The sequence below is a fragment of the Promicromonospora sp. NPDC057138 genome, assembly GCF_042670845.1.
Classification (GTDB): Bacteria; Actinomycetota; Actinomycetes; order Actinomycetales; family Cellulomonadaceae; genus Promicromonospora.
The window spans coordinates 55,258-111,308 of the sequence record NZ_JBHUUX010000001.1; the positions used below are offsets into that span (position 1 = coordinate 55,258).

The following is a 56,051-nucleotide window of genomic DNA, read 5'->3' on the forward strand; positions in this document are numbered from 1 at the left end:
TCCGGCTCGAGATCGGGTCCTCGTACTCGGCAGTCACCTCGGCCATACCCCGATCGTAGGCAACGGGCGGCCTCCAGTCAGGGAAATGCATGGTCAGGTACGTGATATTTCACCTACTCTCCATTTCCTCCCACGGATCGTCGGCCGCGCGCGGCACCGAACCCTCGCGACCTGGAAACCCCCTAGAGTGGCGAGCATGGACCTCGAAGAACGCCTTGCAGTCTTCATCGACTACGAGAACCTGGCGCTCGGTGCCCGGGAACACCTGGGCGGTATGCAGTTCGACTTCGGCCCGATCGCCGACGCCCTCGCCGTACGCGGGCGCGTGGTCGCACGCCGTGCCTACGCGGACTGGTCGTACTTCGACGAGGACCGGCGCATGCTGACCCGGCACCAGGTCGAGCTGATCGAGATGACGCAGCGGATGGGCGCCTCCCGCAAGAACGCCGCCGACATCAAGATGGTGGTCGACGCCATCGAGATGGCTTTCGAGCGCGACTACATCTCGACGTTCGTCATGTGCACCGGTGACAGCGACTTCTCCCCGCTCGTCCACAAGCTGCGCGAGCTGAACAAGCGCGTCATCGGCGTCGGCGTCGAGAAGTCGACGTCGCGCCTGCTGCCGGCCGCGTGCGACGAGTTCCTCTTCTACGACCGCCTCGAGGGCGTCGAGGTGCCCGACGAGGACCAGAGCGCCCCGGCCCCGAAGCGTGGCACCCGTTCCCGCAAGGCCACGTCGGCGCCGGAGCGCGCCGCCGCACAGAAGGCCCCCGCGGCGTCGCGCCGTGCCAAGGCCGCGGAGGCGGTGGCTGAAGCCGTCGCCGAGGCGCCCGCGCCCGAGACCGCCGTCGAGCCCGAGGTCGAGGCCGAGACCAAGCCCGCCGCCCGCCGGCGCCGGAAGGCGGAGCCCACCCCCGCGCCCGTCGACGTCGCGCCTGAGGCCGAGATCGACGTGAGCGAGCAGGAGGAGGAGGCCCCGGCGTCGAGCGACGCGCCCATGGAGGTGCGCGTGGCACAGACCCTCGCCGACCTGCAGTCCTCCACGAGCGGGGCGGTGACGGCGTCCGCCCTGAAGCGCACGCTGCTGCGCAAGGACGCGACGTTCAGCGAGTCCGACTACGGGTTCCGCACTTTCGGCGAGTTCCTGCGGTTCCTCGCGGACCGCGGGTTCGTGGAGCTCGCGACCGGACCGTCGGCGGGCGACCCGGAGGTGTCCCTGCCGGAGCAGGGCGACACCGACGCCGCGTTCGCGCTGCTGCGGGACGTGGTGCAGGAGTCGAACGGCTCGGCGGCGCTGTCCGGCCTGAAGAACGCAGTGCGCAAGAAACGCCCGGACTTCTCGGAGAAGGCGCTCGGCTTCCGTGGGTTCCTCCAGTTCGCGAAGGCGGCGGAGTCCGCAGGCACGGTCGCCCTGGCTTGGGACGACGACGCCGACGACTACCTGGTCACCGCCTGAGGAACCCCGGTGGTCGAGCTTGTCGAGACCGGTCTCGACAAGCTCGACCCGCGATACGAGCTCGACCAGCGATCCGGGCCCGTCACTCGGTGAGCACGCCCGGCACCGTGCCGAGCTGTCCGGCGAGCTCGTCCCCGTCCTTTCCGGTGACGGTCGGCACCGGAGACACGCCGGGCTCGTCCGCCGTGGATCCGCCGGCCGGCACGTTCCCGGCAAGCACCTGCTCCCCGCCGCTGAGCCGCCGGATCCCCACGGCGCGCACCCGGTCGGGACGACGGCGCACTGCCCGCCCGTAGATCTCGACGTCGTGCTGGCCGTCGTCGCCGAAGAGGACCCAGCGCACGTGCGGGAACCACGACATGAGGTGCTCGAGGCTCACCTCCTTGTGCGCCTGGCCGCTGCGGAACCACCCCGTGAGGGTCGGGCCCCAGTCGGTGAGGAGCAGCGGGCCGCGCGGATAGTCGTGGCGGGAGAGGAAGGCGCGCAGCGTGCCCGCGGTGTTCCAGGCCCCGGTCGACAGGTAGAAGAAGGCGGCGTCCGGGTGCGCCTCCTCCAGCGTGCGGTACAGCTCGGGCATGCCCGGCACGGCCCGCCGCGTGCTGGAGTGCCGCACGAACGTGTTCCACGCCGCCAGCAGCGGCCGGGGCACCGCCGTCACCATCGTCGTGTCGTCGATGTCGCTGATGACGCCGAACCGCGTCCGCTCGCCCAGCACCAGCAGCGAGGTGTCGGCGGTGGACGGGTCGGGCCCGTCGAGGCACGTCAGGACGGCGGCCTGCCAGCCGACGGGCAGCGGGGCGCCCGTGGGGACCTCGACGTCGACGTAACCGGCGCGGTCGCTCGTCACGACGGACGTGTGGCCGCCGACCTGCAGCCGCACCCGACAGCCAGGCGCCGGCACCGTGAGGAAGTGCCGGAACCCGCGCCGCCCCGCGCGGAGGAGATCGCCGTCGGGCGAGACGGGGCGCGGCCGCGCGATCAGCACACGGGCGAGCACCCGCACCCGGTCCGGCGTGCCGTACCCGGTGTAGGTCTCGATCCGGGGGCGCCAGCCGGCGCGGCGCAGCGCCCACCCCGCCACGGCGTAGAAGCGGTCTTCCACCACCGCGGCGAGGTGCGGGCGCTGAGATGGGTGCGGGGTCGGGGTGGCCACACCGCATTGTGGCCTGTTACTGGCCGCCCATGCCCGTGGTCGCCACGCCCTGCACGATCCGGCGCTGGAACAGCATGAACACGACCAGCAGCGGCAGGGCCGCGATCATCGCCGAGGCCATGTTCTGCGCGTACTGCACGCCGTAGGCGTCCTTGACCGTGGACAGGCCGACGGGCAGCGTCATGAACTGCGGGTCAGTGGTGATGATGAACGGCCACAGGAAGTTGTTCCACGCGCCGATGAACACGAAGATCGCCACGGCTACGAGGATCGACCTCGACAGCGGCAGCACGATCGTCCAGAACAGCCGCCAGGACCCCGCGCCGTCGATCCGGCCGGCGTCGAGCAGCTCCTGGGGGATGGCGTCGAAGAACCGCTTGAGGATGAACACCATCACGGGCGCCACGACCTGCGGCAGCACGATGCCCGCGAACGTGTCCACGAGCCCCATGACCTGCATCTCCCGGAACAGCGGCACGATGAGGATCTGCCCGGGCATCATGATCGCCGCGAGGGTGAGCCACTGCATCAGCGCCCGGCCCTTGAACAGGGTCTGCGAGAACGCGAAGGCGGCCATCGCGGAGATCAGCACGGTGAGCGCCGTGACCAGCACGGCGACCACCAGGCTGTTCCACATCCACTGCAGCAGGTCGCTGTTGCCCAGCACCTTCTGGTAGGCCTCGAGCGTCCAGCCCATGGTGGGCAGCCACGACGCCGGGAGCGCGGCCTCGGCCTCGTGCTTGAAGCTCGTGACGGCGCCCCAGGCAAGCGGCAGGAGCCAGATCCCGGCGACCACGACCAGCGCCGCGAGCGCCCCGGCCCGCGCCCAGGGCGACGGGCCGATGGTCAGCTTGGTGAGGGCCCGGTTCTCGGCCCGTTCCTGCTGTGCCTTTGTCCGGCGGACGGCGGCGATGTCGGCGACGGCCATGTCAGGCCTCCTTCCGGGCCGGCAGGAGCCGTACCAGCGTGAACACGAGGATCAGGGCGAAGAAGACGTAGGAGATCGCGGAGGCGTAGCCGAGCCGGTAGTTGGTGAAGCCGGTGTCGTAGATGTACTCGAGGATCGGCCGCGTGCTCCCGTTCGGGCCGCCCTGGGTGAGCAGGTAGATCTGGTCGAACACCTTGAGCGAGGCGAGGAGCTGCAGCACCACGATGACGCCGGTGATCGTGCGCAGCTGGGGCAGCGTGATGGAGAACAGCCGGCGCCAGCCGCCCGCGCCGTCGATCGTCGCGGCCTCGTACTGCTGGGCCGGGATGCCCTGCAGCGCCGCGAGGTAGAGCAGGAAGTTGAAGCCGACGGTCCACCACACGGTGACCCCGGCGATGGAGAACATCGCGACGTTCTCGTCGGTGATCCAGCCGATGGGTTCCAGGCCCAGGCCCGCGACCCAGGTGTCGAGCAGGCCGATGTCGGGCTGGAACAGCCAGTTGCTCAGGTGCCAGACGACGGCGCTGGTCAGCAGGTACGGCGCGAAGAACGACATCCGCCACACCCACTGCCCCGGCAGGCCCGTGTGCACGAGCAGCGCCATCACGAGGGCCACCACCACCAGGGGGATGGTGCTGAGGATCGTGAACCACACGGTGTGCCACAGCGTCTGCCAGACCTGGGGGTCGCCGAACGCCTCGGCGTAGTTGGCGAAGCCGATGAACTCGCTTCCGGTGCCCGTGAGGCTCTGGTTCGTGAAGCTCATCCACAGGCCGTAGAGCGTCGGCACCACCAGGAAGAGCCCGGTGGCGACGGCGAACGGCGCGACGAACAGGTAGCCGGAGCGGTCCCGTTCGCGCATGGGCTTGCGGGGCGTTCCGGCGGCCGTGCCGGATCGTCTCGTGGAGGTTTGTCGGTCGGGCAGAGCCGGCCCCGCGGGCGCGGTGACGCCGGCATTCGAGACAGTCATCGTCGTCCTCTCGATCAGGCGGGGTTGGGCTGGGCGAGGAACCGGTCCATCTCGCTCAGCATCCGGGTCACGGCGGTGCGGGCAGGGGCCTTGCCGGCGAGGGTGTCCGTCATCGCGTCGGCCATACGCGTCTGGAAGTCGCTGCCGCCGCCCGTGAACCAGGCGTCGGGGTCGAAGACGGCGATCTCCGCGGCCGGCGCGTAGTCGCGCTGCGGGGTGAGCTCCTGGTAGGCGGGCTCCTCGACGATGGGCTGGTAGGCCGGGATGTGCCCGGCCGAGGCCCAGGTCAGGCTCTCCTTGAGGATTCCGGCAAGGACGCGGTACGTCGCCTCTCGGCGGGCCGGGTCCGGCGTCCCCTGCTTGGGCAGCACGAACGAGTGCGAGTCGGCGTAGTTCGCCGGGGTGTCGAAGACCGCCGGGAACTGCGTGGCCCCGACGTCGGGCAGCGCGTCCCGGAACATGGGCAGGTCCCACTCGCCGGCGAACATCAGGCCGGTGCGGTTCGACATGAATCGGCCGGACGCGGCGTTGCCGTCCTGGTTCTTCGCGGCGACCGTGCCGTCGACCATGGCCTGGAGAAACTCGAAGACCTCGGTGGCGGCCTCCTCGTCGAGCGCCGCGGGGCGGCCGGGAGTGAGCTCGTAGCCGCCGCCGTTCTGGGAGTAGAGGCCCCAGAACATGCGCCAGCACCCGGCGGGGTCGCGCTGGTAGCCCCAGCCGACGCCGGTCTCGCCCGTGACCTCGGCCATCGCACGACCGGCCGCGAGGAAGTTGTCGGCGCCCGCCACGGCGTCCAGGTCGAGCTTGCCGTCCGCCGTCGCGAGACCCGCGTCCTTGATGATCTCCGGGTTGTTGAACGCGATGTACGGGTGCGTGTCCAGCGGCAGGGCGTAGAGCTGGCCGTCGAACTGGGCCTTCTCCCACACGGCGGGGGCGAAGTGCTCCTCGCGCACCCCGAGGTCGGCGAGCACCTCGACGTCCAACGGCTCCAGGAGCCCGCCCGGCGCGTACCCGGCGAGCCGGGACATGTGCATGACGGCCGCCTCGGGCGGGCGCCCGCCCGACGACGCCATGGCGAGCTTCGTGTAGTACGGCGGCCCCCAGGCGAGCGTCGTCGACTCGACGGCGATGTCCGGGTTGGCCGACGCGACCACGCCCACCATCTCCTGCATGAGCGCGCCGTCACCGCCCGAGAAGAGATCCCAGATCATCACCGGCGTCTTGCCGCTGCCGGCGGCGCTCGGCGTCGCGCAGGCGGCGAGCGTCCCGCCGAGTGCGACACCGCCGGCACCGATCAGGGCCGCGCGCAGCAGATCTCTGCGGCTCAGGCCGCCTGAGCTCTCGGCACGGCTGCGGGTTCTCGACGCGATCCCGGGGCTTCCTTGCCCCGGGACACCGCGTGGTCGTAGCACGGTCATCCTCGACCCTCCAATGGTGCAACGTTGCGGTCCAACGTTGGATCACGATGGACTAGGTCGGGCGTCCCGTCAAGGGGTCGCGGGGCGGAAGGATGTGAAGGGTTGTCGGAACGAGCGGATCGCCGCGTGGGCATCAAAGAGGTCGCGGCAGCGGCGGGCGTCTCCTGGAAGACCGTTTCCAACGTCGTCAACGGCACGGGCCGGGTCGGCGACGCGACCAGGGCGCGCGTGGAGGCGGTGATCGCCGAGCTGGGCTACCGGCCCAACCTCGCGGGACGCCAGCTGCGGCGGGGCCGCACCAACACGCTCGCACTCGCCCTGCCGTGGGTGCATGCGCCGTACTTCTCGGTGCTGGCCCACGAGGTGATCGACGTCGGCAGCACCCGGGGCTACCGCGTGCTCATCGAGGAGACCCGCTCCTCGCGCGACACCGAGCTCGAGGCGGCGCGCGGCTTCGACGTCCAAGCGATCGACGGCATCATCTTCTCGCCGCTGGAGCTGACCCCGGCCGAGATCGACGATGTGCGGGGCTCGGTGCCCCTCGTGCTGCTGGGCGAGCGGGCCGACCCGGACCCCAGCCGCGAGCGGCGGACGGACCACGTGAGCATCGACAACGTCGAGGCCGCAGCCCAGGTCACGTCCCATCTCCTGGCGGCCGGACGGCGCAGGCTCGGGTTCCTCGGCGCCGAGCCGCGCGGCGCCGGCCGCACCGGCGCGCAGCGGGTCCAGGGCTTCCTCGACGCGCACGCCGCGGCCGGCCTCGACGTCGACGAGCGCTGGGTGCTCCAGGTGCCGCAGTTCTCCCGCCCGGCGGGCGCCGCGACCATCGAGTCGGTGCTGCCCCGGATCGACCAGATCGACGGGCTGGTCTGCGCCAACGACGAGCTCGCCCTGGGCGCGCTGTACGCCTTGCGCCGCAACGGCGTGCGGGTGCCCGACGACCTCGCCGTGACGGGCTGGGACAACACCGAGGACGGCCGGTTCGCGAACCCCTCGCTGACCACCGTCGCGCCAGACCTGCGCGCCATCGCGGAGACGGCGGTGGACCGGATCATCGCGCAGCTCGAGAACCCCGGCGTCGAGCCGGTCGACGAGGTCGTGCCGCACCGTCTGCTGGTCCGGGAGAGCAGCGCCTCCTGAACCGCCTTCCGGGTGCCTGGCGGGCGCCGGGGTGATACAACGTTGCATTCCGCTCGGAAGCCGTGTTGAATCGCCGCGCACCTGTCGTAGACGCAATGGAGCAGCTGATGACCTTCCTCGACCGCTTCTCGCCCGCCGGCGCGCACACGGCCACCGCCGTACCGCGCCCCGAGTACCCACGCCCGCAGATGACCCGCGACCGTTGGCTGAACCTCAACGGCACCTGGCAGTTCGAGATCGACTCGGGCGACTCCGGGCTCGAGCGCGGCCTCGTCGAGCGCCCGCTCCACAGCGAGATCGTCGTCCCGTTCGCGCCCGAGTCGCAGCTCTCCGGCATCGAGAACACCGACTTCCTCGAGGCGGTCTGGTACCGCCGCGAGGTCACCGTCCCCGCGGAGTGGGCCGCCGTCGGCGACGACCCGCACGTGCTGCTGCACTTCGGCGCGGTCGACCACGACACGACGGTGTGGGTCGAGGGCCTCGAGGTCGTGCGGCACCGCGGCGGGTTCACCCCGTTCACGGCCGACCTGCACGGCATCGCGCGCCCCGGGGACACGGTCACCGTCGTCGTACGGGCGCGGGACACCCGCCACGGGCCGCAGGCCCGGGGCAAGCAGAGCAACCGCTACGCGAACTTCGAGTGCAACTACACCCGCACGACGGGCATCTGGCAGACCGTGTGGCTGGAGCCGGTGCCTGCCGCGCACCTGCGCCGGCCGCGGATCACGCCGGACCTGGCGAGCTCGGCTTTCGACGTCGTGGTGCCGCTGTCCGCGAACCGGCGCGGCCACACGGTGACGGTCACCGTGTCGGACGCCGACGGCGAGGTCGCGACCGCCACCGCGCGCGCCGACCTCGACCTCGCGCCCGCGCTGCGCGCCGTCGTCCCCGCGGACCGCGTGCGCACCTGGGGGCCGGGCGACCCGAACCTGTACGGCGTCGACATCGAGCTGCGCGACGCGGACGGCGCCGTCGTCGACTCCGTGCGCTCGTACGCGGGCCTGCGCTCCGTCTCCATCGACGGGCAGGCGGTGCGGATCAACGGCGAGACCGTGTTCCAGCGGCTCGTGCTCGACCAGGGCTACTGGCCCGAGTCGCTCATGACCGCGCCGTCGGACGCCGCGCTCGCGCGCGACATCGAGCTCGGCCTCGCGGCCGGCTTCAACGGCGCCCGGCTGCACCAGAAGGTCTTCGAGGAGCGGTACCTGTTCCACGCGGACCGGCTCGGCTACCTCGTGTGGGGCGAGTTCGGCGACTGGGGCGCCGGCGGGTACGGCACGTCCGCCGACGGCCAGCGGCCCACGACGTCGTTCGTCGCCGAGTGGATGGAGGCGCTGCAGCGCGACCACTCGCACCCGTCGATCATCGGCTGGTGCCCGCTCAACGAGACGCACCAGGACCTGCACGACCGCATCACGCAGCTCGACGACGTCACCCGGGCGATGTGGCTCGCCACCAAGGTGGCCGATCCCTCCCGGCCGGTGCTGGACGCCAGCGGCTACTCGCATCGCGTCCTCGAGACCGACGTCTGGGACTCGCACCTGTACGAGCAGGATCCGGCGAGGTTCGCGGAGCACGTGGGCGGCCTCGCCGAAGGGCGGCCCTACGAGAACGCGCGCGACAACGGCACGAAGATGTCGGTGCCGTACCGCGGCCAGCCGTACTTCGTCAGTGAGTACGGCGGCGTCTGGTGGAACCCGGACGTGGCGGCGACGGCGTCGGGCAGCTCGCCCGACTCGTGGGGCTACGGCCAGCGGGTTGCGGACGAGGAGGAGTTCCACGCCCGGTTCCGCGGGCTCACGGAGGCGCTGCTCGGGGACCCGCGCATGTTCGCCTACTGCTACACGCAGCTCACCGACGTGTTCCAGGAGGAGAACGGGATCTACCGGTTCGACCGCAGCGAGAAGCTCGACGTCGCACGCGTGCGGGAGGTCCAGGTCCAGGTCGCGGCTGTGGAGGCGGCCGAGAACGCGGAGGCGACAGCCAGCTAGATGTCTCTGGCCGGGTACCGGGTCTTGTAGGTCTCTTTAGTCTTTTTCACCGTATATCACCCCGTCCACAGGGGCGCTTGGGGGGTGCACAATAGGCCGGTGACGTACCGGTTCCTCAAGCTCATCCTCTCGCTGCTCGTGCTCGTGCTTCTGCGTCCGCGCGTCACTGGCCTGCAGAACATCCCGAAGCGCGGCGCCGTCATCCTGGCGAGCAACCACCTGTCGTTCATCGACTCGCTGCTCATCCCGATCATGGCGCCGCGCCACGTCGCGTTCCTGGCCAAGGCGGAGTACTGGACCGGCAAGGGGATCAAGGGGCGCATCTCCCGCTGGTTCTTCACGAAGATGGGCGACATCCCGGTACAGCGGGACGACCCGCGCGCCGGGCAGCGCTCCCTCGAGGACGCGCTCGCCGTGCTGCAGCGCGGCGGTGCGTTCGGGATCTACCCCGAGGGCACCCGCTCGCGCGACGGCAAGCTGCACAAGGGGCACACCGGCGTCGCTTGGCTGGCGCTGACCGGCAAGGCGCCCGTCGTCCCCGTGGCGCTGCTCGGGACGGACAAGGTGAAGCCGATCGGCAAGATGCCGCGGTTCGCCCGGGTCGAGCTGCACTTCGGCGCGCCGATCGACCCGTCCCGCCAGATCGCGGCCGGCACCAAGCCCGCCCAGGCCCGCCGCGAGCTGACGGAACAGGTCATGCAGTCCATCCAGGCCATGAGCGGCCAGGAGCGCGCGGACTGACGCCAGCACCTTTGGTTGTGAGCGCGATCGTTGCGCCTAAGACGGGCACGTAGTCGCAACGGTCACGCCCACAACCAATGGTGCGGTTAGAGGCGGGTGATCCGGATGGCGTCCGCTATGACGTAGGCCGTGCCCTGGGTCCAGCGGCTGACCGCCACGACCGTGCGGGTTCCCGCCGTCATCGCGTACGTGCCGAGCGAGAGCCAGGCGCCGCCGCCCGTCGACTGGTCGACGCGGATCGTCGACGAGCCGGTGCCGGTATAGACGATGAACGGCGTGGACGTGTTGTAGCCGTCGATGCCTGGGAACCACGCCTCGACCCGGTACGAGCCGTCGGACGGGATCGCCGCCGAGAAGGTCGCCAGGTCGCTCACCTCGGCCGGCGTCGCGTAACGGTAGCTGGCGCCGTAGCGCTCCGCCGAGAAGGACGACGTCAGCCACGACGCGCCCGCCGCGAAGCCCGAGGACGTGTTGTCGACGATGACCGACCAGCTCGTGCCCGCCAAGGCCGCGGCCACCTCGGAGCGGAGCTGCGGCAGCATCGAGTAGAGGACGTCGCCCGGGCAGGCCGTCGCCGTGTAGTCGCGGTGGCCGTAGATCTGGGTCGGCGCGATCCCGTACTGGTCACAGATGTAGGCGCACAGCTCGACCAGCCGGCTCCAGAGCTGCGCGGGCGGCGTTGCGCTCGTGTAGGTGCCCTGGTTCTCGATCCCGATGGCCTGGCTGTTCTGGCCGGGAGCGTGCGCGCCCACGACCATGCCGCTGCCGTTCTGCAGGCGGGACAGCGAGCCGTGCCGGCCCTCCATGACGTACCCGCCGCGGCTCACCGTGAGGTGCTGGCCGGTGTCCACCCAGCCGTTCGCGAAGTGCCACTGCTGGATGTCGCGCGCGATCTGGTACCCGGCGGCCTGCGAGTAGTCCGTGACGTTCGCCGACGCCGTGTGGTGGATCAGGATCTTGTTCGGGTTGGTCGAGACCGTGTCGATGGTGCCCCGGGCGGCCTCGGCGCCCCAGGTGTTGCAGCTCGCGATGGTCGGCGCGGCGACCGCGACGCCGGCCAGCGCACCCGGGGGCGCGTCGGCCGGCGCCTCGGGGTCGGGCGCCAGGGACGGCGGGGCGTCCGCGGTCCGGACGTCCGCCGTCCGGGCACCCGCGGCTCGCGCGGGAACCACTGCGGCGGGGGTCGCTGCGGCGGCCGCGGGGGCCGCTATCGTCGCGCCCGCGGCACCGATGCCGAGGACGACGGCGCCGCGCAGCAGGTCGCGCCGCCCGAGGGAGCTGCTGTCGTGACCGTGGTCATGGTGACTGTGGTCGTCGTGACTGTGGTCGGTGGAGCTAGGGACGTGTTCGTGCACGGTATGCCTCCACGGTTCGGTCGCGCTGGTACGGGCCGATTTCATCCGTAGTATCGGCCGACCGCGCATGCCGCCGGTACATCACATCCGGGGTATACCCCGGACGCGATCCCCCAGACGTCGGACGCCCAGGTCACCGTCAGTGACCTGGGCGTGCGACGTGCGAGCGCGTCGAGGGTCAGGACTCGATGGTCTGGTGGCCCTTCGACGAGCCCTGCTCGATCGTCGTGTCGGCTTCGTGCGCCACCTCGATCTTGCGCGGCTTCGCCTCCTCGCTGACCGGGATCGTCAGCGACAGGACACCATCGGTGTACGAGGCCGAGATGTTGTCGAGTGCGAGCCCGCGACCCATGGTGAGCTGCCGTGCGAACGTGCCCGTGGGCCGCTCGCGGACCAGCCACTGCGCGTCGTCGCCCGAACGCTGCGTGCGCTCGCACCGGACCGTGAGCGTCCGGTCCTCGACCGACACGTCGATAGTGCCCGGGTCCACGCCTGGCAGGTCCATGGACAGCACGTAGTGGTCACCCGTGCGGAACAGGTCAATCGGCATACCGCCGGACTGCCGCGCACTGGTCACCAACGAGCTGAGCATCCGGTCCATCTCCCGGAACGGATCCCAATAGGTAGCCATCGCGCATCACCTCCTCGACGATGCGACCCTGGCCTCTCCAGGGCCGCCGCGCGTGACGGCGGCCCGACCGCCGTCCGGCTACACGATCATTTTCGCGCTCCGCGTCGCTGAGTTCCAGTCCCTCGGACATGCCGAAAGTCAATGTATAGAGCGCTGGCTAGGCCGCGGCGCGGCCCGTCAGGCCCACCCGCTCCAGCAGGTCCAGGGCCGGGCGGTGCTTGTTGAACGTGTACACGTGCACGCCGGGCGCGCCGGCGTCGAGCACCTCTCGCGCGAGCGTCGCGGAATACCCGATGCCGTGCTCGTGCTGTGCCTCGGGGTCGACGCCGCCGTCGGGCGCGGTGAACCCGTCGAGCTTCCGCAGGAGGTCCGCGGGCGCGGCCACGCCCGTCAGCTCCTCGACGCGGCGCAGCCGGCGGGCCTCCGTCGCGGGCAGGACGCCGGCCACGATCGGGATGGTCACGCCCGCCGCACGGGCCGCCTCGACGAACCCCGTGTAGGACTCCGCGCGGTAGAAGAACTGGGTGATCGCGAAGCTCGCGCCGGCCTCCTGCTTCTCCAGGAGCCGCCGCACCTCCTGGTCGCGCGTGGTGCCGGCGCCCGGGTTGCCGTCCGGGAACGTCGCGACGGCGATGGTGAGCGGACGGGTCGCCGCCCGCAGGGCGGCGCTGGCGTCGGCTGCGACGCGGCGCTGGTCCACCTGCGTGAGCAGGCGGACCAGGTCGACGCTGGAGCGCACGCCGTCGGACGGCGGACACCAGTCCGGCTCGTCGCGCGGCGGGTCCCCGCGCAGTGCGAGGAACGACCGCACGCCGGCCTCGAGGAACTCGTCGATCACCTCGGACACGTCCTCGCGGGACGCGCCCACGCAGGTCAGGTGGGCCACCGGCAGCACGGGCGTGCCGCGCAGCAGCGTGGCGAGCACCTCTCGCGACGTCGCGCGGTCACCCCCGGCGGCGCCGTAGGTGACCGACACGAAGTCGGGTTGGGCCGCCACCAGCCGCTGCGCCGTCTCCCAGAAGTTGGGCGCGACGTCGGGCCGACGCGGCGGCATCAGCTCGAACGACACTGTGGGGCGCTGCGGGTATGCCTCGACGACCATGGTTGCTCCATCGGACCTGGCGTTAGCACCTTACGTCCACGCGCCACGTCTACGAGGCGGGAAGTCGGCAGGTTGCTGCGGTGTCACGGAGCCAGGACTCTCGACCGCTCTGGATGGGATCGCCACCATGTTAAGCGATTGTCCAGCACTGGGACAGATTCTGTCCGGTCGCCGAGACGGCCCGTTCCATCGCCCGCCGCGTACCCGCCGCGCCTACTTCACCGACCCCGCCACCAGGCCGCCCACCAGCCGCTTCTCGATGGCCATGAACAGGATCACGACGGGCACGATCGCCACGACGGACACCCCGAACACGTAGTGCCACGACGTCTCGTACTGGCCCACGAACTTCGTCAGCGCCACGGACAGCGGCTGGTTGCCCGCCGTCGACAGCAGCACCAGCGAGGCCGCGAACTCGTTCCAGGACGCGACGAACGTGAACACGACAGCCGTCACGATGCCGGGCCACACGAGCGGCAGGTTGATCTTGGTCAGGACGGCGAACGTGCCGGCGCCGTCGAGCTGCGCCGCCTCGTCGACCTCCTTCGGGATGCCCGCGAAGAAGCTGTGCATGATCCAGACCGCGAACGAGAGGTTGAACGCGGCGTTGACCAGGATCATCGCCGCCCAGGTATCGAGGATCCCCCACGCGATGAACTGCCGGAACAGGCCCGACGTCAGCACGGCGGGCTGCACCATCTGGGTCACGATCACGAGGAACAGGAAGACCAGCCGGCCCGGGAACCGGAACCGCGCCGTGTAGTAGGAGGCGGGCAGCGCCACGGCGAGCACGAGCAGCGTCGCGCAGACCGAGATCACCAGGGTGGAGATCAGGTTCTGCAGCAGCGGCGTCTCGGGCGTCGACCACATCGTGAGGTAGTTGTCCCAGTGCCACTCCGAGGGGAAGTAGGTGGGATCGACCGACCTGATCTCCGCCTTGGTCTTCACCGAGCCGAAGAACATGATCAGGTACGGCAGCAGGAACACCACCAGCACCACGAGCCCGGCGAACATGCGCAGCAGCAGGGCTCCGATCGGCACCTGGTCGGCGGTATACCTCCGCACCCGCCGCCCGTTGCCCGACGTCGGACTGGTCACCTTGCGCGGCGTCGTCGCCGCATCGGTGGTCACGGTCATCAGACCTCCTCCAGGGGGCGGACGGCCCGCACGTAGATAGCCACGATCCCGATGACGACCAGGAACGCGATGACGGACAGCGCGCTCGCCAGGTCGATCTGCCGCTGGTTCTGCATGTACTTGAAGATCATGGTCATGACGGTGTCGGCGTCGTACCCGGGGATGGACCCGGTCATGACGCGCAGGATCGGCAGCGAGTTGAACACGTTGATGATGTTGATCAGCACCGCCACGGAGATGGCGCCCCGCAGCTGCGGGAGCACCACGTTGAAGTACGTCCGCACACCGCTCGCACCGTCGATGCGCGCGGCCTCGACGGTCTCGCCGGGGACGGTCTGCAGTCCGGCCAGGATCGTGTAGGTCGTGAACGGCAGTGACACGAAGACGGCGACCACCATGGCCCACGCGAACGCGGTGCCGGCGTGCCGGGTCCAGCCGTAGCCCTCGGGCGTGTCGATCAGCCCGATGTCCACGAGGAATGAGTTGATGATGCCGAAGTACGGCTCCAGCCCGTAGTGCACCACCAGGGTGGTCATGACGACGCTCGCCGCCCACGGCACGATGACGGCCATGCGCACCAGGCGACGGCCCGGGAACGCCTTGTTCAGCAGTGCTGCGAGGGCGAGCGAACCGATCAGGGTGCAGCCGACGACGACCACCACCCACACGACGGTGCGCCCGAGGATCGGCCAGAAGTACTGGAATCCCACCACCGTCGCGAAGTTCGCTAGGCCCACACCCCCGTCGTCCACGCCGCTCTGGCTGATGTCGCGGGTCGAGTTCCAGAACATCAGGCCGACCGGGAACAGGACCACGGTCGCGATGAGCGCGACCGCGGGCCCGATCCACGGCAGGGCCTTCAAGAGGTCCTTCACGTGTCTTCCAATCAGCCCGCGTCGACCTGGGCCTGGATCTCGGCCAGGACGTCCTTGGCGGACTTGTTGCTGTCGAGCTCACCGAAGAGCGCCTTGAACGCGGAATCCGTGGCGGCCCAGTCGGGGTTGGTGGTCGGGTAGAACTGCGCGTCCGGCAGCGTCTCGAGGAACGGGGCGAGCGCCTCGTCGTCGGCGAGCTGCTCCGAGCCCGACAGGGTGGTGGGCAGGAAGCCCTCGGCCTTGACCCACGGGACGTAGACGTCGGCGGTGTAGAGGTAGTCGAAGAAGGAGGTGATGGCTTCCTTCTTGTCGTCGTCGTTCTTGAACGCCATCAGGTGGTCGGCGACGCCCAGGGTGAACGGCGAGCCGTCCTTGGTCGGGATCGGGTGGATCGAGTACTCGAGGTCCGGGTTGTCGGACTCGATCTGGCCCACGCTCGGCGGGAGACCGACCTGCATGCCGATCTTGCCCTGGACGAAGATGTCGAAGAGCGGGCTGCGGTCGGACGCACCGGCGTCCGCCTGCGTGGCGCCCTCGTCGATCATCTTCTTGATGAACTCGGCACCCTCGAGGTTCTCCGGGGTGTCGACGGTGATCTTCTCGGCGTCGCCGAAGGATCCGCCGCCGCCCCACAGCCACACGGCGGCCTCGGCCTGCGCCTCCTCGGAGCCGAGCGGCATGCCGTAACCGGACACGCCACCGCCGAGCTTCGAGACCTTCTTCGCCGAGTCGAGCAGCTCGTCCCAGGTGGTGGGGACCTCGGCGCCCGCCTCGTCCAGGAGCGCGTCGTTGACGAACAGCGCACGGGAGGACGCGATCCACGGCAGGCCGTAGGTGGTGTCACCCACCTTGGCGTTCTCCAGGAACGACGGCTGGAAGTCGGCGAAGGTCTCGTCGGATGTGACCTCGTCCGCCGGGTACAGCAGCTCGTCCTCGGCGAAGCCGGCGAAGGGGCCACCGTTGTAGATGTCGGGTGCTTCGCCGGCCTGGATCTTGGTGGCGATGACCGACTCGAGGTTGTCCCAGGACTCGACCTCCAGGTTGACCTTGATGTCGGGGTTTTCCTCCTCGAATCCCGCGATCACGTCGTTCCAGAGGCCCTGGGTGGCGTCGGAGTAGCTGGGGACGAGCAGGTCGAGCGTCGTTCCGTCGCCGCTCGCTTCCTCGCTGGACCCGCCGAAACCGCAAGCGGTCAGTCCGGTTGTCGCGGCCAGCGTGATCGCCATGATCCCGCCGAGCCTCTTGTACTGGGCCATTTCTGTCCCTCGCTCTCTTCGTGGTGTCGGTCACGTTTTCACTTGCAACAGTAATCTGTCAAGGGTTCTAACAAACCTGTGACATACGAGTGACACGATGGACCCGAAGGGCCCGCGAGGCCAGTGGAGAAGCCAAAAAGGAGGGCCGCAGCGCGTGGCTGCGACCCTCCTTCGGCATGCCTCCTGGCCGACGGCGGAGCCTCGTCCGAGGCGCCGCTCGCGGCTCTGCGCGAGGTCAGCAGCCGCAGCCGCCGGGCACTCCTTGCGGGATCGAGGTGACGTAGGCCGCGTAGCGGTCAGTCCCCTGGTAGGTGACGTTCCACCAGCCCTTTCGGGCGTGCACGACGGTCGAGATCAGCCCGTCCGAGATCTCGACGCGCCGTACGAACTCGCGCTTCGCCTTGTCGACGAACGGGCCGTCGGGGTCGAACGAGATGAGCGCCGTGCCCGATCGAATCGTCCGCCACGAGAGGGACTCGTCGTCCGCCACACGCAGTACGCGGACGGTGGCCGTGATCCGAGCCGGCTCGCCGTCCACGGCGTCCCTCGGCCGGATCGAGGCGTCGATCTTGGTCCATCGCTTGAACGAGATGCTCGAGCCCTTGTCCACGTCGATCTCGTGGTGGTTCACCTGGCCGTCGGCGCGCAGCACGTCCGCGGACACCTCGATCCCCGCCCAGTAGTAGCCGGGGGCGATGGTCCCGGGAAGGTACACGTGATCCCGTTCAACCCCGTCCGAGTTCACTCGGAAGGGGAACCGCCGGACGAAGGTGCTCCCCACCTTCCGGAGGGTGATCTGGCCCGTCATCGACTGCAGCTCGCCACCCTTCGTGTCCAGGCCGACGCTGTATCCGAATGCGACGTCCTGGAGATCCAGGAATCCCGGGTCGCCCTTGATGACGCCGCCCGAGGCGAACAGGCGGGCGGTGAGTGTGGTGCCGTCGCCCTGGTCGGATCCGACGATCGGGAGTGCCTGTACCGCCGGTGCGGTGACCAGGCCGCCGGCAAGAAGCGCCGTGGCGGTGGCGAGCGCCACCAGACCACGGCGGAAGAGGGAGGTGCGGGACGCGCTGGGCAGTGACATCGTGGTTTCCCCTGTTTGCTCGATGGCGCCTGTCCCAGCGGGCGTGGATCGCTCGCCGTCAGGCTTCACCAACCAGTACGGGCTTGAGTCAGGAAAGGTTGGGGTGAAGACGAAGGAGGGCCGCAGCGCGTGGCTGCGACCCTCCTTCGGCATGCCTCCTGGCCGACGGCGGAGCCTCGTCCGAGGTGCCGCCGCCGGCCCTGTGCGAGGTCAGCAGCCGCAGCCGCTCCCCATGCCCTGCCCGATCCAGGCCAGGGAGTCGGCGAAACGGGAGCTCCCCGGATAGGTGACCTTCCAGTACCCCTTGCGGGACTCCACGACGGTCGAGATCCGGCCGTCGGACCCGATCTTGAGGTCCCGCACGAACACCGGTCGGCTCGACCCGTACGGGCCGTCGGCGTCAAACGAGAGGACCGCCTCGCTCGAGCGGATCCGCAGCCACGAGAGGGTGTCGTCGTCGTCGATCCGCAGCACGCGCGCGGTGGCGTTGATCCGGGCCGAACGGCCGTCGGTCTCCTGCGTCGAGATGGTCCCGTCGGTCATGGTGAAGAGGCGGAACTGCACCCGCTGAGCCTCGTTCACTTCGATCAGGTGCCGCACCCGGGTCCCGTCGGCCTTGCGCACCACGGTGAACACCTCGACACCCACCCGGTAGGTGCCCGGGGCGATGGTCCCGGTGAAGTTGATGGCGCCCCGGCCGATCATGCCGGTGCTGGTGCGCTTCATCTCGATGGTGCGCTTGCGCACCGGCTCGCGGTCGATCTTCTGGAGCGTCAGCTCGACCTCCGCCCCCACCATGGTTCCGCCGGACGCCTTCAGGTCGACGCTGTACCCGAACCTGGCGGGAAACAGCTTCTGCTCGTCCACGTTGCCGTAGATCGTGGAGCCCGAGGCGTACATCGACGTGGTGACCGTCGTGCCACCACGGGTGTGGGTGTCGACGACCGGCAATGCAGCCTGCGCCGCCGGAGCGACGATCAGGCCGCCGGCCAGAAGCGCCGTGGCGGCGCCGAGCGCCACCAGTCCACGGCGGAAGAGGGAGGTGCGGGACGTGCTGGGCAGTGACATCGCGGTTTCCTGTCTGCTCGATGGCGCCTGTCCCAGCGGGCGGATATCGCTCGCCGTCAGGCTTCACCACCGAGTACGGACGGGAAGACCGGATCGTTGTGGGTGAAGACGCAGGAGGGCCGCAGCGCAGGGCTGCGGCCCTCCTTCGGCGTTTCTCGGGTCCGACGGCGGTGGCCCGCCGCCGCCGCCGGCCCGGTGCGGTCAGCAGCCGCAGCCCTCGTAGTCGCCCTGCGGTAGCCACATCATGCTGCCGGCAAACCGGTCGCTGCCCGCGTAGGTGAGCTTCCACCACCGGTCGTGCGCTGGAACGACCGTCGAGAACGTCCCGTCGGATCCGATGGTCAGCTCCCGCACGTAGACGTTCCTCTCCTCGTCGAGTACCGGGCCGTCCGGGTCGTACGAGAGGTGCACGGTGCCGCTGTGCAGCGTGCGCCACGAGAGGTCGCCGTCGTCGCCGATGCGAAACCCCCGCACCGTCCCGGTGATCCGCGAGGGCCGGCCGTCGGTCGCCGTGTGGTTCGAGATCGCTCCCTGAAGCTCCGTGGCACGCCGGATCGACACCGTCTTGACGTTGTTCACGTTGACCCGGTGCCAGTTCACCTGACCATCGGGACGCTGCACCCCCGCGGTGAACTCGATACCCACGCGGTAAAACCCCAGGTCGATGGTCCCAGGCAGGTCGACCGTCCTCGTCCGGTTACCACGTTCGTCCACCATGAGCGGGAACCGGCGCACATTCGTGGAACCGACCCGCTGCAGCGTGACCACGCCGTCGAACGACCGCAGCTTGCCGCCCGTCCAGCCCAGGTCGACGAGGTACCTGAACGAGGGAGGGTCCCAGAGGATGTCGTTGTCCACTGCGCCCGAGATCGTTGAGCCCTTGGCGTACATGCGGGTCGTGAAGGTGGTGCCGTCACGCTCGTCGGTGTCGACGAGCGGGATGGCCTGCGCCGCCGGAGCGGCGATCAGGCCGCCTGCCAGCAGCGTTGCGGCGGTGGCCAACGCCACCAGACCCCGGCGAAAGAGAGATCTGCGGGACGTGCTGTGCAGAGACATTGTGGCTCCTGTCTGTTCTGTGGCGCCTGTCCCGGCGAGCGCATGTCGCTCGCCGTCAGGCTTCACCACTGAGCACGGACGGGAAACACGAAACGTTGTACGTGAGGACGAAGGAGTTCAGCAGCCACAGCCGTGGTGGTCGCCTTGCGGGAGCCACTCCAAGCTGTCGACACGATGATGGCCAAGAAAGCGAGGGCGCCGGTCTGGTCGAGACCAGACGGGCGCCCTGCTTCGCTGTGCGCTTCTTACCGTTCGGTGGCACCGGTCATCGGCAGGCCGAACGACAGCCCGACGGCGACGATGCCGCCCACGAACAGGAACGGCGACGACGCGGACTCACCGATCGATCCGATGGCCAGCAACGCGAGCCCGCCCAGGAACAAGGCGAAGCACGCGATGAAGCGAACCAGCAGGGTCGCCGTGGGCTCCTGCTTCTGCCGACGGGCCACCTCGAAATCACTCATGGGGCAAATCTACAGTCCTATCGGGTGGTGCTGACGGCCAGCTCGCCGGCCTGCCCGTTGACCGTGACGGTCACCGTGGTCTCGCCCGCACGCAGGGCCGTCAGCACGTGCGTGCCAGGGTCGAGCGCGAGCAACGTGCCGCGCGGGCAGTCCCGCAGTGCGGCGCGACCGGTCTCGCCGGTGGTGCACACCCGCTCGCCGCCCCAGGCCGACGACACCGGCCACGCGACCGGCACCTCGCGCGTCCCGTCCTGCACGACGACGGCGCTCACCCCCGCCGACTCGCCCACCTCGAGCGACCGCGGGCCGGAGACGGTGAGGCTCTCGGCGCGTGTGTTGACCTCCCAGGACAGCCACGCGCCCGGCGTGCCCGTGCCGTGCGTGCCCGTGCCCGACGCCGGGCGGACGCCCAGCATGGACCAGCCGGTGAAGCCGCCGTCGGCCGGGGTGCTGGCCGGGCCCTTCCCGGAGTTGCCGTTGACCAGGTACGGGACGCCGTCCTGCGTGCTCGCGTGGAAGACGCCGACGTGCGAGCCCACCGACGCTATCGACTTGCCGGACGTCTCCTCGAAGTCCTCGAACCAGCCGCGCAGGGTGTCGGCCTCAAGGCGGTCGGTGAGCTGGCTGGCTTTGGTCGGCAGCGGGTCGTCCAGGGGGTGGTGCGCGAACACGACGACGCCGGTGACCGAGCGGTCGATCGCCGCGTCGTCGAGGGCGTCGCGCAGCATCCGCACCTGCGCGAAGTCCGCGCCCAGGCGGCCGGCCGACGAGTCGAGCATGACCAGCCGGGTGACGCCGCTGGTCGAGCCTGTCCCACCGCTGGTCGAGCCTGTCCAGACCTGCCCGTCCGGGCCGACGTCGAGCACGCGGGTCCGCTCGCCGAACTCCTCCTCGAAGTTCGCGATCGAGCCGCCCATGATCTCGTGGTTGCCGGGCAGGTAGTACCAGGGGAAGTCCGCGCCGGTGAGCTCCTCGGTGAGGATGCGCCGGGCGAGGTCGAAGTCCTCGGGGGTCGCCTCGTCGACCAGGTCGCCATTGATGACCAGCAGGTCCGGGTCGTCGGCGACGATCTCGCGGAGCGCGTCCCGCGCGCCCGCCACCGCGCCGGACTCGGGGTCCCGGGCCACGAACTGCGCGTCCGACAGCACCGCGACCCGCAGGGGTGCGCCGTCGGTGGCGCCGTCCGCGACGACCGTCGGGTCCTCCACCCGGGGCGCCTCCGGCACGTCCACGAAGGGCGGCACCTGCGCCGCGATCTCGGAGAGGGTCAGGGCGCCGGAGTACAGCTCGCCGGCCGTGGTCTCCAGGGCGCGGACGCGCTGCAGCTTCAGGGGGAACGTGACGCCGTCGGGCACCGGGAACGTGACCTGCCGCCAGCCGGTCCAGGTGGCCTCCGGGCCGTCGAGCTGCGTGACGACGCCGTTGCCCTGCCGCACCTGCAGCCGCAGCCAGGCGCCGTGACCGTCGCCGTCCACCCACATCGTGACCGCGCGCGGCGCGCCGGGGAGCTCGCGGCCGCCCGCGGCCGCCTCCGGCAGCACCGCGTACTGGCCCCGCGTCGCCGTCGACTGCGTGAAGTCGTAGGCCATCCGGAGCCCGGCTGCGCCGTCGTGCCCAGCGGCCGGAGCCACCGATCCGCCCGGGGCGCGGTCGTGCGCGGACGTCCAGCAGGCGGCGTCGGCGAAGTCGGCGACTACGTCCTCCTCGAGGCTGACGGTCACCGCCACCTCGGTCGTCAGGTCCGCGCCGTCGGGGCCGGGCACGGACAGCTCGAAGGTGGTGCCGCCCACCGGCGCGAGCGCCCGCACCTCGAAGGACCCGTCGGCCGCCGGGACGAGCTCGGCGACGTCGTCGCCTCCCCTCACCGCGACGTCCCGCGCCTCGATCGGCGCCGCGAATCCCTGCGCGTCGTAGCCGGTCAGGACCAGCGGTGCTGTGGCGTCGGCGCTCTCCAGCGCGATCACCGGCGTGTCGACGCCGGTCCGGACCAGGCTGCCCAGCACCTCGACCTCGGCGGTCCCGGTCGCGAGGCCCCAGCGGCCCAGCGATGCGGCGGTGACGACGGTGCTGCCGGGCTTCCGTCCGGTCACCACGCCGTCGCGCACCGACGCGACCGACCCGTCGCGGGTGCGCCACGCGGACGGCTCGCTGTCGACCGGGCCCATGGCGTCGTCGTAGCCCTTGCCGACCAGGGTGCGGTGCAGGCCCGGGAAGACCCGGTCGGCGTCGGCCGCCGGAACCGTGGTGCGCACGTCGAAGGCCGAGACCCGGCCGGAGCCGGCCGGTACGAACAGGCCGAGGCCGTTCGCGTCGGCGCGCTCGTAGCCGTCGGACGGGCTGTTCAGGATCGTGGTGCCGGCGTCGCCCGGCATCCGGGCGACCATCTCGGAGGAGCCGCCGCCGTCGAGGTTGATCGCGTCGTCGGCACCGAGCTGAGCCATGAGCTCGCCCAGCTCGTAGAGGTTCATGCCGATGCTGTGGGTCTGGCGGCCGTCCACCACCACGAAGTACGCCCGGGTCCCGGACTCGTCGAAGCCGACGGCGGTGCGCGGGTGCCGCAGCTCGACGTGGTCGCCGGTCGCACTGGTGACCTCGCCGTCCTCCAGCAGCGGGTCCTCGACCCCGCCGCCGATGGCGACGGCGACGTCGCCCGCGTCCTCCCGCAGGCCGTAGGCCACGTCCACGCGGTCCCCCGGGACCAGGGTCGCGAGGGCGTCCGCTGCTTCGCCGGGACGGGCGACGACGGCGCGCGTCCCGTCGGGAAGCTGCCCACCGGCGGGCTGCCCGACGGCGGTCACGGTCCCGTCGGCGTCGACCCGCACCTCGACGCCCTGCTCGCCGGACGCGAGGGGGCGGGTGCGCGTGAAGGCGCCCCAGCCGGCGTCGTACACGGCGACGCCGCCGGCGGGCAGGGCGGTGACGTTGAGGCCGCTGACGGGGACCTCGGTGGTCGAGCTTTCGCCGGTCGAGCCCGTCGAGGCCGCCCAGCTCACCGACCCCTCGAGGAAGATCTGCGCGAGCCGCCCCACGGCGCGCTGCCCTGAGCCTGTCGAAGGGTCCGACCCGAAGACGACCGCACGCTCACGGCCCGGCGACGCGGACTTGAGCAGCGTGCCGTCGTCAACGGCCGCGCCCAGGGCGGCACCCGAGTTGTTGATGTCGAAGTAGTCGCCGTTGATCGCGGCGACCGCACCGCGCGAGGCCGCCATCTCGGAGACCGTCGCATTGCCCGCTATGTGGTCTGGGCCGACGTAGCCGACCTGCACCTTGCCCTGTGATGCCAGCCCACCCGCCGCCGAGCCGAGGTCAGCGACCAGCACCTCGCCGCTCAGCCAGCCGTCCTCGCTCATCCGCGCGAACCGCGTGAGCTCCAGGCCGGGCGCGATGCGCTGCTCCTCGCGCCGCGTGACGATCGCGTCGCCGGCATCGTCCAGGGGGAGATGGGTGACATCTCCAGAAATTTCGACGGGCTTGCCGGACCGCGGCGGAGCGCTCGCGAACGGCGTCGGCGCCGTCAGTGCGGCGCTGGTGCGGGGAACGTCCTCCGGCTCGGGAAAGGGTGCCGCGACCGCACCCGTCGCCGGGACGATGAGGAGAGCAGCGGTAACTCCGCAGGTCAGCGCTTGGGTCAAGGCGGTGCTCGGCATGGCCGGCAGCCCTGCGGACGTCACTCGTCGCATGCTCGTTCCTTCTGGGGCATCGGGGGGAGCGGTCTGCGGCAGCGTTGCGCGGCGAGGTTATGACCCGGCGGCGGGAGTGTGAATAGTGTCCGAACCGCAACGGTGTTCGCTGAGCGCGAAACATGGGCGAGTCCGGGTGACACTACGATGCGTTCGTGGCAAACACGTCCCCCGCTTTCGACCAGCGTCCTGCCCGTGTGCGCACGGACTGGGGCATCTCCGGCGCACTTGCCCTCACCGCCACCGATGCGCGCTCGTCGCTCGTGGTCGTCGTGGACGTGCTCTCCTTCTCCACAGCGGTCACCGTCGCCTGTGAACAGGGCGCGGGCGTGTACCCGTTCCCGTATCACGATCCCGCCGGCGCGGCCCGCCTCGCGCGCACGATGCGCGCCGCCCTCGCCGGCCCGCGGTGGGAGGACGGCATCAGCATCTCCCCCGCGTCGCTCCAGGACCTCGACGCCGAGCGCCTGGTGATCCCGTCGCCCAGCGCGGCCCAGATCTGCCACACCATCGCCAACCGCGGCGCCCTCATCGTCGCGGGCAGCCTGCGCAACGCGAAGGCAGTGGCCGGCCTCGCCGCCGCGCACCTGGACGCGTCCGAGAAGCACGACGTCGTGCTCGTCCCCGTGGGCGAGCGCTGGCCCGACGACACGCTGCGCCCCGCTCTCGAGGACTACCTCGCCGTCGGCGCCATCGCGACCCGCCTGACCTCGATGCTGCCCAAGGTCAGCGTCTCGCCCGAGACCGCGGCGACCGTCACCCTGTGGAAGGGCACCAAGGACATCGCCGACTCGGTGGGCGGCACCGCGAGCGGCCGCGAGCTGCTCGACTCGGGGTTCGGCGACGACGTCACCATCTCCACCGACGTCGACGCCACCGACGTCGTGCCCGTGCTGATGGACGGCGCGTTCGTGCCGCTCGGGCACCGCGTGTCCGCGGCCCGCAACCGCCGGAACCTCTCAGCGGCCGCCCGCTGACCACCCCGCCGAGGTAGTCGTCTACCTCGGCGTGAGGAGCTTGGACAGGGCCGTCACTATCTGGACGTCGCCCTCCAGCCACGGGACGTCGTCCAGCTCGGACGCCGTGAGCCAGCGCAGCTCGTCGTGGTCCTCCAGCGGCGCGGGCGTGCCGTCCTCCAGGCGCGCGAACCAGACCCGCATGCGGTGCGTGCTGGTGATCGGCCACGCGCCGCCGTCGGGCGCGGGCAGCTCGGCGCCGACGGCTACCGTCACGCCCAGCTCCTCGGCGAGCTCGCGGCGCAGCGCGGCGAGCTCCTCCTCGCCGGGCTCCACCTTGCCGCCGGGGAACTCCCAGCGGCCGGCGAGCGCCGCGGGGGCCGAACGGCGGGCGGCGAGCAGCCGGGTGGGATGGTCCAGGTCGTCCACGATCGCCGCGGCGACCACGTCGATGAGGGTCTCCTGCATGCCGAGCAGTCTCCCACCCGGACACAGAACGACGACGGCACCCCTGGGGAAGGGCGCCGTCGTCGTGGGACTGTGTGTCAGTCCGCGATCTGGAACTCGTTCGCCTTGGCGATCGCCTCCGCACGCGAGGACACGCCGAGCTTGCGGTAGACGCTGCGAACCTGCGTCTTCACCGTGTTACGGGTGACGTACAGGCGTCGAGCGATCTGCTCGAGAGTGGCGTCCTCGGTGAGGTTCGCCAGGATCACCCGCTCACGACGGGTGAGGCTGGGCATACGGTGGTCAAGGGTCATCGCGGTCATGGTCGTTTCCTCCACACAGCGGCCGGTTCTGGGGTTCCGGCCTACGGTTGCTGCTACGAGGTAAAGCGCCCCGCATGGAGTTCATGACGCGGTTCTGGACGAACTTTTGGACTGTTACCGTTCCGAGACCGAAATCGCCCCCCGGATACGTATTAGGTGGTCAGGGGGGATTCGGCGGCCAGACCGGAGGTGTGGAGCGGTCAGTTCCCGGTGCGCTCCGCGTACTCGGCAGCGGTGAGCAGCTCGCCCGTCCCGGTCACCTCGACCTTGAAGAGCCAGCCCTTGCCGTACGGGTCCTGGTTGACGATCTCCGGGTTGTCCACGGCCTCGGCGTTCACCTCGGTGACCGTGCCGCTGACCGGGGAGTACAGCTCGGACACGGACTTGGTGGACTCGATCTCGCCCACCACGGCGCCCGCCTCGACGGTCGCGCCCACCTCGGGCAGCTCCAGGTAGACCACGTCACCGAGCGCTTCGGCGGCGACGTCGGTCACGCCGATGACGGCGGGCGTCGACCCGTCCAGCCACTCGTGCTCGGTCGTGTACTTGAGGTTCTCGGGAAAGTCGGCCATGACAGCTCCTTGAGGTTCTGGGCGGGAGAGGGGATTCAGTTCTGGGGACGACGGTAGAACGGCATGGCCACGACCACGAACGGTTCGGCCCGCCCGCGGACGTCGACCGCGAGCTCGGTGCCCTCGGCCGACACCTCGGGCGTCACGTAGGCCATCGCGATCGGGTAGCCCAGGGTGGGCGACGGCGCCCCGGACGTGACCCGGCCGACCACCATTCCGGGCGTGGTGCCGTCGCCGCGCAGCACGACCTCGTAGTCCGCGCGCGCCGGGCGCCGGCCCTCGCCGCGCAGGCCCACGAGAACGCGCGCCGGCGGCGACTCCTTGCGCGCGGCCAGGGCGCCCCGGCCGACGAAGGGGAGCGGCGCGCCGTCGTCGGACACCTTGTCGAGGCGCACCACGCGGCCCAGCCCCGCCTCGAAGGGCGTGGTCGTGGTGTCGAGCTCGTGGCCGTAGAGCGGCATGCCGGCCTCGAGGCGGAGCGAGTCGCGCGCGGAGAGGCCCGCCGGGACCAGCCCCAGCGGCTCGCCCGCCGCGAGCAGCGCGCGCCACAGCGCCACCGCCTTGTCCGCGGAGACCCAGATCTCGAACCCGTCCTCACCCGTGTACCCGGTGCGGCCGACGAGCACGGGCTCGCCCTCGAAGCGCATGCCCATGCAGGCGTAGTACTTGAGGTCGGCGAACGCGGTGCCGCCCGAGATCTCGGCGTCCTCCGCCAGGCCCGCGGTGGTGAGCATGATCTCCACGGCCCGCGGGCCCTGCACGGCGATCAGCGCCTGACCGGCCTGGACGTCCTTGAGCACGACGTCGAACCCTGCGGTGCGCTCCTGCAGCTTCGCGAGGACGAGCTCCGCGTTGGCGGCGTTCGCGATGACCGAGTACTCGCCGGGGGCCTTGTGGTAGACGATGAGGTCGTCCAGCACGCTGCCGTCCGCGGCGCAGATCATCGAGTAGCGCGCGCCCATCTCACGGACCTTGGAGATGTAGCCGACGAGCGCGTGGTCGAGGAAGGCGGCGGCGTCCGGCCCGGTCACGTTGATGTTGCCCATGTGCGACAGGTCGAACAGGCCGGCGGCCTCGCGCACCGCGCGGTGCTCGGCCAGGTCGGACGTGTACCGCAGCGGCATGAGCCAGCCGCCGAACGGCGTCATCGAGGCGCCGAGCGCCACGTGCTCGTCGTGGAGCGGGGTCGTCTTGTCGGTCATGCGCGCTCCTTGGTTGCGGGCGTGATTGTTGCGACTACCTGTCCGTCTTGGGCGCAACGATCGCGCCCACACGTCACCGGGGTCACTCGGCGAACGCCTCGACCGGCGGGCACGAGCAGACCAGGTTGCGGTCGCCCTTGGCGCCGTCGATGCGGCGCACCGGCGGCCAGTACTTCGTGGCCCGCAGGCTCGCGACGGGGAAGGCGGCCAGCTCGCGCGAGTACGGCTTGTCCCACTCGTCAGTCATGAGCGACGACGCCGTGTGCGGCGCCCCGCGCAGCGGCGAGTCCTCTGCGCTCCAGCGGCCGGCCGCGACGGCATCGATCTCGCCGCGGATCGCGATCATCGCGTCGATGAACCGGTCCAGCTCGGCGAGGTCCTCGGACTCCGTGGGCTCCACCATGAGCGTGCCCGGCACCGGGAACGCCAGCGTGGGCGCGTGGAAGCCGTAGTCCATGAGCCGCTTCGACACGTCTTCCGCGGTCACGCCGGTCTCGGCGGTGATCTTGCGCAGGTCGAGGATGCACTCGTGCGCCACCAGCCCGTTCGGGCCCGTGTACAGCACGGGGAAGTGCGGGTTCAGGCGGCTCGCGACGTAGTTGGCGGTGAGGACGGCGGCCTTGGTCGCCTCGGTCAGCCCGTCCGGCCCCATCAGGGCCACGTAGGCATACGAGATCGGCAGGATGCCCGCGGAGCCGTACCGCGTCGAGGCCACCGGGATGCCCGACGTCGCCGTGGTCGCCCCGGGCGCGCCCGTCACGCCCGGCGTCGGGTCGCCCGGGAGGAACGGCACGAGGTGCTCGGCCACCGCGACCGGGCCCACTCCCGGGCCGCCGCCGCCGTGGGGGATGCAGAACGTCTTGTGCAGGTTGAGGTGCGAGACGTCGCCGCCGAACTCGCCCGGCCGCGCCAGGCCCACCAGCGCGTTCAGGTTCGCGCCGTCGATGTACACCTGGCCGCCGGCGTCGTGCACCAGGTCGCAGACCTCGCGCACGTGCTCCTCGTACACGCCGTGCGTGGACGGGTACGTGATCATGATCCCCGCGACCTGCGGGCCGTGCTGGTCCAGCTTGGCGCGCAGGTCGTCCAGCAGGATCTCGCCGTCGTCCGCCGTCGCCACCACCACGACCCGCAGGCCCGCGAGCGCCGCCGAGGCCGCGTTGGTGCCGTGGGCCGACGCCGGGATCAGCACGATGTCGCGGCCGCCTTCGCCGCGCGACGCGTGGTAGCCCTTGATCGCGAGCAGGCCGGCGAACTCGCCCTGGCTGCCCGCGTTGGGCTGGAGGGAGACAGCCGCGTAGCCGGTGATCTCGGCGAGCTGGTCCTCGAGCGCGGAGACGAGCTCCTCGTAGCCCTGGGTCTGGTCGACGGGGGCGTAGGGGTGGATGTCCGCGAAGCCGGGCCAGGAGATGGCCTCCATCTCCGCGGTGGCGTTGAGCTTCATGGTGCAGGAGCCGAGCGGGATCATCGTGCGGTCCAGCGCGAGGTCCTTGTCGGAGAGCTTGCGCAGGTACCGGAGCATGCTCGTCTCGGAGCGGTGTGAGTGGAAGATCGGGTGAGTCAGGTACGGCGTCGTCCTGGTCACCTCCGCGGGAAGGTCTGCCCCGGTGGTCGAGCCTGTCGAGACCTCGCCACCCAGCAGCTGCGCCACGACGGCGACGTCCTGAGCGGTGGTCGTCTCGTCGAGGCTGATCTGGATGTGGTCGGCGTCCGGGACGAAGAGGTTGTAGCCGGCGTCGGCCGCCGCGCGTGCGATCTCCTGGGCCTTGCCCGGGACGACGGCGCGGATGGTGTCGAAGAAGGTGTCGTGCTCGATCTCCACGCCCGCTGACTGCAGGGTGTCGGCGAGGGTGGCCGCGTGGGCGTGGACTCGGGTGGCTATTGCCTTGAGGCCCTCCGGGCCGTGGTAGACCGCGTACATGCTGGCAACGATGGCCAGCAGGGCCTGGGCGGTGCAGATGTTGCTCGTGGCCTTCTCGCGGCGGATGTGCTGCTCGCGGGTGGCCAGGGCAAGGCGGTAGCCGGCGGCGCCGTCGACGTCGATGGAGACGCCGACCAGGCGGCCGGGGAGCTGGCGCTCCAGGCCCTTCTTGACCGCCATGTAGGCGGCGTGCGGGCCGCCGTAGAACAGCGGGACGCCGAAGCGCTGCGCGGAGCCCACCGAGATGTCCGCGCCGAGCTCGCCCGGGCTGACCAGGAGCGTCAGGGCGAGCAGGTCGGTCGCGACGGTGACGAGCGCCCCGGCCTCCTTGGCCTCGGCGACCACGCCGCGCGCGTCGAGCACGCGGCCCGACGCCCCGGCCTGCTGCACCACGAGGCCGACCAGCTGGCCGTCGGGTAGCGAGGCGCCGTCGGACACCGCTGCCGCGAGGCCCGCCTGCAGGCCCTGGGAGAGGTCGGCCACGACCACGGGCAGGCCGATCGCCTCGGCGCGGCCCTTGGCGACGGCGAGCGACTGCCCGAACAGGTCGGCGTCCAGGACGACGTAACCCTCCTTGGCCCGCGACGCGCGCCACATCAGGGCGACGGCCTCGGCGACGGCACTGGCCTCGTCGAGCAGGGAGGCGTTCGCGATCTCGAGGCCCGTGAGGTCCTCGACGGCGGTCTGGAAGTTGAGAAGCGCCTCGAGCCGGCCCTGGCTGATCTCCGGCTGGTACGGCGTGTAGGCCGTGTACCAGGCGGGCGACTCGAGCACGTTGCGGCGGATGACGGCGGGCGTGTGCGTGCCGTAGAAGCCCTGGCCGATCATCTGGGTCTTGACCTGGTTCTTGCCCGCGAGCTCACGCAGGTGTGCGAGCACCTCGGGCTCCGTGCGGGCGGCCGGCAGGTTCAGCGGCGTCTGGGTGCGGATCGCCTTGGGGACCGCCCGGTCGACCAGGGTGTCCATGGTGTCGATGCCGAGCTGGTCCAGCATGATGCTGACCTCGCGGCCGCGGGGGCCGAGATGCCGGTCGGCGAAGACATCGGGGTTGTGGGGCGTGCTCACGGCGGGCTCCTGGCTGTCCGGGGGCGTGGGGACGACTGCGGTCCCTCCCCGCTCTGTCATCGGACACCCTGCCCACCCGGGGCGTGCGTCTACCTGAGAGTTTTGCCGGTCCGTCGTGCTCCGCCCGGGATCCGGGAGGAGGGCGGGACGCGCCGGCTTGCACCGTCGGTGGAGCCTCTCTGCCTGACGGCGGAGCGGCTCGCTTTCCAGAGTTGCCTCACCGTGGCGGTACGGGGGCCTGAGAGATTCCCGGGGAGGAAATTGCTCCTTCGGCGCCGGTTCTCCAGGTGGCACCCCTGCCCGACGGCGGAGGCGCGCGCCTGGCCGGACTCTCCCGTCACGGTTCTGGCGGCACGGTCCTGGTGATCGAGCTCGTCGAGGCCCGGGACCGCTGAAGATCTTCAGTTATGCGCACATCGTAGCGGCGCGGCGCTGCCCCGGAGACACTGCTACTCCGGCCATCCCTCACGGATCTCTTCGAGGTACCCAGCCTGGTAGTGGTGAGCGAACCGGGACAGCTCCTTCAGCATCGCCACCGACTGCGTAGTAGAATGACTGATGCCGCCTCCTGCTGGGGGGTAAGGAAGTGAGGCCGGGACCACCCGATGGACGTCGGGACCCCGGCCTTCGCGTTTGTCAGATGACGTCGACATCGATCTCATCAATCAGTTCGCCGAACGCCAGGCGCACGTGAGTCTCACGCCCTTGCCGAGCCATGCTGACCGCACCAGCAACCGCATCGGGAATCCAGAGCATCTCTTCGTTCCGTGAATACGCGAAGTCCACGTGGATCCCGCCGGAGATTGCTCGCTTACCGCGAAGGCCCTCGACCAGTCGCAGATCCCGCGCGTTGAGCTGCGGCTTACGACCATCGAGCCAGACCCGCGTGACACCGAACTGCTCAAGTTCGGAGAGGAGCCTTTCCATGCAGATTCCTCGAGCCCTCTCCTGCTTGCGGCTATCAAGCGGCGCACCAACCACGACGACATGAACGACGTCCTGACCCGCAATGGCTGAAGCGATCTTCTCGTGACGCGGAGTCGACTCCTCACGCCAGTGCAGCCGATCAGTTCCCTTGAGCAACAGCTCGCGAAGTTCCTCGCGAATTGGACCACACGCGCGAGGCTCGGTAACGACTGCCGCCAAGACGTACCAGCCGCCGTGACCGTCGCGCGCCATCTGCATCGACTCATCTACCCACGCGTGAAGCGCAACACCCTCTGTCTCAACTTCGGTCACGCAGACATCCTCTGTGCTCTAGACGCGGAGCGCATTCTGAGATCATGTCGTGCTGCGCCCCGTGGCGCGACCGGCTACTCCAACGGGCAAACGCGCTGGTCGGGCGCGGAGCCCGACCAGCGCGTCGCTACACCGAGGTTGGCTAGCTCAGGTGCCGGGCGAAGAACCGCAGAGAACTGTCCAGCTCGAACGTCGGGACCTCGCCGTGCTTGCCCGGGTTCGCGTGCAGGGTCTTCTCGGTGGAGGCGAAGCGGTCGAACAGGGCCACACTCTCCGCTCGCGGAACCATCTCGTCGTCCCACTGCACCAGGAACTCCAGCGGGACAGTGATCTGCGCGGCGGCCTCGGCCAAGGACTCCGCCCCGTTCAGACCCAGCACCGCCGCACGGATGCGGGGCTCCGCGGCGACGAGCGGTACGCCGAGAGCGCAGCCCAGCGACACCCCCCAGTAGCCGACCGGACCGGCACCGACGTGGTCGAGCTCCTGGACCGCGTCCAGCACCGCCCGCCACTCTGGGACGATCTGACCGGCAAGAAGGGTGTGCAGCTCGGCGAGCGCCGCTGTCGCGTCCCCACCGGACTGTCTGCGGGTCCGCATCTCGGCGATGACCCGGTCGTGCTCCTCGGTTCGCGGGCGGTCACCATGGGCGGGCGCGTCGATCGCGGCCACCGCGAAACCACCCTCGGCCACGAAGCGTCGAGCGCGCGCCACGATGCCGGGAGCCAGTTTGTGCTGGCCGCCGCCGTGTCCCATCAGGATCAGGGGGCGGGTGGGGGCGACGTCGTCCGGGACCCACAGCACACCGGGGATCTCACCAAAGGTGAAGGGGAGGGTGAAGAGCTGTTCGGTGACGCCGTCGAACGACGTCTGGGAGGTGAAGCGCATGTGCGTCTCAAGCCTTTCGGGATGCCTTCTTGCGGGCACTCCCTAGCTCCTGCGAGCTAGCCCCTGCGAGGGAGGGAGCCCCGACCTGTCACAGCGTTGATCGGACTCACCTCCTCGGTTCGCAGCAAGCTTGGCGATGCCGAAGTTACCACGACCTTCGTCACCATCGACAGCCGCTCCAGCGTGCGCACGAGCGACAGCGCCCTGCGCTCGCCCGCGCGGAACCGTAGCCGTACGCCGCTCGTGCTGGCGCGCACCGTCGACACGGCGTCGACGGTGACGCCGCGGGTCGAGAACACGCTGGTCAGAGTCGCGACGACGCCCACCTCGTCGGAGCCGCGCACCTCGACGTCGACCTCCCAGGACGGCGCCTCGGCGCCCACCGCGGGCGGCGTCACGGCGGCCATCCCGACCACCGGGTCGTCTCCCGCCGGGGGGATGCCGAGGCTGTCGAGCATGCCGTCGATCATGCGCCCGGACGCGGCGAGCGCGGCGGCCTCGTCGTCGGCCAGCGGGTCGAGGACCACGCGGCCCCAGCCCTCCGGCCCCAGGATCACCGGGACGCCGAGCACCCGGCCCGGGCTCGTCGCCCCGCCGATCCGCACCTCGTCCGCGAGGGCGACCTGGCCGGCCACCACGATCTCGCGGCCGTCCAGGAGCGTGGCGATCATGTCGACCGTCGCGGCCGCCGTGCCGGTGGCGGTCTTGGCGCCGCTCTGGTGGGTCATCCACGCCCGGGCGTTGACGCGCACGTCCGGCGGCCACGTGTCGACCAGGGCGAACGCCTCCGCGACGTCGCGCACCGCCAGGGCGTCGAGGCGCACCTTGGCGTCGGCAAGCTCGTCCGGGTAGGTGTCGAGCGTGCGCCCCTGGCGCAGTCGTTCGACGGCGGCCAGCCGCTCGGCGACGTCGAGCCCCGCGATCCGCACCGTCGACCACAGCGGGACCGGCCGCTCCCCGTGCTGGCCCACGACGAAGCCGGACACGCGCGCCCGGCGGACCCCGAGCGAGAGCGCGATCTCACGCTGGAACCGCAGCGTGTCCAGCCACGCGCCCATACCGATGACCCGGTGCCTGCCGAGCGCGTTCGCGAACACCGCGACACCCACCTCGACCGGGTTCGACACGACGATCACCACCTCGCGGCCGGACCCATGCTTGCGCAGCGCCGCCGCGTGCTGCTCGAAGACCTGCTTGTTCGCGGCTGCGAGCTTGGTGCGGTCGGTGCTGGCGCCCGCCCGGGCGAGCGGGGTCAGCCCGGCGGCGACCACGACGACGTCGGCCACCACCTCCCCGGGCGTCAGCGCGACGTCGATCAGGGGCGCGCGCTCGTCGAACGCGTCCATCAGGTCGGTGCGGAGGCCGTGCACCGCGCTGGCGCTGCTCCCGTCGGGCCGCCCCACGAGCTGCAGGCGCGACGTGGGTGAGAGCACCCCATGCGCGATGAGCTGGGTGCAGATCTGCCGGCCCACGTCCCCGGTGGCCCCGACTACGGCGACGTCCATGGCCGCGAGCCTACGGCTACCCCAGGTCGATCTCGCGCGCCGCCGCGACCATCTCGTCCACGACGGCCCGCACTGCCGGGCCGGGCTCGTGCCGGTTCTTCCGGTGCCGCACCACGAGCCGCCGCGAGCCGAGGCCGGCCAGCGAGACCACCGCGACGCCGTCGGGCAGCTCCTGCTGCAGAGCGAGGGCGGGCAGCATCGCGATGCCCTGACCTGCGGCGACGAGCGAGATGGCGGTGTCGAAGTCGTTGTAGAGGTGCCGCGTCTCGAAGGTCGTGCCGAGCTGGGTCGCGAGCCGGGCCGCCGCACGCTCTGCCGCCGAGTCGGCCTGCGGCCCCACCCACGTGAGCCCGACGAGGTCGTCGAGGCGCTCCGGTTCGGGAAGGCTGGTGGGGACCACGATGCGCCACGGCTCGTCGAGCAGCGGCACGTCGTGGGCGCCGCGCGGGGCGGGCGCGTCGACGTCGACGTCCCGCTCCAGCACCACCGCGTCCAGGTCGCCGGCGCGCAGCCGGCGGACGGACTCGGCCGGGTCGTACTCCTGCACGTCGACCTCGATGTGCGGGTGGCGCTCCGCGAGCGAGACGAGCATCGGCGCCACGACCGTACGGATGGCCGTCTGGATGGACCCGACCGACACCCGCCCGGTGAGCTCGCCGCCCAGGGCGGCGACGGCCTGACGCGCCTGAACCAGCTCCGCTTCGATGCGCTCTGCCGCGTCCGCCAGGACCCGGCCAGCCGGCGTGAGGGTCACGCCGCGGGGCCCGCGGTCCAGCACGTCGAGGCCCTCCTCCGCCTCCAGACGGGCGATCTGCTGCGAGACCGCGGAGGGCGTGACATGCAGGAGATCGGCCGCCGCGAGGACGCCGCCAGCACGGTGCACGGCGAGCAGAAATGCGAGTCTTCGCGGGTCGGTGGCCATGTAGCGATGCTACATCCCGGAGTCACGAACATTCGATTGTGCTGAACGTGATTCTGCCTCATGCTTGACCCTGGCAACGGTCGGACCCAGCTCTCCCGAACCGGTCGCCACACTCCCCACTTGGATCCGATCACTCGGGTTCCAGCGCATCCTCGAATCGTTTCGATCACACACTTTCCCCAGGAGTATTGCCATGACCCTCATGATGGTTGCCACCGCTCTCGGCTGGGTCGGCGCGATCGCCGGCCTCGTGGCTTATGCCATGGTCAGTCGCGGGCGCTGGAACGCCGACTCCCTCGCGTTCCAGGGCACCAACATGCTGGCGGGCGTGACGATGCTGACGGTCGCCGCGACGAACGGCGTCTGGCCGTCCGCCGCCGCGAACATCGCAGCCATCCTGATCGGCGCGAACGCGGTCACCTCGGTGCTCCGCGCGAAGAAGAAGAAGCAGGCGGAGAGCGCACCGGTACTGCGGATCGTCGAGGACGCCGCACGCGACGACGTCGAGCCCGCTGCGCGGCCCGCCGTCAGCCACCGTGTGTACGCCGAGGCCGCCTGACCGTTGCGGCCTCGCGCCGGGTGTGCTGCGCTCGGAGCATGACTCCGCACATTCGACAGGTGGTGCTCGACACCACGGACGCCCGTGCCCTGGCCGAGTTCTACCGGCAGCTCTTCGGGCTCTCGTACCGCCCCGGCGACGAGCCCCCGCCCGCCGGTGAGCCCGACCCGAACGGCAGCGACTGGCTGGTCCTCCGGAACGACGACGGCGTGCCCCTCGCGTTCCAGCAGGTCGAGAGCCTCCCGAGGTCGACCTGGCCAGCGCCCGACGTGCCGCAGCAGCTCCATCTGGACACCACGGTGCCCGACGCCGCCGCGCTCGCCGAGGCACGCGACCGTGCCCTGGTACTCGGGGCGACGCAACAGTACGACCGGTCGGACGACCCGGAGGAACCGCTCTACGTCTTCGCGGACCCGGCGGGTCACCCGTTCTGCATCTTCGTCGGCTGATCGACGTCGACGACGAGCGCCCGGTGGTCCGAGACGCCCGTGTCCACGACGCGGCCCTCGACGTCGGGCACGACGCCGCCGTCCCACAGGATGTGGTCGATCTGGAACCGCGGGTCGTGCCGGGGATAGGTGTCGCCCGTCGCGAGCGAACGCCACCCCGTGCGCTCCGCCGGTATCGGTGCGCGCAGGTTGAAGTCGCCCAGCAGGACCAGCGGCCGGGGCAGCCCCTCGAGACGACGGCGCAGATGGTCCACCTGGCGTTCCGCGTGCCGCTCGCCCGGCGTTCCGCGCCGGTAGCCGACCGCGCGCCGCGCGAGCCCGCCCGCCCAGGTCACTGACGGGAACTGGTACACGCTGAGGTGCGTGCACACGACGGTCAACGGCCCGGACGGCGCGTCGACCTGCGCCGCGAGCGCCACGCGCGGCTCGTCGGTGCCGAGCTGGACGCGACCCCAGACCCACGGCGTCGCGGGCGGCAGGAGGACGGTGTGCCAGATCCGGACGGGGAACCGGGACAGGAGCGCGATGCCGTAGCCGGGTGCGCCGGGCCGCTCGGTGCGGCGGGCACGGCGTCGGACGCCGGGGTAGCGGAACGGGCCGGCGAGCGCCGGCCGGAACCGTTGGTCCACCGCGCCCATCGCCTCGGCGCAGAGCCGCGCCTGGTCCGCTCCCCCGGACCGCGCCTGCCGGAGGTCGACCTCCTGCAGGCCGACGATGTCGGCGTCGAGCGCAGCGACGGCGTCCGCGAGGCGGGCGTTGTCGACGCGGCCGTCCGGGCCGAGGCCGTGCTGAACGTTGAACGTGGCGATGCGCACCTGCTGATCTTGAGCCCTCCGCCGGCGAGGCCGCGACCCCGGCGCGCGGCCGTGAGCAGTACGCGGGCGCGTCAGGCGTGCAACCTTTGACCCACACCCTCCGTAGTGGATGTCATGACGCACGAGAGCGGGGCGACCGTGAACAACTTCTGGCCGGGCACCTCGTCGGGCGACGGCGGGGCGGGGGACGTGCGTGTCGACGTGCCGCGCTCCCGCGACGCGGAGTTCACCGCGTTCGTGCGGGACTCCGGCGCCTATCTGCACCGCACCGCGTACCTGCTGTGCGGGGACCCGCATCGTGCGGAGGAGCTGGTCCAGTCCACGTTCGAGCGGGTCTACCGCACGTGGGCCAAGGTCCGGCCGGGCACGCAGCGGGCCTATGCCCGCCGGATCCTGGTCAACCTGAAGATCGACAGCTGGCGGCACGGCCACCGGGAGTCGTTCCCGGGGGACGACAAGATCCCGGTCGCGTCGACGTCGGACCATGCGGGTCGTGTGGTGCTGCGGGACGAGCTGGTCCGGGGACTGGCCCAGCTCCCGCCCACCCAGCGCCGGGTGGTGGTGCTGCGGCACCTGCTGGACCTGCCCGAGGCGGAGGTCGCCCGCGAGCTGGGGCTCGCCGTCGGCACGGTGAAGGCGGCGAACTCCCGCGGGCTCGCCCGGCTCCGGGACCTGCTCCGCGAAGGCGCGGAGGCTGTCGAGCCGGTGGAGTTCGACGAGCGCGCCGTGCTCGACCGGAGCCGGGCCGCGCTGCGGCGGCGCCGGGTCGGGCAGGCGGTGGGGGCCGCGTGCGTGGTGCTCCTGCTGGCGCTCGGGGTGGTGACCCGCGGCCCGGTACCGATTCCTGGCATCGGGCCTGTGGTCCTGCCCGGCGGGCAGCTCCTCGCGCCGCTGTTCGACGACGGTCGCGCCGAGCAGATCGGGCCCGGTCCAGCCCTGATCGGCAACACGCCGGTCGCCTGCCCGGAGGACGTGCCCGCTCCGACGCCGAACCGTCCGGCGGAGCCCGGCGAGGACGTCGGTCCCCTCGACGACCCACTGGTGGTCGACGCCGCTGATGCGCGCCTGTTGACCTGCTACGACGTCGACATCGAGGCGGTCACGCCCGGGTACGTCGACGATTCGGGGCTGCCGGTCACCGCCGACGGGGAACCGCTGCCCGAGCCCCGCGGGCTCTCTGACTCGGGCGAGATCTGGCACTTCGACAGCGCGGAGCTCTTCGACGACAACGACGAGACCGACGACGCGCGCATCCAGAGCCCGTGGGCGGGCGACCACTCAGGGTCGGCGACCAGCCTGACGTTCTACCAGGGCAGCAGGGCGTTCCCGACCGGCCTCGCCGTCACCGGAGAGCGCGTGGTCTGGAGCGAGTACGCGGCGGCGGACACATCGCCCCGCAGGAGCTTCCTCCGCGTGGAAGTCTCCGACACGACGCCGGAAAGCGTCTCCGGCACGACGTGGACCGTCACCACTACCGAGGAACGCTTGTGGCTGCTCGCCGTCACCCGAGACCATGCCCTGTGGACGGCTGGGGTCACGTACGACGACACCCGGTTGTTCGCCGAGACGCTCGACGACCGAGGCACGGCCATGGAGCTCGCGGCCGGCGTCACCGCACTCGGAGCGGACGACGACGAGGCGGTCGCCGCCGTCCTGAGCCCTGGCGCCGGCGGAACCAGCACGACGTCGATCCGGCTGTTCGACGACCTGGCCGGCGGGGACGTCACCGGCACCACCCTGTTCGAGATCGAACACGACTCGTCGGCCGAGGTCACCCAGGTCGCCGTCTCGGACGAGATCGTCGCGTGGACGGTCATGCCCGTCGGTGCTGGATCCGGTGCCCTGTACGTCCTCGATCGGATCGGCGGCCGCGACAGCGTCGTGCACCTCCCCGACGGCGTCGTCGACGACCTCCGCGCGTCGGGCGGTCTGGTCTCGTGGACCAGCACCGACACCGCCGCCGAGAACCCGACGGACTCCTCCTACCTGTACCGCGCGACGCCGTCGGCCTCCGGGTACGACGGCCCAGACCTGGCCCGGTTCCCGGGCGGCTCCGTGACCGCGAGCCTGGCAGGCAACCGGACCGCCTGGCTCGAGACCCAGAGCCCGCGGCAGTGGCTCGTCGAGTGCACGGTCACCCCCACCCTGGAGCGCGACTGACGGCGCCGGTGGGTCAGCCGTCGCCTGGAGGGACCGGGTCGTAAAGGAACGCGTCGATGGCCTCCCGCGTCGGGAACACCGTCACGTTCGGCCCCGAGAACAGGTGCACCAGCGTGTGCGCGATGTCCCGCACCGCGATGTTCGCGAGGTTCGAGGACTGCCGGAGCTGCTCGAACGCCGACTCCTCGTCGATGCCGTAGACCACCATGAGCACGCCCTTGGCCTGCTCGATCACCGCACGCCGCTCCGCCGAGGCCTGGATCGACGCCGTCGCCTCCCGGGCCGCCGCGTCCCGCTGCGACTTGGTGACGTCGATGAAGTACCCGAACAGCTCGGTCACGCGGCCCGTGGCGGGATCACGCCGCCCCTGTCCCGTCACCGCCAGCGTCCGCGTCTTGCCGTGGGCGTCCCGGATCCGGTGCACCGAGCTGAACGGCTGCCCCGTCTCGGCGGCACGCCGCAGCACCCCGTCGACCCGGGCGCGGTCGTCCGGGTGCTTGTGCGAGAGCATGAGCGGCGTCGTCGGCACGATCTGCCCCGGCTCGAAACCGTGCATCACGTACACCTCGTCCGACCACGCCCACCGGCCCGTCGCCAGGTCGAGCCGGTACCGACCGACCGGCGGCCGGTCCCCTCCGGCGAGCACTTCCTCGACGGTATCGTCGAGCGGGTGCTCGGCAGGCGTCTGTGCAGAGTTCACGACGCTCCTTCCCGGGCGGCTTCGGAGGACCTGGTGCTCCGACAGTACGGGATGTGCGACCTACCAGCGCTGGAGCTAGCGTGAAAAGACGAGGTCGCGGAGAGGCCACCGCGTCGGTTCGAGAGCCGCACGACGACGGAGGACGAGATGAGCCAGGACCAGCCCTTCCCACCGCAGCAGCAGAACCCGCCCGGCATGACCGATCAGACGATCCCGACGCCGGACCATGGCGAGGCGAGCTATGTCGGAAGCGAGAAGCTCGTCGGCTACAAGGCCCTGGTGACCGGCGGTGACTCCGGTATCGGACGGGCGGTGGCCATCGCGTTCGCCCGCGAGGGGGCCGACGTCGCCATCTCCTACCTGCCCGAGGAGGAGAAGGACGCGAGAGTGACGGCGGAGTGGGTGCAGAAGGCCGGGCGCCAGTGCGCTCTCCTCCCCGGCGACCTGCGGGACGAGGCGACGGCGCGCGGCGTCGCGCACCGCGCGGCCGGCGAGCTCGGCGGGCTGGACGTCCTGGTGAACAACGCGGGCTACCAGATGGCGCGGCGCGAGTCCCTCGAGGACGTGACGACCGCCGAGCTGGACCGCGTGCTCAAGACCAACCTGTACGCGTTGTTCTGGGTGACGCAGTCGGCGCTCGGGCATCTCCACGAGGGCAGCGCGATCATCAACAACTCCTCCATCCAGGCGTACCAGCCGTCGAGCTCGCTGCTCGACTACGCCGCCTCGAAGGCCGCCATCAACAACATCACGGTGAACCTCGCCGCCGAACTGGGCCCTCGGGGCATCCGGGTGAACGCCGTGGCACCCGGGCCGATCTGGACGCCGCTGCAGCCGGCCACGCAGCCGGAGGAGAAGGTCACGTCGTTCGGCTCGGACACTCCACTGGGCCGCGCCGGCCAGCCCGCCGAGGTCGCTCCGGCGTTCGTGTTCCTCGCGTCGCTCGTGACGGCGTCGTACGTCTCCGGGACGGTGCTCGGCGTGACCGGCGGGCGTCCGGTGTTCTGATCCTGGACGGCGCAACTCGGTCGTTCCCGGCGACACTCCCGGCGCCCGCCCGTTCCAGTACCTCGACCGTCCCGCGCTCGCCGTCGTCCACCGCGTGCCGCAACAAGGCAAAGGTCCGCCTCCGCCACACAATTCGGCATGCGTTCCCGGAGGAATCCATGCGTGATCGTGTGGTGGAGGCGGACCTTCCGAGCCGCGCCCGGACCAACCAGCCGAGCTAGCCGACCGTCACAGCCACCGTGGCCCGCGACGGCGCCTGCAGGCTCGTGCCCGCGTACTTCGCGATCCACGTCCCGGAGGTGCTGGTCGAGACGGGCGTCGAGTAGGTCCCGTCCGAGTCGGTGGTGACGGTCTTCCGGTAGACCGGCGCCGAATCACCCGCCGAGTCGAAGTAGAGATCCACCGGGGTGTTCGGCGCCGCCTTCTCCTGCGCCCCGCCCTCGCCGACGAGCAGCACCTTGCGGACCCCGCCGGACAGGGTGATGGTCCCCGGGTCGGGGAGCGACGTCGACGACGCCGTGACAGTGGTGCTGCTGGCGCGCTTCACCACGATGGTCGTGACCGTGGAGTCCTGCACCAGCACGTCGTGCGTGCAGTTGCTCGCGCCGCTGGCGGCGTCGTTCTCCTCCCAGTCCGGTGCCGAGCAGGCCTTCATGGCGTCGCGGATGCCGACGTCGTAGATGCCCGCCGGCAGGGTCGGGTCGAAGGTGAACGTCACGGTGCTCGTGCCGACGCCGGCATGCACCAGCTCGCGCTGCACCCGGTACCCGTCGGGGAAGCTGCCCTCGCCGCGCTGGCTCTCAGCGCTGACCCAGCCGGACTTGCCGCCGATGGTGAAGCCGAGGCTGCCGATGTCGACGCGCCGCTGCACCGGCACGAGGCCGACGACGACGTCGTGCGTCATCAGGTGATCACCCGCGGTGTAGCCGTCCTGGGTCGCGCTGACCGAGCCCTGCCGCAGCGTGGTCGTGCGCTCTCGTTCCGCGGAGGTGATGGTCCAGATCGCGCGGGCCCCCGTGTCCGCCATCGGCATCTCGGCCCGCCATTTTCCGGACCCGCCGGGCTTCTGCCGGCTCGTGAAGTAGCCGCGCGAGTCGGTGGTGAGGGTCGCCCGGAGGGCCTCCGGTGCGTCGCCCGCCGGGTCGAAGTACAGCTTCACCTCCTGCTCCGTGGCCGGCTCGTAGTCGCCGGTGCCCAGGCTCTTCATGTTCGCGGCGCCGGAGACCGAGATGGTCGAGCCCGCGGGCGCGCTCGACGGGGACGTCCAGATCATGGGGATGTTGCGCTGCGCCCGGAACGGCACCAGCACCGGGTCCGTGGTGCGGATCGGCACGGTGACCACGCCGTCGTCGGTGGTCACCGCGACCTCGGCGGCCACGCTGACCTCGTAGACGCCCGACTTCGCGTCCGCCGACAACGGCACCATCGAGGTCCATGCGTTGGTCGTACCGGAGGCGACGAACTGCTGGCCGATGAGAGCCCGGTCGTCCGGATCGACCATCGTCATGCGCCCGGACTTCATCGCCGCGGACGTCCCGTTGTGCGTGATGCTCAGCGTCCCGACGATGGATCCCTGCACCTCCGAACCCGGGGGCAACGAGATCTTGGCGGTGACGGTGACGCCATCCACCTGCCTGGTCATGGTCTGCGACTGCCCCGCGGACGGTCCGGGCGACGCGGCACCGTCAGGCGTCACGGCCATGCTCGACGTCGCAACGCCGGTCATCATCAGTGTCGCGCCGAGCGCCATGCTCAGCGGCACACGCATCTTCGATCTCATCACTGCACGCCCCCTCGTTCTGGGGACGCGGACGCGTCCCGACCAGCCGCATGTTCTCCCGGGCGACAGGGACCGGCCACGGGAGGCGGTGATGCGACCGGGTGAATTTCTGTCCACGGGTCAGACCTACGTAACAGTTGCGACAATGGGACTGTGCAGACCGACGGACGCAGCGAATCTCCCGCCGAGCGCGCCGACCGCAACTGGAACGAGCTCCTCCAGGAGCTCCGGGTCATGCAGACCGGCGTGCAGATCCTCACGGGGTTCTTGCTGACGCTCCCGTTCCAGTCCGGGTTTGCCGACCTGGACGACTACCAGCGCACCCTCTACCTGATCCTTGTCGTGACGGCGGTGATCGCCACCGCCGTCATCGTCGCGCCGGTCAGCGTCCATCGGGCACTGTTCCGCAAGCAGATGAAGAGCAACATCGTCACTCTGGGCGACATCCTCACGCGCATAGCCCTCGGCGTGCTCGCCCTGGTGATGACGGGCGCCGCCATGCTCGTGTTCGACGTCGTGGTCGGGCGGACCGAGGGCATCGTCGTCGGCGCCTGCGTGCTGGTGGTGCTGGCGATCGTGTGGGTGGTGCTGCCCGAGACGCTGCGCCGGCGCGGCTGATCAGAGCGTCTTGTGCCAGGCCACTATCCGGTCCACCGCACGCGACACCGTGTCCAGCGACGACGCGAACGACAGCCGCACCCAGTCGCGCCCCCGCACCCCGTCGAAATCGGTTCCGGGCGTGATAGCGACGTCGGCCTCGGCGAGGAGGCGGGCGCAGTAGGTGACCGAGTCCAACCCGAACGACGCGATGTTGCCATACAGGTAGAACGCGCCGTCGGCGGGAGCGACCGGACGCCAGCCGAGCTCGCCCAGCCGCTCCAGGAGCAGGGTGCGCGACGACGCATACCGGGCCACGTTCTCCGCGGCCGCCGCGTATCCCTCGGGCGTGAACGCGGCGATGCCGGCCTGCTGCGCGAGCGCCGGCGGCGACAGCGCCACGTTGCCCGCGAGGGCGTCGACCGGCGCGACCAGCTCGTCGGGCAGCACGAGCCAGCCGAGCCGCCAGCCGGTCATCGCCCAGTACTTCGAGAACGAGTTCACGACGACGGCACCCTGGCCGACGAACGTCGCCGCCGTCGCCTGTGCCACCTCGTCCGAGTACGCGATGCCGTGATAGATCTCGTCGCTGATCAGGCGCACGTCGTGGTCCGCGCACCAGTCCGCGATCGATGCCAGCTCGGCCGGCGTGATCATCGTGCCGGTCGGGTTCGCGGGCGAGGCGACCATGACGCCGTCGAGCCCTCCGCCGTAGTACGCCTCGTTGAGCTGCGACACCGTGGGCTGGTAGCGGGTCTCCGGGCCGCAGTCGAGCTCCACGACCTCGCAGCCCAGCGCCGACAGGATGTTCTTGTACGCGGGGTAGCCGGGCCGGGCGAGGGCCACCCGGTCGCCGACATCGAACGCGGCGAGGAACGCGAGCACGAAGCCGCCGCTCGAGCCCGTGGTGACGGCGATGCGCGCGGGGTCGAGGTCGACGTCGTACCAGCGCTTGTAGTGCCCGGCGATCTCGGCGCGCAGGGCAGGGACGCCCATCGCCTCGGTGTAGCCGAGGTTGCCGTCGCGGAGCAGCGCGATGGCGCGCTCGCGCACGACGTCGGACGCGCCGGTCGACGGCTCCCCCGCGCAGAGGTTGAGCACGTCCGCACCGGTGGCGCGGCGCGCGTTCGCGGCGGCGAGCACCTCCATGACGGCGAACGGGGGCACGTGAGACCGGCGAGAGACCTTCATGCGGCCATCATGACCCACGAAGCGGCCAGACGGAGGCGTCGGGGGTTGGCGGGACGATGGTCCTCCCCGGGACCGGGCACAAGATCCATAATCGTGGTTGCTTTTCCATAATTGTGTATCCAGCGCTAGAATTGTGGAAGCGGATGCGGCGCACAGGAGAGGCATCGTGGACTGGAACCACCCAGAGCACGTCTTCGGCTCGGGTCTCGAGCCCGTAGTACTGCGCGTCCTCTGGCGAGCGGGTACGCCCATGACCGGCACGGAAGTACACCGGGTCGCCGGCAAGGGTTCCGACAGTGGGATCCGGTTGGCCCTCTCCCGACTCGCACTCCAGGGAATCGTTGTGCCGTCCCGTGTCGGCATGGCACTGACACACTCCCTGAACCGGGAGCACTTCGGCTTCGCCGCCATCGATGCGGCCTTCAGCGCACTCGACCCGTGGACCCAGTTCCGGTCGCGCGTCACCGAGGTTGTAGCGGAACATGGTCCTGACGATCCTCTATCCGTGACGGTGGCTGTCTTCGGCTCCGTCGCGCGTGACGAGGCCAGGCTGGACTCGGACGTCGATCTCGCGGTCGTCGTCAACGAGTTGGACGACGTCGCCGAGAACCTCGCCGACGAACTCCGGAACGAGCTCAGCGCGGCCACCGGGCAAGCCGTCCAGGTCTACCTCACCACGCCCGCACGCCTGCACGACGCCGTACGTCTCGCGGACCCGATCGTCGACTCCTTCCGCTCGGACGCCCGTGCTGTGTCCGGACCGGACATCCGCACGTACCTCCAGGAGCATCGATGACACCTCGCCAGCAGCCCCGAACGCGACCCATGACCAGCGGCGACATCCGTGTGCGAGCCGCCACGGCGCGCAAGTATCAGGAGGTGGGCGAGATGGTCCTCGGCGAGGCACCCGACGAACGACAAGTAGCTGGCGGGTTGGCCGCACTGGCTGCGATTGCTGCATCCGATGCGATCTGCGGTGCCCGGCTCGGGCGTTGCGCGATCGGGCAGGACCACGCACAGGCGGAAAATCTCATCGCCACAGTCCAGCCTGACGGCCGAGAGCTCGCCAAGAAGCTGGCGCGGGTCCTCGCCGAGAAATCCAACGCTCACTACGGGACGACCTATTTGAGCGGCGCGGAAACCTTGAGCATGATCAGGAACTCGCGCGCGCTCGTAGATGCTTTGGACGTCCATCTGACCTGAGCGCCAGCAGGACGAGGAACGAGCGGACGAATACCGTGCTCACCACCGCACGCGGCCGTACGTCATGGTTGCGGCATTGTCATGGAACGCGGTCCACACGATGCGATCACCGTGAACCCCCACTGTCCCCTGCGCGCGGGAGAGCTGGAACACGCTCGGCGCACCGTCCCGGCTGACGAGTGCGTAGGCAGCACCGTCCGCCGTGGACCACACGACGGTCTCGCCGGACACGTCGATGGCCGCAGCAGGTGACTCGCCACGAAGCTGATAGCCGGTGCCGGTCCGCGCGTCCACCACGTAGAGCACGTCGCCAGCAGCGAGGACCAGCCGACCGTCGTCGTACCCGACCGCCGACACCGGCTCGTCCTCGAGGTCATCGTTCCTGAGAGACAGCAAGGTCGTGGTGTCGGCCTGGCTCAAGACCAGTTCCACCACGGTCAAGCCACCGTCGCCCGCACCGATGCCCGGGCCTCCGGACCCCTCTTGGTAGGCGACCACCACGCCTCCCGGCGACGACGCCAGTGCGCAGACCCGCTCGCGGACGTTCGGGCGGGACGACCCGGAGTCCCCGAGAGCCGCTGTGTGGAGGGCCTTGGTACATCCCGTCGACTGGCTCGTCAGTGCGGTCGTCCAGCCGATCATGTCGTCCGAGAGCGCCACCGCACCGGCCTCGGCGACCTTCAGCGCCGCGGAGTCGCTGACGGTCTTCACGCTGCCGTCGGTGTCCAGCATCCTCAACGTCCACGGCGATGTCCCGGTGATCTGGGTGTTCGTCGTCTCGAACCAGGCCGCTCGATCCCCCTCCCGCACGAGGCCGATGCCGTATGACCAGCGACCGTCGATCTGCTCCGTCCGTGCGACGGTCGTGGCTTCCCGCGAGCCCTTGCTCGGAATCTGCGCAACCAGGATGGACGGTCCCGTGAGGCGGTCGCCGTCGAACAAGTAATCCTGATCGGACCAGTCGAGCACGCTCTCGTGGGCTCCCAACGTGCTTGCGTCGACATCGACCCAACGAGTTCCCAGAACGATCCTGTGGTCGACAGCCACGTCAGCCCCGTCAGAGCAGGGTCCGACAGCGTGCGCGTCCGCGAGGTCGATCACCCCGATAATGGTGAAGTCTCCCCAGTCCGCAGCGGTCGTCTCGGCCGGCGTCGTGGGTGCGTCGTCGTCGGAACGCGTGCACCCGACGTCATCGACGTGGTCCGACGACAGACCGGCCAGGCCTCGCCCGTCCAGCCCGAGCACTTCACGCAGCCACTCGCTGCCCGGCAGCACCACCGGCCCGATCCCAGGAACGCGGACCGGCCCTGCCAGAAGCAGGCCAAGCACCACCACGAGCACGCTTGCGACGGCGACCGCGCCCTGGGCCACCCTCCAGCGTCGGGCCGCTTTCCGGGCCTGGCGAAGAACCTGGTGACCGTCCGCATGAAACTCCGGCACGGCCTCGATCGCGGATGCGCTCAACAGAGAGCGCAGTCGCGCTAGGCCGCGCGCGTTGGTGGACTTCACCGTTCCGACCGAAATGCCGAGCTCGCCGGCGACCTGCGCCTCCGGCAGATCGAGCAGGTGCCGCAGGACCACGACGCGCCGCTGCCGCGTGGGGAGCGCGCGCAGAGCCCGGCCCAGCTCGTCCCGCACCGCGACGTCGTGCGCATGGTCCGGCGCGGGTGAGATCGGGACGACGCCGTCGTCGGTCACCGAGGATCGTCGCTCCTTGCGCCAACCGTCGATCCGCAGGTTCATCAGGATCCGACGCGCGTAGGCGCGGGGCTCCCCCGCGCGCGCCTTCGACCATGCTCGGTAGGTCCGTTCAAACGTGGCCTGGACTAGTTCCTCCGCCTGGTAGGTGTCGCCGCAGAGCAGGTGCGCCGTCCGGTACAGATACGGGCCTGCCGTCCCAACGAAAGCCACGAACTCCGCGTCTCTGTCCTCAGTGACCTGGACGTGGGCACGCGCCGGGTCGACGACCGGCCGCTCGGAAGTTTCCGCGTTCATGCCACCCACCACGGGCGAGCGGATACGAAGGTTGCTCGGCTTGACCGGTGGCTCACCAGGTCGATCATTCCGCAGTCGCCGTCGCGGCCCTTCCGGTCCGCTTGTGAAAGTTGTAACATGGCTCCATGGCGCCGGGATCGCGCAATGACGCAGACAACGACCCCCTCCGCCGGGCTGCGCAGTACCGCGTGGACCGGGAGACGGCGCGCGACAAGGAGGCGGCAGGCTCCCCCGCGTCCGACGAGGCGAACGAGAGCGACGAGGACAAGAAGCGGCTCGGCAGCATGAGCGTCGAGGAGCGCTCCCGCTACGTCGACGTGGTGGTCGACCAGGCGATGCGCCGCGGCGAGTTCGACAACCTCCCCCTCCAGGGCAAGCCGATCCCCGGGCTGACCAGCACCCACGACCCCGACTGGTGGGTCAAGGGCCTGATCGAGCGCGAGAACATCTCCGGCCTCCTGCCGTCGGCTCAGCTTCGCAAGGACGACGCCGAGCTGGACGACAAGCTCGACCTCGAGGCGATGGAGACGCGCGTCCGGGAGATCGTCACGGAGTTCAACGCCCGCGTCGTCGACGCCCGGCGCCAGCTCCAGGGTGGTCCCCCGGTCGTCACGCCCACCCGGGACGTCGACGAGGAGGTCAGGCGATGGGAAGAACGGCGCTCTGCTCGGCGCGCGGCGAGCGCCAGCCAGACGCCGGCCGCGCGACACGAGCCGACGACGTCGGAGAACAGACCGTGGTGGAAGTGACGAGCCTTGGGGTCAGAAGCCGTACGCGGTCACGATGACCACGACGGTGGTCAGCCAGTAGGGCAGCGAACCGAGCGTGAATCCCAGCCCCGCGACCACGGCCATACGGCCCCAGCTCGCGCCTAACTTGCCGAACAGCGCTCCGGCGGCCATGGCCAGGCAGCCCGCGATCGTCACCCCCTCGGCTGCTCCCTGCGAGATCAGCATCCCGAGGATGAGCGCGACGATCCCGACGGTGGTCTCGCCGCGAGCGAGAAACGGCCCGCCCCGGCGAGCCCGGGGATGGGTCTCCTGGTGCGTTGTCATGGCACATCGCCCCTCGTGCCCGACGTCGATGTGGGCACCTCGATTCCAGGATCCCACCATGGCCCCCGCATCGCCAGAGCCGACGGAAAACCAGCGAACAGGCCGCTGGTGTCAGGCCTTGGCGAGCACGTAGCCGTGGAACCAGCGCCGCGTCTGGCGCCACACCTGATCGCGCGCCGGTTTGGCGGAGAGGGTTACGTCGTGGAGGCCGCCGTCGATGCGCGCGAGCGTGACGAGCGCGCCGATGTCGGGCACCCGGCGGGCGATGCCGATCACGTCCAGCACCGAGTCGGAGCTCTTCATCTCCTCGCTCCACCGCGTCGGGAGGGTGCTGCGCGCGCTGAGCAGCACCAGCACCGGTAGGTCGATTCGGAGCCCCCGCGCCACCTCGTCCTGTCCCCGGAAGATCGCGGCGAGCCAGGCGGGAGTGGGCCGCCATCCGGCGTCGGGCCGCCAGGTGGTGTCGTAGTCCCACTCGCCGTCGAACCGCGACGAGATGGAGCGCGCGTAGAGGCCGCGGTCCAGGTTGACGAGCTGGCTGCGCGGCACGAGCACGGACTGCACCCGGATGCCGGGCTCCATGAGCTTGCGCACCGCCTCCCGAGGCTGGAACTCCAGCCAGGGCGAGTTCAGCACGAGCCCGGCCACCCGCTCCTGGTTGCGCGCCGTCCACAGGCTGACGGTCAGGCCGCCGGTGGAGTGGCCCATGAGCACGAGCTTGCGCTCGGGCTGGTCGGCACGCCCGTGCCCCATGGCGTCGAGCGCCGCCTCGATGTCCTCGTCGTAGATGGTGAGGCCGCGCACGTACCCAGGGGTCTGGCCCTCGCGCAGGCTGCGGCCGTAACGCCGCAGGTCGAGCGCGTAGAACCGAACCCCGAGCGATTCCCAGAAGTCCGCGAGGTGGGTCTGGAAGAAGTAGTCGAGCCAGCCGTGGACGTACAGGACGTCGACGCCGACGTCGGGCGCGTCGCCCCGCCGCTCGCCGTCCTGTGCTGCCCAGACCTCGTCCTCGGCCCCGGGTTCCGCGGCCGGCACGGCATCGAGGTGCGGGCGCGTGGCGCCCCGCAGGTGCAGCCGCCGGCCCAGCTCCGACAGCTCGTCCCACAGCCGCGCCACCTGCGGGTTCTCCGCGCCGACTCGGCGCAGTCCACGGAGCGGCTCCGCATCGTCTGACCGGTCCGGAGCGGACCGGGCGCGGCGCACCAGGGTCGCCACCACCTCGGTCTCCTCCTCCTCGTCAGGCTGCAGCGGAAGGGTCAGGCGCTCGAAGCCCGGCAGCACGTCGGGCTCCCACGCCTGCTCCGGCGTCGTACCGTTTTCCAGACCCGGGGAGAGGCTCGTCATCTCACTGACGGTAACCGGAGATGCGCCCACTCCGTCGGGTAGTCGTCGAGCCAGGCCTCCAAGGACCGCGCCGCACGCCCCGCCAGCTGCGCGACGTCGGGGCTCACCTCCGCGAGCACTCCCGCCTCGATCGCCTGGCACTGTGTGATCCAGTCCTCGACCTCTGAGGCCGTCGAACGGTAAAAGAGGGCGCGTGCCTGGTCGACGGTCTGCGGCACGTAGCGGACACCCCGCCCCACGATCCGGGTCAGCGCCGCGGCCACCTCATCGAGGCTCAGCGCCTCGGGCCCGGTCAGCCGGTAGGTCCGGCCGGCGTGGCGCTTCGGGTTCTCGTCCAGCAGCACGGCGGTGGCGGCGTCGGCCACGTCGTCGTGGGAAACCAAGGCGACGCGGCCGTTCCCCGCGGGCGCGCGGAGCACGGTGTCATGACCGGAGCCGTGCGACTCGTCGTAGACCGCGAACGTCAGCGTGCGGTGGAACATCGCCGTCCGCAGCATCGTCCACCGCATGTCGGTGCCGCGCAGGTACTCCTCGGTGAGCCAGTCGTCGCGGGCGGCGGACGCTATGGCCTCCGGCCTCGCGCCGATCGACGACACGTAGACCACGTGCCGGACCCCGGCCAGCACTGCCGCGTCGATGGCCGCGCGGTGCTTGTCGAGCCGCCCAGGGCGCACCTGGCTCGGCACGAGAAACACCGCGTGCGCGCCCTCGAACGCGCTGGCCAGGGCCCTGGTGTCGACGTCGGACGGGATGGCGACGACTTCGGCCTCCGGGAGCGGGGCGCCGTCGGGCAGGCGGGGGGTCGTGCCCCGGCCGCTGATCAGGAGGCGCTGCTGACCACCCGCCGCGGCGACACGGAAGGCAAGCCTGGATCCGAGACGGCCGTCGGCCCCGGTGAGGACGACGAGCCGGTCGCGCGACGCGGGCGTCATCCCCTCACCGTAATCGGCGCACGGGCGACGAGCCGGGCGTGGCCGGGTGAATCGTCAGCCGATCACGCGCCCGAGGGCACGCCGAGCTCCGGGCGCGGGCAGGGGAAAGCCCGCGGGGCGACGTGTGTCAGCCGTGCTGGACGAGGGCACGGCACCCGCGGGCTCCGGTGGTCGCGAGGAACTCGCCACCATGTCCCGTTGCGCCTGAGCAGATCAGGAAGGCCCCGTGCTGAGCCGTCCGACCGCCGTCGGCGCGAAACGCTTACAGCGTCACGCGACTAGCGCGCGACCACCTCATGGGTCCGATGTGAAATCACTTCTCGGATCACCTCCCTTCTCATGTGCCCCCGAACCTACGCTCCCCGATCGCGGGCGCACAGGTTTTTTCCTCGCGGCGAAATCCGTAGCCCCGAGCACCGGTCCGGGCGACGACTTTTGGGGCGTCGCTCCGTCTGCCCTGCATGACGACCATCAGCGCCGACGCCTTCACGACGTCGGCCGACGGCACCCGGATCGCGTACGACCTGACCGGCCCCACCCCCGGCCTGGCGCCCGCGATTGTGGTGGTCGACGGCGTGCTCGCCCACCGCCTGCCCGTCACGCTCGCCGTGGCGTCGGAGCTCGGGGACCGGGCGACCACGCTGCGGTACGACCGGCGCGGCCGGGGCGGGAGCGGAAACACTCCCCCGTACAGCGTGGACCGGGAGGTCGACGACATCGCCGCGTTGCTGGAGGTCACGGGCCCGGCCGCACTCCTGGGCATCTCCTCGGGGGCCTTCCTGGCGCTGCGCGCGGCGGCCGATCTCGGTGCTTGGGTCACCGGCGTCCTCTGCTACGAGCCCACGTACGACGTGGCGAGCGGCGAGCCGCCGGCCGACCCTCGGATGATCGCGGGGGTCGAGGCCTGCATCGAGGTGGGCGACCCGGGCAGCGCCGTCGAGCTGTTCCTCGACGTCGTGGGTATGCCGTGCCGGCTGCTGCCGCGGATGCGGGCTTCTGCGTCGTGGGCGGACCTCGAGGCGATGGCGGAGACGATCGCCCACGACGGGCGGATCCTCGCCGGGGTCGCGCTGGGCCGAAGGGCCCTGATGGGCCGCTGGGACGTGATCACCCAGCCGGTACTGGTGGCCGACGGCACCGCGAGTCCCGCGACGGTGGCGGCCGCCGCGGAGTCGCTGGCGGCCGCGCTCCCGGCGGCACGTCGGGTGACCCTGCCTGGGCAGGGGACCGACGTGCCGCCGGAGGCGATGGCGGAGGCGGTCGCCCGCCTCCTCGGCATCAGTCGGTGAGCTGTGCTCGCGCCTGGTCGACCGGGGCGAACCCGGGCGTGGTGCCGAGCTGGGTCACGCCGGCGTCCGGCCCGCCGAGCGCGTTGATGACCGGAGCGTCGGGGGCGTCGGCGTCGGGCACGAAGCGCTCGTACTTCACGTACTGGTGCATGACCTGGCCGTCGGACCGGTCGGTGACGCGCCAGCGGCCGCCCACCCGGACCGACTGGGGAGCCTTTGAGTACGCGTTGAAGTAGCCGCAGCCGTCGGCGTTGAGGGCCACGCCGTGCGAGACGTGATCCGACATCTCCTGGCCCTCGCCCGGGTAGACATGGCCGTTGCTGCCGATGAACTGCACGGACACGTCGCCGGTCACGTAGTAGCCCGGCGCTGCGCAGACATACACGCTGGCGGCCAGGTACCCCTCGAAGTCGTCGACCGACTCGGTGACGGCGGCGTTGTAGTTCCAGAGGCCGAACCACTGGTTCGCCTGGAACGGCGACGACATCGACGACTGCACCCACATGTAGGTGCGGTTGCTGGTGTCCGTGCCGGCCATGTTCGACACGACCGCGCGGAACCGGTTGAGATCGTGCGCCGTCGCGGCGGTGAACCGGTACGTCGAGCTGTTCGCCCCGACGTTGCTCCAGGTGCCGCTCGCGGGGGTCCAGCGCTGCCACTGGTACTTCAGGCTGCCGCCGGTGGCCGAGACCTTGAGCGTCACGGTCCGGCCCGGCGTCGTGTCCACGTAGCGCGTGGGCTGCGTCGTCACGTGCGGCGTGCTGATGCCGACCGGCCACTTGACGGTGTCGGTGGCCGCGCTGCGGCGCGTGGTCGGCAGGTACGCGTACTTGCGGCCGACGATCTCGACGGAGATGTTCTTGCCGTGCTCGGCGCGCGTGAGCCTGTAGGTGCTGCTCGTGGCGCCCGCGATCGGCCGGCCCTCGGCGCGCCACTGGTAGGTGACCACCGACGGGCTGGGCGACCAGGTGCCGCGGTTCGCGGTCAGGGTCTGGCCGACGCGGAGCGTGCCGCTGATGGTCGGGGAGGACGCCCGGTCGAACGGCTTCATGACGACGGACGCCGCCGACGTGACGCTCTTCGTCGTGTAGCCAGGCTTCGACCCGGTCACCGTGACGGTGAGCTTGGCGCCGTGCAGGCTGCTCGGGATCGTGTAGGTGCGGCTGGTCGCGCCGGAGATCGGGTCGCCGTTCGCCTCCCACCGGTACGTCACGGACGCCGTGGGGGAGAAATGGCCGGTCGTGGCGCCGACGAGGCCGCCGACCTTGACGGTGCCGTTGATCTGCGGCGTCGTGGTCGTGAAGGCGGCGGCGGCCACAGGTCCTGCGGCGGCCGCGGCGACGGGGTCGCTCGTCTCGCCGGCCGCGGTCGCTGCGACCGTGCCGATCACGTACTTGCCGAGGTGTGCGGGCAGCAGCGTGAGGGACGCGTCGGTCGCACCCTCGACGGGGACGTCGGAGGCGTCGAGCGCCGCGTCGTCGCTGAGGAGCCACGCGTAGGTGCGGCTCTCGGGCTCGGGCGCCCAGCTTCCGCCGGTCTCGTCGAGGGTGAGCACGGAGCCCACCGCTGCGACGCCGTCGATCTCGACGGTCCCGGTGAAGGCCGGCGCGGCGGCCGTTTCCGCGGCGGACGCGGGCACCGCGACGAGCGGCGTGGCGACCAGGGTGAGTGCGGCGAGCGATGCGCCGGCGCGCCAGCGCCGGGCGATGCTGCGAGGGGGTACGGCGAGCGCGGGATGGGCGTCGCCGAGGGACATGGGGTTCATAGGGGTCCTTCGCGATCCGTGACAGGACGTGGCGCCGGGTCCGTCGTCGGTCCCGGGCGTCGCGAAACGTAACCCGCCGCGGAGACGGCCGGAAAGCAACATCTGCCGAGGATCGGCGGAACTCCGTCGGACTTCACCCCCTAAGTTCACCCGCTGCGTGGCCCGTCCCAGAGGCCGGGCTCGCCGCGCCGGCCGAGACAGGGGTCTCGGCCGGCTCGGGCGTCCTCAGAAGGGGCGGCGCGCCCTGACGAGGATGCGCGGCGCCTCGTCGACGAGCACGTTGCCCGTCGCGAAGTGCATGTGCAGCGCGCGGAGCCCCGCCTCGTGCCGCCGGACGGCGGCCGGGGTGAGCTCGGCGAGGTCCGGCACCTGCCACGCCGCCATCCGCAGGTACCAGAGCACGGACGACAGGTCCTTGAACGTGCGCGTTCCCGCGTACTCCTTGGCCTCCACGATCTCCAGGCCGGAGGCGACGAGCCCGTCAGAGATGACGTCGACGGTGACGCCGTCCGGGTCCCAGCCGAGCGGCACTCGGAGCGCCTGGTTCAGGGCGATGCCGTCTCGCGTGTCCACCTGCTCGGTGAGGAACGTCCCACCCGGCTCCAGCACGCGCCCCGCCTCGTCGGGGTCGATCGTGCCGAACCGGCTGAGCACCACGCTGTACTGGCCGTCGAAGAACGGCAGCAGCACGTCGCCCGCCCAGGACGGCTCCGCACGGCGCACGTCCACGCCGAGCGGCTCCAGGCGTCGTCGGGCGACGAGGAAGGCCGGGCCGGACTCCGTGGCGGCCGAACCCTTGGGAAGCGGGCCGAGGCCCGCGAAGAAGTCGCCGGTGCCGGTGCCGATGTCGAGCACGGCACCGCGGGACTTGACCACGATCTCGCGGGCGAGGGCTGGGTAGTCCCACTCCGGTGAGTCGATCGTGAGACGGTCTTCGACGGGGGCGTCGTCGAGACCGCCCGTGAACAGTGCTGCTGGGGTCGAAGGAGTCGCAGGGGCGCTGCGCGCCCATTCGATGTGGTCCTCGAACGGCGCATCCGGCGCCGGAGCTGGGGCGATCGAGACGTCAAGCATGGTGGAGATTGTGGCGCAAAGTTGGACCAATGGGCTAACACTCCCGTAAAGATGACCGGAGGAGTCGATCTGATGGCCGAGCCGTTGCCTGAAATCCGGTTTTCACCTGTGGAGACATCGAGGGCTCTGCGGGTAGTCGGCCTCATGTCCGGCACGTCCCACGACGCCGTGGACGCCGCCGCCTGCGAGCTCCGGCTCATCGGCGACACCTTGAAGCTCACCCCGCTCGGCCATCTCTCCGTCCCCTACCCGCAGGCGCTCCGGTCGGAGCTCGTCGCGGCGCTTCCGCCGGCGTCGGCCACCTTGGAGACGGTGTGCCGACTGGACACCGGGATCGGGCAGATCTTCGCCGACGTCGCCGCGCGTGCCGTGGCGGAGCTCTGCGCCGGCCGCGCCGACCTCGTCGTCTCGCACGGGCAGACCGTCTTCCACTGGGCGTCCGACGGCGTTGTCCGCGGCACCCTGCAGATCGGCGAGCCCGCCTGGATCGCCGAGGCGACGGGGCTGCCCGTGGTCTCGGGCCTGCGCACACGCGACGTCGCCGCGGGCGGCCAGGGCGCTCCCCTGGTCAGCCTGTTCGACGCGCTGTGGCTCGCGGGCCGGCCCGGCTCCGGCGTCGCGCTCAACCTGGGCGGCATCGCGAACGTGACGGTGCTGCGGGGGCCGGCGACCCCGCTCGCCTTCGACACCGGCCCGGCCTGCGCGCTGCTCGACGCCGCAACGCGACACGTCACGGACGGCCGCCAGACCTTCGACGCCGACGGCGCCCTCGCCGCCCGGGGCCGCGTCGTCCCCGCGCTCCTCGAGCGTCTGCTCGACGAGCCCTACTACGCACGCCCCGCACCGAAGTCGACCGGCAAGGAGCTCTTCCACCTGGACTACCTGCTGGCGCACCTCGGACCCACGGCGCCGACGCCCGAGGACCTGCTCGCCACCCTCGTAGCGCTCACCGCCCGCACCGTGGCCGACGCCGTCCGGGGCACCGCCATCGAGCTCGTCGCCTCGGGCGGCGGTACCCACAACCCCGTGCTGATGGCGGCGCTCCGGGAGGAGCTGCCGGGCGTCGCCGTCCGGACCTCCGACGAGCTGGGCGTGCCGAGCCAGGCCAAGGAGGCGCTGGCGTTCGCGGTACTCGGCTGGCACACCTGGCACGGCCTGCCCGGCGTGCTGCCAGGCGGCACGGGTGCGCGGCACCCGAGCGTGCTGGGCTCGGTGACGCCGGGCGCGGACGGGCGCTTCCCGCCGGGCCGGGCCGCCGCCGTCGGGCAGCCGACGAGGTTGGTCATCTCGAGCCCCAAGTGACCTGTCAGACCTTGCCGGACGTGTCAGACGTACAGGTCACCCGGGTGACCTGTACGTCTGACAACGTGGGGGGCGTCTGACAACTCCCTGATCCGCGGCTCTGGCTGCGGGAAGAAGTACCCATATCGGGCGCCCAAGGCGCCGTGATGGGTTCGGGCATGACGAAGGCCCCGACTCATGGAGTCGGGGCCTCTCGTAACAACGTGCGCGAGGGGGGAGTTGAACCCCCACGCCCTTTCGGGCACACGGACCTGAACCGTGCGCGTCTGCCTATTCCGCCACTCGCGCGC

The 56,051-nt window shown here is 70.9% G+C and carries 50 protein-coding genes, 1 tRNA gene and 2 riboswitches (1 of these 53 running past the window's edge); of the genes, 15 read left to right on the top strand and 36 right to left on the bottom strand.

All coding sequences use genetic code 11. The features are described 5' to 3' along the window. Positions 1–46, bottom strand: the beginning of a protein-coding gene (locus ACFT2C_RS00265) for a TetR family transcriptional regulator (protein ID WP_377205000.1). 560 nt of this gene lie to the left of the window's left edge; the window shows 46 of its 606 coding nt (coding positions 1–46); it begins with the start codon at positions 44–46; its stop codon lies beyond the left edge, outside the window. A 150-nt stretch (positions 47–196) separates the two neighbouring features. Between ACFT2C_RS00265 and ACFT2C_RS00270 the strand changes: the two genes are divergently transcribed. Beyond that, positions 197–1,456 carry an NYN domain-containing protein gene (locus tag ACFT2C_RS00270; protein WP_377205001.1) on the top strand — a complete coding sequence of 420 codons (1,260 nt, stop codon included), beginning with the start codon at positions 197–199 and terminating at the stop codon, positions 1,454–1,456. 82 nt (positions 1,457–1,538) lie between these two features. Here ACFT2C_RS00270 and ACFT2C_RS00275 read toward each other — a convergent pair whose 3' ends face one another. The 4 genes from ACFT2C_RS00275 to ACFT2C_RS00290 are packed head-to-tail and all read right to left on the bottom strand — an operon-like array spanning position 1,539 to position 5,925. Beyond that, entirely contained in the window at positions 1,539–2,609 is a 1,071-nt protein-coding gene (locus tag ACFT2C_RS00275; RefSeq protein ID WP_377205002.1) for an App1 family protein, read from the bottom strand. 16 nt (positions 2,610–2,625) lie between these two features. Next, positions 2,626–3,537, bottom strand: a complete 912-nt coding sequence (locus tag ACFT2C_RS00280) for a carbohydrate ABC transporter permease (RefSeq protein WP_377205003.1) — start codon at positions 3,535–3,537, stop codon at positions 2,626–2,628. A gap of 1 nt (position 3,538) precedes the next feature. Beyond that, on the bottom strand, positions 3,539–4,507 hold the full coding sequence (locus ACFT2C_RS00285) for a carbohydrate ABC transporter permease (protein WP_377205004.1): 969 nt from the start codon (positions 4,505–4,507) through the stop codon (positions 3,539–3,541). A 14-nt stretch (positions 4,508–4,521) separates the two neighbouring features. Continuing rightward, entirely contained in the window at positions 4,522–5,925 is a 1,404-nt protein-coding gene (locus ACFT2C_RS00290) for an extracellular solute-binding protein (RefSeq protein WP_377205005.1), read from the bottom strand. Between the two features lie 126 nt (positions 5,926–6,051). On the opposite strand from ACFT2C_RS00290, the gene ACFT2C_RS00295 reads away from it, so the two are divergent. The 3 genes from ACFT2C_RS00295 (at position 6,052) to ACFT2C_RS00305 (ending at position 9,797) form a co-directional block, all read left to right on the top strand. Further along, positions 6,052–7,065, top strand: a complete 1,014-nt coding sequence (locus tag ACFT2C_RS00295) for a LacI family DNA-binding transcriptional regulator (protein WP_377205006.1) — start codon at positions 6,052–6,054, stop codon at positions 7,063–7,065. Between the two features lie 107 nt (positions 7,066–7,172). Then, positions 7,173–9,056 carry a glycoside hydrolase family 2 protein gene (locus ACFT2C_RS00300; RefSeq protein WP_377205007.1) on the top strand — a complete coding sequence of 628 codons (1,884 nt, stop codon included), beginning with the start codon at positions 7,173–7,175 and terminating at the stop codon, positions 9,054–9,056. A 99-nt stretch (positions 9,057–9,155) separates the two neighbouring features. Next, positions 9,156–9,797, top strand: coding sequence for a lysophospholipid acyltransferase family protein (locus ACFT2C_RS00305; RefSeq protein WP_377205008.1), 642 nt, complete (start codon positions 9,156–9,158; stop codon positions 9,795–9,797). 86 nt (positions 9,798–9,883) lie between these two features. Here ACFT2C_RS00305 and ACFT2C_RS00310 read toward each other — a convergent pair whose 3' ends face one another. From ACFT2C_RS00310 to ACFT2C_RS00360, 11 genes are all read right to left on the bottom strand, one after another. Continuing rightward, positions 9,884–11,152: an N-acetylmuramoyl-L-alanine amidase gene (locus ACFT2C_RS00310; protein WP_377205009.1), complete on the bottom strand. Its 1,269-nt coding sequence runs from the start codon at positions 11,150–11,152 to the stop codon at positions 9,884–9,886. Positions 11,153–11,330: 178 nt separating this feature from the next. Next, positions 11,331–11,783 (bottom strand): Hsp20/alpha crystallin family protein, encoded by a 453-nt coding sequence (locus ACFT2C_RS00315; protein WP_377205010.1) that lies wholly within the window; start codon positions 11,781–11,783, stop codon positions 11,331–11,333. Between the two features lie 157 nt (positions 11,784–11,940). Next, positions 11,941–12,885, bottom strand: a complete 945-nt coding sequence (locus tag ACFT2C_RS00320; RefSeq protein ID WP_377205011.1) for a methylenetetrahydrofolate reductase — start codon at positions 12,883–12,885, stop codon at positions 11,941–11,943. A gap of 4 nt (positions 12,886–12,889) precedes the next feature. Then, positions 12,890–13,005, bottom strand: a riboswitch (SAM riboswitch). 93 nt (positions 13,006–13,098) lie between these two features. Next, on the bottom strand, positions 13,099–14,022 hold the full coding sequence (locus tag ACFT2C_RS00325) for a carbohydrate ABC transporter permease (protein ID WP_377205012.1): 924 nt from the start codon (positions 14,020–14,022) through the stop codon (positions 13,099–13,101). After that, positions 14,022–14,897: a carbohydrate ABC transporter permease gene (locus ACFT2C_RS00330; protein WP_377205013.1), complete on the bottom strand. Its 876-nt coding sequence runs from the start codon at positions 14,895–14,897 to the stop codon at positions 14,022–14,024. The genes ACFT2C_RS00325 and ACFT2C_RS00330 overlap by 1 nt, the downstream gene beginning before the upstream one ends. Before the next feature lie 11 nt (positions 14,898–14,908). After that, a complete protein-coding gene (locus tag ACFT2C_RS00335; protein WP_377205014.1) occupies positions 14,909–16,153 on the bottom strand; it encodes an ABC transporter substrate-binding protein in 1,245 nt (414 codons plus the stop codon). 235 nt (positions 16,154–16,388) lie between these two features. Then, positions 16,389–17,237, bottom strand: a complete 849-nt coding sequence (locus tag ACFT2C_RS00340; RefSeq protein ID WP_377205015.1) for a hypothetical protein — start codon at positions 17,235–17,237, stop codon at positions 16,389–16,391. A 210-nt stretch (positions 17,238–17,447) separates the two neighbouring features. Next, the gene (locus ACFT2C_RS00345; RefSeq protein WP_377205016.1) at positions 17,448–18,305 is read right to left on the bottom strand and encodes a hypothetical protein; all 858 of its coding nucleotides are present in this window, start codon (positions 18,303–18,305) and stop codon (positions 17,448–17,450) included. 201 nt (positions 18,306–18,506) lie between these two features. After that, the gene (locus tag ACFT2C_RS00350) at positions 18,507–19,361 is read right to left on the bottom strand and encodes a hypothetical protein (protein WP_377205017.1); all 855 of its coding nucleotides are present in this window, start codon (positions 19,359–19,361) and stop codon (positions 18,507–18,509) included. Between the two features lie 245 nt (positions 19,362–19,606). Continuing rightward, complete coding sequence (locus ACFT2C_RS00355; protein ID WP_377205018.1) at positions 19,607–19,825, bottom strand: hypothetical protein; 219 nt, start codon at positions 19,823–19,825, stop codon at positions 19,607–19,609. Positions 19,826–19,842: 17 nt separating this feature from the next. Then, the gene (locus tag ACFT2C_RS00360; RefSeq protein ID WP_377205019.1) at positions 19,843–23,505 is read right to left on the bottom strand and encodes a phosphodiester glycosidase family protein; all 3,663 of its coding nucleotides are present in this window, start codon (positions 23,503–23,505) and stop codon (positions 19,843–19,845) included. A gap of 155 nt (positions 23,506–23,660) precedes the next feature. Here ACFT2C_RS00360 and ACFT2C_RS00365 point away from each other — a divergent pair, with 155 nt between their 5' ends. Continuing rightward, positions 23,661–24,482, top strand: a complete 822-nt coding sequence (locus tag ACFT2C_RS00365; RefSeq protein WP_377205020.1) for a 2-phosphosulfolactate phosphatase — start codon at positions 23,661–23,663, stop codon at positions 24,480–24,482. Positions 24,483–24,503: 21 nt separating this feature from the next. Here the strand turns inward: ACFT2C_RS00365 and ACFT2C_RS00370 are convergent, their stop codons facing one another. From ACFT2C_RS00370 to ACFT2C_RS00410, 9 genes are all read right to left on the bottom strand, one after another. Next, a complete protein-coding gene (locus ACFT2C_RS00370; RefSeq protein ID WP_377205021.1) occupies positions 24,504–24,929 on the bottom strand; it encodes a (deoxy)nucleoside triphosphate pyrophosphohydrolase in 426 nt (141 codons plus the stop codon). A 77-nt stretch (positions 24,930–25,006) separates the two neighbouring features. Then, positions 25,007–25,231 (bottom strand): LuxR C-terminal-related transcriptional regulator, encoded by a 225-nt coding sequence (locus ACFT2C_RS00375; protein ID WP_377205022.1) that lies wholly within the window; start codon positions 25,229–25,231, stop codon positions 25,007–25,009. A gap of 200 nt (positions 25,232–25,431) precedes the next feature. Continuing rightward, positions 25,432–25,803 carry a glycine cleavage system protein GcvH gene (gcvH, locus tag ACFT2C_RS00380; RefSeq protein ID WP_377205023.1) on the bottom strand — a complete coding sequence of 124 codons (372 nt, stop codon included), beginning with the start codon at positions 25,801–25,803 and terminating at the stop codon, positions 25,432–25,434. A 35-nt stretch (positions 25,804–25,838) separates the two neighbouring features. Continuing rightward, positions 25,839–27,005 (bottom strand): glycine cleavage system aminomethyltransferase GcvT, encoded by a 1,167-nt coding sequence (gene gcvT / locus ACFT2C_RS00385; RefSeq protein ID WP_377205024.1) that lies wholly within the window; start codon positions 27,003–27,005, stop codon positions 25,839–25,841. Between the two features lie 82 nt (positions 27,006–27,087). Continuing rightward, on the bottom strand, positions 27,088–30,051 hold the full coding sequence (gene gcvP, locus ACFT2C_RS00390; protein WP_377205025.1) for an aminomethyl-transferring glycine dehydrogenase: 2,964 nt from the start codon (positions 30,049–30,051) through the stop codon (positions 27,088–27,090). Positions 30,052–30,207: 156 nt separating this feature from the next. Further along, a riboswitch (glycine riboswitch) is annotated at positions 30,208–30,338 on the bottom strand. Positions 30,339–30,627: 289 nt separating this feature from the next. Next, positions 30,628–31,230, bottom strand: coding sequence for a hypothetical protein (locus ACFT2C_RS00395; RefSeq protein ID WP_377205026.1), 603 nt, complete (start codon positions 31,228–31,230; stop codon positions 30,628–30,630). A gap of 142 nt (positions 31,231–31,372) precedes the next feature. Next, positions 31,373–32,116 carry a dienelactone hydrolase family protein gene (locus ACFT2C_RS00400; RefSeq protein ID WP_377205027.1) on the bottom strand — a complete coding sequence of 248 codons (744 nt, stop codon included), beginning with the start codon at positions 32,114–32,116 and terminating at the stop codon, positions 31,373–31,375. A 56-nt stretch (positions 32,117–32,172) separates the two neighbouring features. Continuing rightward, complete coding sequence (locus ACFT2C_RS00405) at positions 32,173–33,621, bottom strand: lactate dehydrogenase (protein WP_377205028.1); 1,449 nt, start codon at positions 33,619–33,621, stop codon at positions 32,173–32,175. 16 nt (positions 33,622–33,637) lie between these two features. Further along, positions 33,638–34,543, bottom strand: a complete 906-nt coding sequence (locus ACFT2C_RS00410) for a LysR family transcriptional regulator (RefSeq protein ID WP_377205029.1) — start codon at positions 34,541–34,543, stop codon at positions 33,638–33,640. Between the two features lie 193 nt (positions 34,544–34,736). Here ACFT2C_RS00410 and ACFT2C_RS00415 point away from each other — a divergent pair, with 193 nt between their 5' ends. Both ACFT2C_RS00415 and ACFT2C_RS00420 read left to right on the top strand, forming a co-directional pair. After that, a complete protein-coding gene (locus tag ACFT2C_RS00415; RefSeq protein ID WP_377205030.1) occupies positions 34,737–35,102 on the top strand; it encodes a hypothetical protein in 366 nt (121 codons plus the stop codon). Positions 35,103–35,140: 38 nt separating this feature from the next. After that, positions 35,141–35,551: a VOC family protein gene (locus tag ACFT2C_RS00420; RefSeq protein WP_377205031.1), complete on the top strand. Its 411-nt coding sequence runs from the start codon at positions 35,141–35,143 to the stop codon at positions 35,549–35,551. On the opposite strand, the gene ACFT2C_RS00425 is transcribed toward ACFT2C_RS00420, so the two are convergent. Continuing rightward, a complete protein-coding gene (locus ACFT2C_RS00425; RefSeq protein WP_377205032.1) occupies positions 35,524–36,366 on the bottom strand; it encodes an endonuclease/exonuclease/phosphatase family protein in 843 nt (280 codons plus the stop codon). The two genes, ACFT2C_RS00420 and ACFT2C_RS00425, sit on opposite strands and share 28 nt — an antisense overlap. A 114-nt stretch (positions 36,367–36,480) precedes the next feature. On the opposite strand from ACFT2C_RS00425, the gene ACFT2C_RS00430 reads away from it, so the two are divergent. Further along, positions 36,481–38,526 (top strand): SigE family RNA polymerase sigma factor, encoded by a 2,046-nt coding sequence (locus ACFT2C_RS00430; RefSeq protein WP_377205033.1) that lies wholly within the window; start codon positions 36,481–36,483, stop codon positions 38,524–38,526. Between the two features lie 13 nt (positions 38,527–38,539). On the opposite strand, the gene ACFT2C_RS00435 is transcribed toward ACFT2C_RS00430, so the two are convergent. After that, the gene (locus ACFT2C_RS00435) at positions 38,540–39,226 is read right to left on the bottom strand and encodes a PAS and ANTAR domain-containing protein (protein WP_377205034.1); all 687 of its coding nucleotides are present in this window, start codon (positions 39,224–39,226) and stop codon (positions 38,540–38,542) included. 147 nt (positions 39,227–39,373) lie between these two features. Here ACFT2C_RS00435 and ACFT2C_RS00440 point away from each other — a divergent pair, with 147 nt between their 5' ends. Further along, on the top strand, positions 39,374–40,234 hold the full coding sequence (locus ACFT2C_RS00440) for an SDR family oxidoreductase (protein ID WP_377205035.1): 861 nt from the start codon (positions 39,374–39,376) through the stop codon (positions 40,232–40,234). 217 nt (positions 40,235–40,451) lie between these two features. Here ACFT2C_RS00440 and ACFT2C_RS00445 read toward each other — a convergent pair whose 3' ends face one another. Next, on the bottom strand, positions 40,452–42,014 hold the full coding sequence (locus ACFT2C_RS00445) for a hypothetical protein (protein WP_377205036.1): 1,563 nt from the start codon (positions 42,012–42,014) through the stop codon (positions 40,452–40,454). Positions 42,015–42,167: 153 nt separating this feature from the next. On the opposite strand from ACFT2C_RS00445, the gene ACFT2C_RS00450 reads away from it, so the two are divergent. Continuing rightward, positions 42,168–42,632, top strand: a complete 465-nt coding sequence (locus ACFT2C_RS00450) for a DUF6328 family protein (RefSeq protein WP_377205037.1) — start codon at positions 42,168–42,170, stop codon at positions 42,630–42,632. Here the strand turns inward: ACFT2C_RS00450 and ACFT2C_RS00455 are convergent, their stop codons facing one another. Further along, positions 42,633–43,802 (bottom strand): pyridoxal phosphate-dependent aminotransferase, encoded by a 1,170-nt coding sequence (locus ACFT2C_RS00455; RefSeq protein ID WP_377205038.1) that lies wholly within the window; start codon positions 43,800–43,802, stop codon positions 42,633–42,635. A gap of 361 nt (positions 43,803–44,163) precedes the next feature. Here ACFT2C_RS00455 and ACFT2C_RS00460 point away from each other — a divergent pair, with 361 nt between their 5' ends. Continuing rightward, positions 44,164–44,598: a nucleotidyltransferase family protein gene (locus ACFT2C_RS00460; RefSeq protein WP_377205039.1), complete on the top strand. Its 435-nt coding sequence runs from the start codon at positions 44,164–44,166 to the stop codon at positions 44,596–44,598. Between the two features lie 29 nt (positions 44,599–44,627). Then, entirely contained in the window at positions 44,628–45,005 is a 378-nt protein-coding gene (locus tag ACFT2C_RS00465; RefSeq protein WP_377205040.1) for a hypothetical protein, read from the top strand. A 39-nt stretch (positions 45,006–45,044) separates the two neighbouring features. Here the strand turns inward: ACFT2C_RS00465 and ACFT2C_RS00470 are convergent, their stop codons facing one another. Further along, positions 45,045–47,000: a SigE family RNA polymerase sigma factor gene (locus ACFT2C_RS00470; RefSeq protein ID WP_377205041.1), complete on the bottom strand. Its 1,956-nt coding sequence runs from the start codon at positions 46,998–47,000 to the stop codon at positions 45,045–45,047. 125 nt (positions 47,001–47,125) lie between these two features. On the opposite strand from ACFT2C_RS00470, the gene ACFT2C_RS00475 reads away from it, so the two are divergent. Then, positions 47,126–47,749, top strand: coding sequence for a DUF1992 domain-containing protein (locus ACFT2C_RS00475; RefSeq protein ID WP_377205042.1), 624 nt, complete (start codon positions 47,126–47,128; stop codon positions 47,747–47,749). A gap of 12 nt (positions 47,750–47,761) precedes the next feature. Here the strand turns inward: ACFT2C_RS00475 and ACFT2C_RS00480 are convergent, their stop codons facing one another. From ACFT2C_RS00480 to ACFT2C_RS00490, 3 genes are all read right to left on the bottom strand, one after another. Beyond that, on the bottom strand, positions 47,762–48,055 hold the full coding sequence (locus ACFT2C_RS00480) for a hypothetical protein (RefSeq protein WP_377205043.1): 294 nt from the start codon (positions 48,053–48,055) through the stop codon (positions 47,762–47,764). Positions 48,056–48,166: 111 nt separating this feature from the next. Continuing rightward, positions 48,167–49,399 carry an alpha/beta hydrolase gene (locus ACFT2C_RS00485; RefSeq protein WP_377205044.1) on the bottom strand — a complete coding sequence of 411 codons (1,233 nt, stop codon included), beginning with the start codon at positions 49,397–49,399 and terminating at the stop codon, positions 48,167–48,169. Beyond that, a complete protein-coding gene (locus tag ACFT2C_RS00490; RefSeq protein WP_377205045.1) occupies positions 49,396–50,331 on the bottom strand; it encodes an NAD(P)H-binding protein in 936 nt (311 codons plus the stop codon). The genes ACFT2C_RS00485 and ACFT2C_RS00490 overlap by 4 nt, the downstream gene beginning before the upstream one ends. Before the next feature lie 461 nt (positions 50,332–50,792). Between ACFT2C_RS00490 and ACFT2C_RS00495 the strand changes: the two genes are divergently transcribed. Continuing rightward, positions 50,793–51,620, top strand: coding sequence for an alpha/beta fold hydrolase (locus tag ACFT2C_RS00495; RefSeq protein ID WP_377205046.1), 828 nt, complete (start codon positions 50,793–50,795; stop codon positions 51,618–51,620). Here ACFT2C_RS00495 and ACFT2C_RS00500 read toward each other — a convergent pair. Beyond that, complete coding sequence (locus ACFT2C_RS00500) at positions 51,610–53,385, bottom strand: hypothetical protein (RefSeq protein WP_377205047.1); 1,776 nt, start codon at positions 53,383–53,385, stop codon at positions 51,610–51,612. The genes ACFT2C_RS00495 and ACFT2C_RS00500 overlap by 11 nt on opposite strands. 225 nt (positions 53,386–53,610) lie before the next feature. Continuing rightward, positions 53,611–54,459, bottom strand: coding sequence for a class I SAM-dependent methyltransferase (locus ACFT2C_RS00505; protein WP_377205048.1), 849 nt, complete (start codon positions 54,457–54,459; stop codon positions 53,611–53,613). Positions 54,460–54,531: 72 nt separating this feature from the next. Between ACFT2C_RS00505 and ACFT2C_RS00510 the strand changes: the two genes are divergently transcribed. Next, entirely contained in the window at positions 54,532–55,761 is a 1,230-nt protein-coding gene (locus ACFT2C_RS00510; RefSeq protein ID WP_377205049.1) for an anhydro-N-acetylmuramic acid kinase, read from the top strand. A gap of 204 nt (positions 55,762–55,965) precedes the next feature. Here the strand turns inward: ACFT2C_RS00510 and ACFT2C_RS00515 are convergent. After that, positions 55,966–56,049 (bottom strand) — tRNA-Leu (locus ACFT2C_RS00515). Positions 56,050–56,051 lie beyond the last annotated feature (2 nt).

Excerpts from the sequence above, each read along its gene's own strand:
- ACFT2C_RS00300 (WP_377205007.1), top strand. The coding sequence starts at position 7,173 with ATGACCTTCCTCGACCGCTTCTCGCCCGCCGGCGCGCACACGGCCACC.
- ACFT2C_RS00500 (WP_377205047.1), bottom strand. The coding sequence starts at position 53,385 with ATGAACCCCATGTCCCTCGGCGACGCCCATCCCGCGCTCGCCGTACCC.
- ACFT2C_RS00410 (WP_377205029.1), bottom strand. The coding sequence starts at position 34,543 with ATGGCCACCGACCCGCGAAGACTCGCATTTCTGCTCGCCGTGCACCGT.
- gcvH (WP_377205023.1), bottom strand. The coding sequence starts at position 25,803 with ATGGCCGACTTTCCCGAGAACCTCAAGTACACGACCGAGCACGAGTGG.
- gcvT (WP_377205024.1), bottom strand. The coding sequence starts at position 27,005 with ATGACCGACAAGACGACCCCGCTCCACGACGAGCACGTGGCGCTCGGC.
- ACFT2C_RS00400 (WP_377205027.1), bottom strand. The coding sequence starts at position 32,116 with ATGCGCTTCACCTCCCAGACGTCGTTCGACGGCGTCACCGAACAGCTC.
- ACFT2C_RS00510 (WP_377205049.1), top strand. The coding sequence starts at position 54,532 with ATGGCCGAGCCGTTGCCTGAAATCCGGTTTTCACCTGTGGAGACATCG.
- ACFT2C_RS00460 (WP_377205039.1), top strand. The coding sequence starts at position 44,164 with ATGGCACTGACACACTCCCTGAACCGGGAGCACTTCGGCTTCGCCGCC.
- ACFT2C_RS00440 (WP_377205035.1), top strand. The coding sequence starts at position 39,374 with ATGAGCCAGGACCAGCCCTTCCCACCGCAGCAGCAGAACCCGCCCGGC.
- ACFT2C_RS00345 (WP_377205016.1), bottom strand. The coding sequence starts at position 18,305 with ATGTCACTGCCCAGCACGTCCCGCACCTCCCTCTTCCGCCGTGGACTG.
- ACFT2C_RS00455 (WP_377205038.1), bottom strand. The coding sequence starts at position 43,802 with ATGAAGGTCTCTCGCCGGTCTCACGTGCCCCCGTTCGCCGTCATGGAG.
- ACFT2C_RS00505 (WP_377205048.1), bottom strand. The coding sequence starts at position 54,459 with ATGCTTGACGTCTCGATCGCCCCAGCTCCGGCGCCGGATGCGCCGTTC.
- ACFT2C_RS00480 (WP_377205043.1), bottom strand. The coding sequence starts at position 48,055 with ATGACAACGCACCAGGAGACCCATCCCCGGGCTCGCCGGGGCGGGCCG.
- ACFT2C_RS00495 (WP_377205046.1), top strand. The coding sequence starts at position 50,793 with ATGACGACCATCAGCGCCGACGCCTTCACGACGTCGGCCGACGGCACC.
- gcvP (WP_377205025.1), bottom strand. The coding sequence starts at position 30,051 with ATGACAGAGCGGGGAGGGACCGCAGTCGTCCCCACGCCCCCGGACAGC.
- ACFT2C_RS00315 (WP_377205010.1), bottom strand. The coding sequence starts at position 11,783 with ATGGCTACCTATTGGGATCCGTTCCGGGAGATGGACCGGATGCTCAGC.
- ACFT2C_RS00340 (WP_377205015.1), bottom strand. The coding sequence starts at position 17,237 with ATGTCACTGCCCAGCGCGTCCCGCACCTCCCTCTTCCGCCGTGGTCTG.
- ACFT2C_RS00355 (WP_377205018.1), bottom strand. The coding sequence starts at position 19,825 with ATGAGTGATTTCGAGGTGGCCCGTCGGCAGAAGCAGGAGCCCACGGCG.
- ACFT2C_RS00335 (WP_377205014.1), bottom strand. The coding sequence starts at position 16,153 with ATGGCCCAGTACAAGAGGCTCGGCGGGATCATGGCGATCACGCTGGCC.
- ACFT2C_RS00445 (WP_377205036.1), bottom strand. The coding sequence starts at position 42,014 with ATGAGATCGAAGATGCGTGTGCCGCTGAGCATGGCGCTCGGCGCGACA.
- ACFT2C_RS00360 (WP_377205019.1), bottom strand. The coding sequence starts at position 23,505 with ATGCGACGAGTGACGTCCGCAGGGCTGCCGGCCATGCCGAGCACCGCC.
- ACFT2C_RS00485 (WP_377205044.1), bottom strand. The coding sequence starts at position 49,399 with ATGACGAGCCTCTCCCCGGGTCTGGAAAACGGTACGACGCCGGAGCAG.
- ACFT2C_RS00320 (WP_377205011.1), bottom strand. The coding sequence starts at position 12,885 with ATGGTCGTCGAGGCATACCCGCAGCGCCCCACAGTGTCGTTCGAGCTG.
- ACFT2C_RS00325 (WP_377205012.1), bottom strand. The coding sequence starts at position 14,022 with ATGACCGTGACCACCGATGCGGCGACGACGCCGCGCAAGGTGACCAGT.
- ACFT2C_RS00465 (WP_377205040.1), top strand. The coding sequence starts at position 44,628 with ATGACCAGCGGCGACATCCGTGTGCGAGCCGCCACGGCGCGCAAGTAT.
- ACFT2C_RS00405 (WP_377205028.1), bottom strand. The coding sequence starts at position 33,621 with ATGGACGTCGCCGTAGTCGGGGCCACCGGGGACGTGGGCCGGCAGATC.
- ACFT2C_RS00490 (WP_377205045.1), bottom strand. The coding sequence starts at position 50,331 with ATGACGCCCGCGTCGCGCGACCGGCTCGTCGTCCTCACCGGGGCCGAC.
- ACFT2C_RS00430 (WP_377205033.1), top strand. The coding sequence starts at position 36,481 with ATGACGCACGAGAGCGGGGCGACCGTGAACAACTTCTGGCCGGGCACC.
- ACFT2C_RS00370 (WP_377205021.1), bottom strand. The coding sequence starts at position 24,929 with ATGCAGGAGACCCTCATCGACGTGGTCGCCGCGGCGATCGTGGACGAC.
- ACFT2C_RS00415 (WP_377205030.1), top strand. The coding sequence starts at position 34,737 with ATGACCCTCATGATGGTTGCCACCGCTCTCGGCTGGGTCGGCGCGATC.
- ACFT2C_RS00375 (WP_377205022.1), bottom strand. The coding sequence starts at position 25,231 with ATGACCGCGATGACCCTTGACCACCGTATGCCCAGCCTCACCCGTCGT.
- ACFT2C_RS00350 (WP_377205017.1), bottom strand. The coding sequence starts at position 19,361 with ATGTCTCTGCACAGCACGTCCCGCAGATCTCTCTTTCGCCGGGGTCTG.
- ACFT2C_RS00470 (WP_377205041.1), bottom strand. The coding sequence starts at position 47,000 with ATGAACGCGGAAACTTCCGAGCGGCCGGTCGTCGACCCGGCGCGTGCC.
- ACFT2C_RS00285 (WP_377205004.1), bottom strand. The coding sequence starts at position 4,507 with ATGACTGTCTCGAATGCCGGCGTCACCGCGCCCGCGGGGCCGGCTCTG.
- ACFT2C_RS00280 (WP_377205003.1), bottom strand. The coding sequence starts at position 3,537 with ATGGCCGTCGCCGACATCGCCGCCGTCCGCCGGACAAAGGCACAGCAG.
- ACFT2C_RS00270 (WP_377205001.1), top strand. The coding sequence starts at position 197 with ATGGACCTCGAAGAACGCCTTGCAGTCTTCATCGACTACGAGAACCTG.
- ACFT2C_RS00290 (WP_377205005.1), bottom strand. The coding sequence starts at position 5,925 with ATGACCGTGCTACGACCACGCGGTGTCCCGGGGCAAGGAAGCCCCGGG.
- ACFT2C_RS00420 (WP_377205031.1), top strand. The coding sequence starts at position 35,141 with ATGACTCCGCACATTCGACAGGTGGTGCTCGACACCACGGACGCCCGT.
- ACFT2C_RS00475 (WP_377205042.1), top strand. The coding sequence starts at position 47,126 with ATGGCGCCGGGATCGCGCAATGACGCAGACAACGACCCCCTCCGCCGG.